Origin of the sequence: Xenorhabdus entomophaga (assembly GCF_037996725.1) — a bacterium.
Taxonomy (GTDB): domain Bacteria; phylum Pseudomonadota; class Gammaproteobacteria; order Enterobacterales; family Enterobacteriaceae; genus Xenorhabdus; species Xenorhabdus khoisanae.
Map to the genome: position 1 here is coordinate 1 of NZ_JBBMXH010000027.1, position 46,153 is coordinate 46,153.

The window sequence follows — 46,153 nt, forward strand, 5'->3', positions numbered from 1 at the left end:
ACTAACTTGTCCATAGCCTGTTCCACCTCGGAGCTGTTTTTGGTGTGCACCAAAACTTTGCTCCTGGAACAGGCTTCTCGTCAATTTCTTATCCAGAATTCGGGTTAATTAGCGGGAATCAGGCAAATAGACAGTAGAAAATAGATAGTAAAAAGCCCGGTTAGCAGAGCTAATCGGGCTTTTCAGAATTTGGCTCCTCCAGCTGGACTTGAACCAGCGACATACGGATTAACAGTCCGCCGTTCTACCGACTGAACTATGGAGGAATTGGGTTGTTCCTGAGAACGGGGCGAATAATACAAGGAATACACTGGGGTTGTAAAGTGAAAAAAATAAAAATAAGTTTAAGCGGTTAATGTGTGATCTTAAAAGTGTTTTTTTGTGATTTTCTGATGAAAATATAGCTCATTTGGCGGGTTTTTATTGGTTTTACGGCCAGTAATTACATGTGGTTTATTAAAGGAAAGTTATATGATTTTTGTAATTAATGCTTTCATGATTAACTTTCATGCTCATCAAGCAAATAAACACGGAAAATGGTGCTTCAAAAACAGGTGTTTGATCTTTATAAGGAAGGGAAATGTCTGATAACAGGGATGGTAGCAATGAGTGTAAAAGGCTGGAGTCAATATCCAATACATTGAATAAAAACACAGCATACCCAATGCAAAAACGGCCTCCCGTTTGGGAAGCCGTTGTAAACGGTTTAAACTAGATTGTTTAGTTTAAGCTCAACACCTCGCAGCGTTAACAGAGCGGAGTGTTTTGAATTTGGCTCCTCCAGCTGGACTCGAACCAGCGACATACGGATTAACAGTCCGCCGTTCTACCGACTGAACTATGGAGGAATTGCTTCGTTCCTGAGAACGGGCCGAATATTAACGATGAACTAGAATAGTGTCAACGCAAAAATTCTTTTTTCTTACCGTTTGCTCATCATGTGAGCGCGTTGTGTCATAAAAGCGCTATTTTGTTGAATTTATGCACTTTTGTTCGCCATGTTAAGAGGTTGAGCATAAGGTGATTGCTCTGAACAGGCGAGCATAAATACATCATAAAAACAAATGCTGTGCTTTTTCTTCATAATGCGTTTGATGTCATCTTTGATTTCATTAGGTACTCGAGGATGATTGAGTATTCTATTAATGGCATTTTTGGAGACTTGTTCGTTGACGAACCACTCTCCGTTATAACAGACACGTAAATCGAGTACGTCAATATCTTCAAAATGATAAACTGGCTTAATATCAAATAGCAGAACAGCGGCCATAGCAATAAAAGCCACAGTAAATGCAGAAATAGACCAAGCGCCAAAATAGGGCGCATACCACATGAGCGTAACAAGAAAAGCATAAGCGACAATCATCGCCAGACATAGATAGGGATGATGGTGAATAAAAATGCTGTTGAAGTGCACTTTACCGTCACGATGCTCTTTAAGATTGATCCGCTCAAGATCTTGAATCAATATCTGTTTGATGATGTTCATAATGCTAACCCACTTATTTGTAGAAAAGTGTTGTACAAAGCGCGATCGAATTGAAAGTTTTACCATTTTCAAGGTTAGCATGTCTGCAACACACATCTGTATAGCAATTGATTTAATTTATTTGGAAAATTGTTATTGTTGGCGAGCAATAATCAGTATTTCTGCTGAGAAAAAAGTTGAATTAATCAAATAAAATTATAAATACACCTTTTTATTATGTTATTCTGTTCTAATATTGAGCGTCTGTGGTTTTTTTAAATCGATAATACATAAAAAGGTTGCTATTCGTGTGCGGTCATGCGTTAATGCGCTTGGCCTGATTAACAGACCTACTTTATGTACGACATCTTGAGTTAATGAGTTATGTGTAAGTGCTATCTTCGGTAGCCTTTGTTGACCGTTTCCTTCTTAGTGCCTCCATAAGTAATAGCTGATACTGGCCAACACATGCCCGAGGTGGCGAGTTTTTTTTGATATATAGGAAAGTCAAATGTCTGACAAAATGAAAGGTCAAGTGAAGTGGTTCAACGAGTCTAAAGGCTTTGGTTTCATCACTCCAGCTGATGGTAGCAAAGACGTATTCGTACACTTCTCTGCCATTCAAGGTAACGGCTTCAAAACTCTGGCAGAAGGCCAGAATGTAGAATTCACCATTGAAAATGGTGCCAAAGGCCCAGCAGCAGCAAACGTCTCTGCTATCTAATTTTTGCCTTTATGCCTTATTTAAGCTCGCCAGGCCAGAACGCCGTGGCGGGCTTTTTGTTTTTCTGTTTTATAAATCTATTTCCGTAAATTCCTCAGCTATAATTTCAATCCTGATTTATTTATATGGTAAAAATAACGGAATGAAAATAATGCGTTATTTATCATCGGATAAAATCAGTTACAATTAAATGACAAAGTATTTATAGTACTGTTGCTTTTTAATGGGGCAGGAAACACATAGGTTTTTTGTAAATAGTTTTTGCAAAACAGTCTCTCGAACTGAGTCTTTACTTATTAATTAAGTCTGTTTATACTCACCCGCAAATTCTCTTGGAGAGCAATCAATTGGACAGTCAAAGTTTTAGGTTAAATAGAAAATAATCCGGTAAGCTGTTCATTTCTCTTCGATTTGCTGCTTACCAGTAATGGTGGGCGGTACTACTTTAACTTCATGAGCTGTACCCACCCGAATAAAGATCATTTGATACTGTGGATCTACTGAGTTGGATTCTTAACAAAGTATTAGCTGAAGATATATCAGGGTATACATGATGTGGTCATATATTCATTCCTTATTCCCTCCGGGAACATACAAATAATCAACCCGAATTTATTTCATGTACGATGAAGAATTATCTCTTCAGGCTTTCTATTGTGGGTTCGTTGAATAGCAGATGGTCTTAAGGTGAACCGAACCAGAACAGGCTGTAATGTACATGATTCTCTATACCCAATAGGTCTTAAGTGATTTATGGTCAATTTAAAAATTGAACAATTAATTACTTGAACACTTAAGGGGTTATTTATCCATTCGATGTTATGGAGAATACTATGTTGATAACATCTGTTGCCATTCATTTACTATCTGCGCTGTGCCTTGGCGCTCTGATTGGTGCTGAACGTCAATGGCGCCAACGTATGGCTGGGTTGAGAACTAATGCTTTGGTATCAACCGGCGCAGCGGTTTTTATTATTTGTTCAATGACGGCTTCTGCGGATAGCCCTGGGCGTATTGCTGCACAAATTGTATCTGGAATTGGTTTTCTTGGTGCTGGTGTCATTATGCGTCAAGGGATGAATATTCGTGGCTTAAATACAGCAGCAACATTATGGTGCTCGGCAGGGATCGGAGTGTTGTGTGGGCTGGGTCAATATTGGTCAGCCAGCATAGCAACAGCCATTATTCTTTGTGCGAACATTTTATTGAGGGAAGCAGCACAGCGAATTAATACTCAGCCTCCTCAGCAGGCCCTGGATTTAGAACAACGTTATAAAATCCATATTATTTGCGCTATAGATGATGAAATTTTGGTAAGGACTTTGATCTTGCAGGCTCTGAATGGGTTAGGTGTTAGATTACAGTCGTTGAGCAGTGCAGATGCTGTTCATCCCGGCCGACTTGAAGTTTGTGCGGAAGTATTAGCTACGCCAGCAGAGCAAAAAGAAATTGAGGCGATTGTTTGTCGGGTTAGCCTGGAAAAAAGCGTCACCTCAGTAAATTGGAAAATCGCTTCTGAGTTGCCAGCTTAGAATTATTTTTTATGTCTAATTTCATAGCATGATATGGATAAAACGCGAACAGGGGAGATGCTTCCCGTCTCCCTGACGTTTCCTATGGCGTATTTTGTTTCTCGTATAGATAACGCAGAAAAGCCTTATATGAAAATTCACCCCTTATAAAAGAACATGACAGTTATTGTACTAATTATTTATTGTCATTATTGAATGGAGATGAAATTGAACTAATTTAAGTTATTATTATCTTAGTTATAATAACTTCAAGTAAATTTCTTCAGCTTTGGATGGGATATCAAACCGAGCAGGTGATTCTGAGGAAGAGTCTGAAACAAAGTTACCTGCACATTTTTAATGGTTACAAATATAACTGATGGTATAGCGATGATGCTCACCGTAGCAGCAGAAAAGCAACCGTGGGGTATTATTTACCGATAAAACAAAAAGATTGATTCAAGACAAAATTATTCTCCAACATTTTTGAAATACCGTGGTAGGGGTATTTTATTCGGTTTGGCTAAACTACTTTTACCAAAGTGTTGGCAGAAACTTAATGGATCAAGCGATGATCAGGTATGGAAACGGGAGTTCAGGCATTAATCTTCTCAGCAGCTACAGAAAAATTGATGAGTTGCCGTTTGATTTTGCCAGTTTCAGGCTGTCAATTTACGTACAAAATTTGTATAAAAACCATCAGATAGTCTGCAAAGATACCGCTGAGAAAATGCTATCAGTTTGCTCCTATATAGGGATAAAGGAGAAAATTATTCCTCTCACTGAAGAAAGTCGTAACAATGTAATAGAACTGGTTAGTAGCCATAACGAGTAAGGTTTCAGGGTGTTAATCTTAGCGACACCGGAGTTAAGTGTTGATGAAGTGAAACATCAGCCTTCTGCTGCTGATAAAAGAGAGGCGGAACTACAAGGTTTATTAACATTTTTATATTCACCAAAAAAGAGCATTGCAATGGCTATTATGGTATTAAGAAAAAATGTCATTTAGGTTACGGTGATTACCGGAGATAATCCTGTCATTACGGCTAAAGTTTGTCACAATGTGGATTTAGATTCTGGGAATATTCTTATTGTCCCTGATATTGAACTAATGGGTGATGAAAACCTTTCAAAAGAAGTGGAATTAAGATCGATCTTTTGTCAGTTAACCCTAACAAAAATCATACATTTTAAAATCATTGTAAAATAATAATCATTTGATTGGTTTTCTTGGTGATGGAATAAATGATGCACTGGTATTGCGCTATGCTGGTGTTGGAATTTTAGTTGATACAGGGCGCGTATCACAAGAGTGCCAGCAGAATCATTCTGTTTAAGAGAAATCTGAAGGTATTAGAGGAGAGAGTAATAAAGGGAAGGAAAACGTTTGGTAATACTGCCGAGTATTTAAATATGTCGGCTAGTGAAAATTTTAGAAACGTATTTTCTGTATTGATTGTCAGTGCATTTATTCCATCTTTACCGATGTTAGCCATTCATTTTCTTGTACAAAACCTAATGTACGATATTTCACAACTGTCTTTACCGTAGAGCAAAATGGGTAAAGGGTTTCTGAAAAAAAATTATAAATCTGCTATAAAGGACATAGAGCGTTTTATGTTCCGGGCGCCCCTGCTTCTTCCATCTTTGACATCACGGGATACGCTGTGATGTGGTATGTGTTTGCAGCGAACAGTTAGAACTTCAAGCCTTATTTCAATCATGCGTCAATCATGAATAGTTGTGGGAAAGAGATTGTCACAACTATTGATTGTATACATTTTGTACTAATGTTGTACGCATGGAAAATTCATTTTGTGTAAAGTACAGTTGCTTTACCTGTTTTATTAATGACACTAATAATGGTATTGGGTATTTACATTCAGTTTTTTTCTGTTGATACCCTAATGGGGTTATCACTGCTGGCATAGAAATATTTTCTATGGCTAATTGGGATACTAATAAGCTACTGTATCATTGTTCAAAAGATTAAGTGATCTTACATTCATCGATTTGGTGGATGGTTGTGAATAATTCTCATTAATTACTATCTTATTCTGTATGGGTTAAGAAAAAAGCCATACTAAAAGTATGCCATTGAAACTATCATCATAACAAAATTTCTGTAGATATTTAGAATAGGTATTGATGTTATTCTTTAAATATGAACCGCTATCACAATAGAAATGAATTTAATGAAGTAATAGAGTTATATTTACCTGTTATTTTATTTATTTGAAACGCCAAATTAAATCATTCATTGTAATTTTTATTTAAAGTTAAGGAGGATAAATTTCTTTTTAATATTTGCTTTCATGTCTAGATTAATTTTCCCAATTAAAAATATCCATTCTTCTTTTAATTGGGTTTTATGTGATAATAAATCGTTGTCAAATTTGCATTTGGGAATGATTTTATATCTATATTTTTTGTTATTTAAGTAAATTAATTTTTAGTCAATAGGTTATTTTCCTATTGAATTTGGCTACCAGATTGGATGCCTCGGAAAGCCCTTCAAATCATTTGTTATCCTTATCATTTCTCGGCTGATTAAAAAATATATTAATTAATTTTATTTATGATTTATGCGCATAAGCTAGCCAATGAGAAGAAATAATCACCAAAGAAAATTTCGTTAAATTTATGTCATAGAAAGGCTGTGAGTGTGCTTTTTTAGATTAGATAAACTTATTAGTGATCATGGCTAAGAATGGCTTTAAGCGCTCTTGAGAGGCGTATATTTCGTTGAATTAGCAAAGCATTGCTGGTTGTGTTTACTGAGGGATTTGGATGCAGATGTTTTTTTATTTCAATATCATACTGTATTTTATCTTATTTTTGTGATCTGTGTGATATTTGACTTCAAGGTGGGTGAAGCATCCCTCTTTCTTCTGTGTGAAAATGATACGATCATAAACTAAAAATGATCAGACTGGTAGCTTTTTAATAACTAGTATTCACATATAATTAATAAATTTGGCATAACTATGATCTAAATCAAGTTATAGTGGAAGATGAGTACCTACCTGCATTATCAAGAGGCAAATTTTATTAAGATATTGGTAATTTTACTAAAGGAAAGATTTTTTATCGTTATTTTGGATTTATAAGTTTAATAGATCGTACAAAACAAAAAACAGTCCCTAATATTTTTATTTAGATAATTTAACTTATTAATTGTAGACTATTTCTCGTTTTTTGTTGCTTGAATAGTTAATGAGCTAGAATCATAATAAAAACTGTTAGTTTTGTGATCGAGATCACATAGTATTTAAAATGACATATATTCTCCGTTGTATAAGTTGATGATTCAGGAGTAAAGTTAATTAGCATTAAGAATATTCTTAATCAATTGTGGCAAGTGCATTACCCAGATGACGCAATAATACTTTCACAACCCATTACCGAAATATTTTAGAAATTGGGCGATCCCAAGAGTAATACAAAGGACAGTTACTGCTCTGGCTAAAGATGTATATTTCAGTTATGTCGGAGATTATTGAATCTCATGCTACTGGTAATTTTGTCGTGAGTGATTCTTTGATCACTTAATTTAATTTTTTCATGTAATCGGACGGGATATATAGAAATGAGTACGGTTGAATTGCTCAAACATATTTATGACATAAATTTATCGTATTTGCTTTTAGCGCAACGGCTAATTAACCATGAGAAAGCATCTGCGATGTTCCGTTTAGGTATTAGTGAATCGATGGCTGATACGTTGGCCGAGCTGACATTGCCTCAGTTAGTAAAATTAGCTGAAACAAACCAACTGATTTGCCATTTTCGGTTTGAAGACCACGAAACCGTACAGCAGTTAACGAAGGAATCGCGGGTGGACGATCTACAACAAATTCATACAGGTATCTTGCTGTCTACTCATCTTTTTCAGCAGTTATCCGCTCAGGATGACACTTCAATCAAGAAAAGAGCATAACGATGGTTGAAAAAAGTATTGTTCAGGAAGCGAAAGATATTCAGCTGGCGATGGAACTCATCACTTTAGGCGCGCGATTGCAGATGCTTGAAAGTGAAACGCAACTCAGCAGGGGCCGATTGATCAGGTTGTATAAAGAGTTGCGGGGAAGCCCTCCGCCTAAAGGGATGCTCCCCTTTTCGACGGATTGGTTTATGACTTGGGAACAGAATATTCATTCGTCAATGTTCTACAATGCTTACCGTTTTCTGTTGAAAAGTGGACATTGTGAAGGTGTGGAGGTTGTTGTAAAAGCCTATCGGTTGTACCTTGAGCAATGTCCTCCAGGGAGTGAAAATGGGCCTGTTTTGGCACTGACCAGAGCTTGGACACTGGTTCGTTTTGTTGACAGTGGTATGTTACAGCCAACAGGATGTCGCTGTTGTGGCGGAACTTTCATCACACATGCTCATCAACCGGTGAACAGCTTTGTTTGTAGTCTTTGCCAGCCACCTTCACGGGCAGTAAAAAAACGTAAACTTTCCCCTCAACCTGCCGATACTAATTCACAACTGCTGGATGGATTTGCTCAGCAAGCTATGTGAATTTAAATGAGAAAGTAAAATCCAGGTTACAGGTTTGAATGTGAAACTTGTAACCTGCTTCCAAACCTTTCTTCATTTATCAATTCGCCCTGTTCAAATCCCATCTGCTCACCAACTTAGCTAAAGGATATCGCGTGTTAGTACTTTTAGGATATATCGTGGTTTTTGGTGCGGTAATTGGTGGCTATCTGCTTGTCGGTGGTCGCATGGGCGCACTTTATCAGCCAGCGGAATTTTTGATTATTGCAGGTGCGGGAATTGGCGCTTTTATCGTGGGCAATAATGGCAAGGCGATAAAGGCAACACTGCGTGTCTTACCAAAAATATTACGCAGATCAAAATACAACAAGGCGATGTACATGGATCTTATGGCGCTGCAATTCCGCCTGTTATCCAAATCCCGCCAGCACGGGCTTCTTGCTTTGGAAAGGGATATTGAAAACCCACAACAAAGCGACATTTTTACACAGTATCCCCGTTTATTGAAAGATCAGCATTTGATGGATTTCATCACTGATTACATGCGCTTGATCATCAGTGGCAACATGAACTCTCATGAAATTGAAGCGTTGATGGATGAAGAGATCGAAACTTACGAACAAGAGAGTGAAGTTCCCGCCACCAGTTTGGCGATGGTCGGAGATTCATTGCCTGCATTCGGGATTGTTGCTGCTGTAATGGGTGTAGTTAATGCCTTAGGATCTGCGGATCGCCCGGCAGGAGAACTCGGCGCTTTGATCGCACATGCGATGGTAGGAACGTTCCTTGGGATCTTATTGGCTTATGGTTTTGTCTCTCCTTTGGCGACACTACTTCGTCAACGCAGCAGTGAACAAATCAAAATGATGCAATGCATCAAGGTAACACTGCTTTCCAGTTTGAATGGTTATGCACCACAAATTGCAGTTGAGTTCGGTCGCAAAACTTTATTCCTCACAGATCGTCCTTCATTCACAGAACTTGAAGAGCATGTTCGTCGGGTTAAAGCTCCTGTACAACAAGAAGTTGAAGAATAATTATGAGAGCGAATAATGTTTCTGTCATCAGAATAAAAAAACGCAAAAAACATGGCTCGGGCCATGGACATGCTGGCGGATCATGGAAGATTGCATATGCTGATTTCATGACTGCAATGATGGCATTCTTTCTGGTTATGTGGCTGATATCGATCGCCAGCCCGCAGGAGTTGACCAGCATTGCAGAATATTTCCGCACTCCCTTACAGGTAGCGATCAACAAGGGGCAACAAAGCAGTGATAGCACCAATCCAATCCCGGGGGGAGGGGATGATGTTTTCCAGCAGGATGGAGAAGTTTTCCGCCAAACCAAGTCGGTTGAAGCCAATGAGGAAACTCATCGCCTGAATCGGTTACGCCAGCAACTTGATCAATTGATTATCACCGATCCTCGTCTTAAAGAGCTGCGGCCTCATTTATTGATCGACATGATGGATGAGGGGTTGCGCATTCAAATTATCGATCAGGCAAACCGCCCAATGTTCATGATTGGCAGCGCAAAAGTTGAGACTTATATGAGTGACATCTTGCGGGCAATTGCGCCGATTTTGAATAATATTCCAAACAAAGTCAGCCTTTCTGGTCATACCGATAATTTACAGTATGCCAATGGTCAGCGAGGCTACAGTAACTGGGAACTTTCCTCTGATCGTGCCAATGCGTCAAGGCGAGAATTGCTGATTGGTGGTTTGGATGAAGCCAAAGTCCTGCGAGTGGTAGGCATGGCATCCACTGTGAGTATGCAGAAAGGCATCGATCCGAATGCGCCAGTTAACCGTCGTATCAGCATTATTGTATTGAATAAAGATGCAGAAAAAAGGATTGAGCAGGAAAACAGTGGCGGCAACGCCATGACAGCCAATAATAGTATGGATATACAAGAAGTCATCAGAATGGATTCGAATGAGGGAGCACCTGCTCAACAACCCACCGAACAATCCCATGTGATCATAAAACATGAAATCACAATATCGGATCAGCCAATGGCTGAACCGCTGAGTGATACTAAGATGACAGAGTAAGTAATGATGGATATTACCGCGTTTTATCAGACTTTCTTTGATGAAGCAGATGAATTATTGGCTGATATGGAACAGCATTTATTGCTGCTCAATGCCGACGAACCCGACCATGAACAGTTAAACGCAATATTTCGCAGCGCCCACTCGATTAAAGGGGGCGCTGCGACTTTTGGTTTTACCAAGCTGCAACAAACCACGCATGTTTTGGAGAATCTGCTCGACAGTGCCAGACGTGATGAAATACGTCTGACTATTGACATTATCAACCTGTTTTTAGAAGCGAAAGACATTATGCAGCAACAATTGGATGCCTATAAAAGTTCTCAGGAGCCGGATGAAGATACATTCAATTATATCTGCGAAACACTGCGTCAGCTTGCACTGGAATTACAGGAAGAGCGGCAGAAAGAGAACTTTTTTGCGGCAACATCTGCAACTCAGGCTGAAATTGTCACAGAAAACGTTGCTAATGAAACTGAAGAAAAACAGGCGATAGAGGCAGCTCCGGCAAAAGAAAACCAGTCAGAAGAGAAACATTCTCCGGCAGACCAATCTCATCATGGTCAGATTCGTGTTCATTTGTCCGGGCTGAAAGAACGTGAAGTCAGTTTAATGAAGGATGAACTGGGGCATCTTGGTGAGCTTTATGATGTTGAACAGACTTCAAACAGTATTGAAGCATCTTTAGTCACGTCTGCGACAGAAGATGATATTACGGCTGTTTTGTGCTTTGTAATTGAGCCTGAGCAAATCACTTTTTTACCGACGAATGAAGCTCATACAGAAAATACAGAGACTGAAACGAAGCAAGATGCCGGAGTGAAAACAACAGCAGAAGCGAATACGACAGAAAATACCGTAACAAAAAATACAGCGGCAGAGGCTGCCGTAGCTGCAAACGCGGTAACTGCGAATAATTCGCAACCCGTTAATACCCCGAAAAAAACAGATGTACGTGAAATTGGGCGTCCGGCACCACGTCCAGCGGCGGGCTCACCACGCCAACGTGCGGAATCTTCCAGTATTCGTGTTGCTGTTGAAAAAGTTGATCAACTCATCAACTTAGTGGGTGAATTAGTTATTACCCAATCTATGCTGGCACAGCACTGCAATGGCCTGGAGCCGACAAAACACAGCGAATTGTTGAGTTGTATGGCTCAATTGCAGCGAAACTCCCGTGATTTACAAGAATCTGTCATGTCAATCCGCATGATGCCGATGGAATACGTTTTCAGCCGTTACCCACGTTTAGTACGTGATCTGGCTGGAAAGCTTGATAAAAAAGTGGAACTGACACTGATCGGTAGCTCGACCGAATTGGATAAGAGTCTGATTGAGCGGATTATCGATCCTCTTACACACTTGGTACGCAACAGCCTTGACCACGGTATCGAAAGTCCGGAAAAACGCCTCGCAGCCGGAAAATCAGAAACGGGTAATTTGACATTGGCCGCTGAGCATCAGGGAGGAAACATCTGTATTGAAGTCATTGATGATGGCGCAGGCTTAAACCGTGAGAAGATTCTGGCAAAAGCGCAATCTCAGGGATTGAATGTCAGTGAAAACATGAGCAATGAAGAAGTGGCTATGCTGATTTTTGCTCCCGGATTCTCGACCGCAGAGGTTGTCACGGATGTTTCTGGTCGTGGTGTCGGTATGGATGTGGTGAAACGCAATATTCAGGATATGGGCGGACAGATTCAGATCAACTTCCAGGAAGGGAAGGGGACGGTCATTCGCATTTTACTGCCACTGACACTGGCAATACTGGATGGCATGTCTGTCAGAGTTAATGATGAAGTTTTCATTCTGCCATTGAGTGCGGTAGTCAGCTCATTGCAGCCACAAGATGAAGATATTTACCCGTTGGCGGGTGATGAAAAGTTGTTGCAGGTGCGTGGTGAATATTTGCCGCTGCTTGAACTGTATCGCATATTTGATATCCCGAATGGGGAAACTGACCCAACAAAAGGTATTGCTGTCATTGTGCAGAGTGCCGGGCGTCGTTATGCACTACTGGTGGATAAACTGGTGGGGCAGCATCAGGTTGTTGTTAAAAATATTGAGAGCAATTACCGCAAAGTGCCGGGAATTTCGGCGGCCACCATCATGGGGGATGGTAGTGTGGCACTCATCATTGATATTCCTGCTTTGCAGACACTCAACCATGAACAATTGGCTGAGCGCAAAGTAGAGTTGGTGAATAACAAATAAGACAGTCATCTCACAGTAAAAGGTAACATCATGTCAGCCATAGAAGAATTCAATAAATTATCGGGGGAAACAGCCGGAAAGGAATATCTGGTTTTTACCTTGGGTGACGAAGAGTATGGAATTGAAATACTGAAAGTGCAGGAAATTCGTGGTTATGACCACGTCACCCGCATTGCGAATACACCTACTTTTATAAAAGGGATCACCAACCTGCGCGGAGTGATTGTTCCTATTATTGATCTGAGGATCAAATTCTCACAGGAAGATGTCACTTATAACGATAACACCGTTGTTATTGTCCTGAATTTGCTTAACCGTGTCGTTGGCATTGTGGTTGATGGCGTGTCTGACGTACTGTCTTTGAAAGAAGATCAAATCTGTCCTGCCCCAGAGTTTGCGGTGACATTATCAACAGAGTATCTGACCGGGCTTGGCTCTCTTGATGAACGGATGTTGATTCTGGTTGATATCGAAAAACTTCTCAGCAGTGAAGAGATGGCATTGGTAGATTCAGTCTCTAAAGGCTGATGTCTTAGGGCTGTTGCAATAATTTTAAGGCTGTTGCAATAAAAAACAGCAGCCTATTTGTTCTGGATCAAAAAAATGCTGTAAAAAATCAAATTTTAGAATTACGCGTAAAGTTCCCTTTCAGCCTGCCGATAACACTGGCATAGCAATTTATTACAAAAGGGAAGTCATGTTTAACCGAATGAAAATAGTGACGGGGCTCATCTCAGTCATCATATTATTTGGTGCTCTGCAATTTATCTCCGGGGGATTGTTCTTCAAAGGGTTGAAGAACGATATAGAAGCCTTTGATTTAATAGATGAAATGCGACAGCAGCAAATTTATCTGGACGATAGCTGGGTTAACCTGCTGCAAGCCCGTAATAACCTGAATCGTGTTGGCACCATCTATATGATGAAAAATAGTGGTGTTGAAAGTAATTATAAAGTAGATGATGCTCTGGCAGAGGCTAAGGCTAATATCGCCCGCGCCGAGCGGAGCTTCGAACAATATGAACAGACTAAAAGACTCTCTTTCTATGATCCGGAGCGTCTTCAACGTTTGAAACAGACCCATCATGACTATCTCAATGCACTTAAAGATTTAGATAACATGCTGGCGAACCAAAAGTTTACAGAATTCTTTCTTCAAAAAACGACTGATTATCAGAACGCTTTTGCTGCGGAATTTAACTTTTACCTGTCCCAGAGCGAAAAACTTTATGTTCAGGTATCACATGAAGCTGATGCAGCTTACAGCAATGTCATTATTTCGCTGATATTTGTGCTGGTCCTGTTGATTGTAGTTATGGTCATAAGCTGGATCGGTTTACGTAAGGCACTGATCGATCCGCTGCATAAACTGCTGGATAATATCAAAGCGTTCTCGAAAGGTGATTTGACCCAGACGATCAGTGTGTCTGGTACTAATGAAATGGGGATGCTGGCAGTTGGCCTGAGACATATGCAGGAAGAACTGATCCAAACCGTCAGAAGCGTCCATCAAAGTACCGAAACCATTTATACCGGTACCAGCGAAATTGCCTCAGGTAACAACGATCTTTCCGCACGCACAGAACAACAGGTGGCGTCACTGGAAGAAACCGCCGCCAGCATGGAACAGTTGACTGCAACAGTAAAACAGAATGCTGACAACGCCCGTCAGGCCAGCAATCTGGCTGACAACGCTTCCGATATCGCTCGTCAGGGTGGCAAAGTAGTGGCGAATGTGGTGCAAACCATGCACGAAATTTCGGACAGTTCCCGTAAAATCTCTGACATCACTGGCGTGATTGATGCCATTGCCTTCCAGACCAATATTCTTGCCCTCAACGCTGCGGTGGAAGCTGCCCGTGCCGGTGAGCATGGACGTGGTTTTGCCGTCGTTGCCGGAGAAGTTCGCAATCTGGCACAGCGCAGCGCGGAAGCAGCCAAAGAGATCAAAGCACTGATTGAAGATTCGGTAAGCCGTACTGACACTGGTTCCGTGTTGGTGGAAAGTGCTGGCGAAACCATGAACAAAATTGTCGATTCTGTTACCCGCGTAACTGACATCATGGGGGAAATTGCATCGGCTTCTGATGAGCAAAGCAGGGGAATCACGCAAGTTGGTGTCGCTATTTCCGAAATGGATAGAGTCACACAGCAGAACGCGTCATTGGTTGAACAGTCTGCTGCCGCCGCTGCGGCATTGGAAGAGCAGGCTATGATATTGACCAAAGCTGTTGCGTTGTTCCAGTTACCGGAGCAGGCAGAAAGGATGCAGCCTGAAAAAAGAAAACATGACGTTTCATTGACGAGTAAATCGTCAACTCCTCCAGCTAATAAGACGAATTCTCCCGTACTGAAGAAAAGCAGTAATGTGGAAGACCCATCTAATTGGGAAACATTCTAAAAAAATAATAGCGATAATCACGGCTGCATTATGCAGCCGTTAGACGAGGTGATTACATGTTAGGCAGGTTTCGCATATCAACCAGTTTGTATCTGTTATTGATGATGTTTTGTGTTATGCAAATTATTTCGAGCGGTTTGTCTCTGGGAATAATTCATACAGACCAGTCATATATCGAAAGAATTGATCTGGGAACTCAACGGAGAGATACCCTTGGCCTGAGTTGGGCGGCATTATTGCAAACACGTAACACTCTGAACAAAATCGCAATTGCCCAAAAAGTGGGGCAGTCACAAACGCAGATAGACGCAATGGATGCGTTGCTTAAAAGCTCATTAAATGAAGCAGACAGAAGTTTTGCCAAATTCAGTGCGTTACCCCGGATGGAACAAACGGATGGTGGTGCAGAATTATTAATTACGGTTGAACATTCTTACCAAGAATATATCAACGCCTTGAAAGAGCTCAAAACTTACCTCTATGAAGGAAACCTTCAGGCTTTCCTTGATCAACCTACAGAAGACTATCAGCGTAAGATGGAAATTGCATATAACAACTATATGCAGTACCTCGGGGCTAACATTAGCTCAGCGGTTTCTGATGGTGCATTTTACTACAAAGTTTCCATTGCCATGTTCTTTGGCTCTATTCTAATGGTGCTTGTTGTTTCCATTTCCGCTCATTGGTGGCTACGACGTAACCTGCTAAGACCATTCTCAAACATGAGAGCCTGTTTTCAGGATGTGGCAGAAGGTCGTCTGGATAAGGAAGTTGCCGTTACGACCAATGATGAAATTGGTGATATTTTCAGAAAACTGCGCGACATGCAGAAATCATTAATCAAATCCATTGCTTCTGTGCGTGAAAATACCAACCAAATGTATTCGGGTATTCAGGAAATCACACAGGGCAATACAGACTTGTCATCACGTACAGAAGAACAGGCGGCATCATTAGAAGAGACGGCTGCCAGCATGGAAGAACTGACCGTAACCGTCAAGCAGAATGCTGAAAATGCGCGTCAGGCGAGTGAACTGGCAGTCTCTGCCTCCGAGACTGCTTCAAAAGGTGGTGAATTGACCACGAGTGTCGTGGCAACCATGGATGAAATTGCCAACAGTTCGAAGAAAATCAGTGCCATTATCAGTGTCATTGATGGTATTGCCTTCCAGACCAATATTCTGGCATTAAATGCAGCCGTTGAGGCGGCGCGTGCAGGTGAGCAAGGACGTGGATTCTCCGTGGTAGCGGGAGAAGTACGTGATTTGGCACAACGAAGTGCTGAGGCCGCAAAAGAGATCAAAACCTTAATCGATGAATCTGTCCACCGTGTTAACCAAGGCTCAGAGCTGGTGAATAACGCGGGCCATACCATGGATGAACTAGTCAAAGCGGTTAACCGCGTGACTGAGCTGATGGCTGAAATCGCCGCTGCTTCTGATGAGCAAAGCCGTGGCATTCATCAAGTTGCCCAAGCGGTTAGTCAGATGGATCAAGTCACACAGCAAAATGCGGCCTTAGTGGAACAATCTGCGGCAGCGGCGGCAGCACTTGAAGATAAGGCAGACATATTGGTGAAAACGGTTGCTCAATTTGAACTGCCCAGAGGCTTGGAAGATGAATATGATCATCAGGCCTCTTCTGCATCAAACATGACCGATGAGTATGTTGTAGGTCAAGTACGCTGAGGTCAGATGAAATCCAACTTAATAGCTTCAGTCACTGATGCTACTGCACCGCTGAACTTTATGCTTCAGCGGCATGCTTTGTCAGATGCGCAATTTGAGCGCATCTGCCAGTTTATCTATCAACAGGCTGGCATTGTACTGGCAAAAAATAAACGTGAGATGGTTTACAACCGCTTAGTCAGGCGGCTTCGTGTATTGGGACTCGATAACTTTGGTGAATACCTGTCGATTCTGGAACAAGATAGCCACAGCAGCGAATGGGAACTATTTATCAATGCGTTGACCACTAATCTCACGGCATTTTTCAGGGAAGTCCATCATTTTCCCATTCTGGCAACACATGCCAGCAGGAAAAATGGAGGAACATACCGCGTTTGGAGCGCTGCCGCTTCAACGGGGGAGGAGCCATATTCTATTGCAATGACCTTGTGTGATGCACTGGGGCATCGGTCAAATCGGATAAAAATCATTGGCAGCGATATTGATACCAGTGTGCTGGAAAAAGCACGGCAAGGTGTTTATCGACTGGAAGAATTACAATATCTGAGCGAGAGCCAAAAGAAAAAATACTTTTTCAAAGGTGTTGGTCTCTTTGAAGGATATGCTCGGGTTCGCCCTTTACTGGCTGAAATGGTGAGTTTTCAGCACCTGAATCTCTTGGATTCAGAGTGGGCACTCGAAGGTAAATTTGATGCGATATTCTGTCGCAATGTCATGATTTATTTTGATAAAAAAACGCAGGAACGTATCTTGCGCCGTTTTGTCAATTTCTTAAAACCGGATGGTTTGCTCTTCGCAGGGCATTCCGAAAATGTCACTCAAATCAGCCGAGAGTTCTACTTGCAAGGACAGACCGTTTACGGTGTAGGTCGGGCAAGGAGGGGTCATGAATAAAATAACTGTTCTTTGTGTGGATGATTCGGCGCTGATGCGTCAAATTATGCGGGAAATCATCAATAGTCACCCAGATATGGAAGTGGTGGATTGTGCGCCGGATCCATTTGTTGCCCGTGATTTAATAAAAAAACACAACCCGCAGGTATTAACATTGGATGTTGAGATGCCGCGTATGGATGGCATTGATTTTCTGGAAAAACTAATGCGATTACGTCCTATGCCTGTCGTGATGGTGTCTTCTCTGACCGCAAAAGGTTCGGAAATTACATTGAAGGCACTGGAACTGGGGGCGGTGGACTTTGTGACCAAGCCCCAGTTGGGCATTCGCGAGGGCATGTTGGCCTATAGTGAGATGATTGCCGAGAAAATCCGTGCCGCGGCACAGGCAAAAGTCAGCACCATGACACCTGAACCTGTGAATACAACGCCATTGAATTTCAAGCCGCTATTATCCAGTGAAAAACTGATCGCCGTCGGGGCTTCGACAGGAGGAACCGAGGCCATCAAAAACCTGTTGCAATTCCTGCCTGTTACCAGCCCGGCGTTGCTGATTACACAACATATGCCCCCAGGCTTCACACGATCATTTGCGGAAAGGCTCAATAAACTGAGTCAGATCATGGTTAAAGAAGCCGAGGATGGTGAGCGTGTTCTGCCGGGACATGCTTACATTGCCCCGGGGGACTGCCATATGGAGCTTTGCCGCAGTGGTGCCAATTACCAAATCATGATAACCAATGCTCCGCCGGTTAATCGCCATCGTCCTTCCGTTGATGTTTTGTTTCGTTCCGTCGCCAAATATGCGGGACGCAATGCCGTGGGGGTTATCTTAACTGGCATGGGCAGTGACGGTGCCGCGGGCTTATTGGAAATGAAACAGGCCGGCGCCTATACACTTGCCCAGAGTGAGGCGAGCTGTGTGGTATTTGGTATGCCACGTGCCGCAATCCAACTGGGAGCGGTGGATGATGTCATGGACATGCAAAAAATCAGCAAAGCTATGCTGGCAAAAATCAGCGCAGGGCAGTCGATTCGTATTTAGTAGTTGTTATTTGATATTAATTTTTGCAGCACAGTTTTTGCAGAATGGTGCTGTCGGATAAGTGAAATTCCAAGGAGTTTTTATGGCAAGTAAGGATTTGAGATTTCTGGTGGTTGATGACTTTTCAACTATGCGCCGAATTGTGCGTAATCTACTGAAAGAGTTGGGCTTCAATAATGTCGATGAAGCGCAGGATGGGGCAGAGGCGTTGACCAAACTTCGTACTACTGAATTTGATTTCGTTATTTCTGACTGGAACATGCCAAACATTGATGGTCTTGAATTGCTGAAAACGATTCGCAGTGAAGAAAAACTGGCTGCCTTACCTGTTTTGATGGTGACGGCAGAGGCGAAAAAAGAAAACATTATTGCAGCAGCGCAGGCCGGAGCCAGCGGTTATGTCGTGAAACCGTTTACTGCGGCTATTTTGGAAGAGAAACTCAATAAAATATTTGAAAAATTGGGGCTCTAAGGAGACAAAATGAGTGAAAATCCAGTCATGCCGAGAGATGAAGCGATCTCTACCAGCGAAATAATCAGTCGTATCGGGCAGTTAACGAGAATGCTGCGCGATAGTCTACGTGAACTGGGATTGGATCAAACTATTGCTCAGGCGGCTGAGGCGATCCCAGACGCGAGGGAGCGATTAAATTACGTTGTCCAAATGACGGCACAAGCGGCTGAAAGGGTGCTGAACTGTGTTGAAGTAGCGCAGCCCCGTCAGAACGAATTGGAGGCGTCGGCAAAAGATTTGTCCCAACGTTGGGATGAGTGGTTTGCAAACCCGAACAATTTGGAGCTGATGGATGCCCGCTCATTAGTCACAGACACGAGAAATTACCTGAATCTCGTGCCTGATTATGCCTCGTTTACCAATGCCCAATTGCTCGAGATCATGATGGCACAAGACTTTCAGGATCTTACTGGGCAGGTAATCAAGCGGATGATGGAAGTTATTCAGGAACTGGAAAAACAGTTGGTCATGGTATTAATGGAAAATATGCCCTCTGACCAGATGGCTAAAGCGAAAAAAGAGAACGATAGTCTTCTTAACGGCCCTCAAGTTAACCAAAGTGGTACTGGTGTTATTGCCAATCAGGCACAGGTTGATGATTTATTGGATAGTTTAGGTTTTTGATAACGAGTGATAGTGACTTAACGGACAGAATTTTTAATAGAACTTTCATCTTTTGATCGCGTTTGGGTGAGTTTGATGGCTTACCCAAACGTCTGCTTCGAGATTATTAGATTAGCTCACAGTGTCACCCTATTGTTCTAGTGTATAAATATACAATAGTTCAAATTATGCAGAGGAAAACATTGTGAAGTCGGTTGATAAAATCATTAAGTTGAAAGATTCATTTGTGTCTTACCGTAAAGAATTCAGAGAAGATCAGGAACACAATAAAAATACAGTTGTTTTTCTGCACGGTACAAATAGCAGTGGCAGTAGCAGTTTTGGAGAAATAAAAAAAGCATTTATCGGTGATCGAACGGTAATCATTCCTGATTATGCAGGTTGTGGTCATTCAGGATTACCGTCAGAAGCCCTGACTATTGAGCATATTGCAGAACAAATCGCTGTTGTGATAGAAGACAGCGGTGAGGTTCCTGTTGATTTGGTGGGGGTTTCTTTGGGAGCTGTAGTCGCTGCTGTTGTGGCCGCAAAGTATCCGCATTTAATCAATAAATTGATATTGACTGCACCGTGGGCAACAAATGATGATCCTCGCCATCAATTGATATTCAATACCTGGTTACATCTGGAGCTGAATGATAAAGCGTCATCAATGGCTTTTGGTTTATCCCATGCCTTGAGTCCAGAATTTATTTCCTCACTGGGGCATGAAACGATACAGAAAATCTGTTCTCAACCCGCAGAAAAAGAGATAGAAAAACGAATTGCCTTGGGATTAAACATAAATATAAAAGATTATCTGAATCAAATAGATAAGGATACTCTGGTTATTGGATTAAGCAGAGATACGTTAATTCCACCTTATTTAGTGCGTGACGTTTATAACAATGTGAAAAACAGTACCTATAAAGAAATTAATAGTGGTCATGCTGTGCACATTGAAAAACCAACAGAATGGATTGATTTAATAAAAGACTTCACTTTTTCAACACCTCAACTTTCTTAATCAGGCCAATCATGGAATGGGGAATCAACCACTTTTCCCACCGGTAAATACTTATAAATCGTTGATAACGACACATTGTAAATAATCGACAACTGCTTTCGGGTATGTCCTTTAATCAGCAACCTGGCAGCTTGTTGTCGATCTTCCTCAGTAAACACCACGGGTCGCCCACCTATTCGTCCTTGTTCCCTCGCTGCTGCCAGGCCTGCATTGGTTCTTTCTACAATCAATTCGCGTTCCATTTCTGCCAACGCACTCATTACATGAAAGAAAAATCGTCCCATTGCGGTACTGGTGTCGATACTGTCAGTCAGGCTTTGAAAATGAATACCGCGTTCATGCAGCTCTGAAATGAGCGTCACCAGATTTTTCACACTGCGCCCCAATCGATCTAACTTCCAAACCACTAACGTATCACCGGATTCAAGGTGCTTTAACGCACGTTTTAGCCCCGGACGATTAGCGGTTTTCCCACTGATTTTGTCTTCAAAAATCAACTCACAATTGATATTAACCAACGCATTTCTTTGTAAATCACTATTTTGGTCATTTGTTGACACTCTGATGTAACCCACTCTTGCCACTGAAAATCCTTTGGTTATCTAAGAAACTATTATTTTATAAATAATACCTATTTATTCGATATAAAAAACCTTTAATTCCTTCAATGTGAGATAAAAGTTTGGCTAAAGAGAGTTAATATCAGAACAAGTGATGTAAGAGGGATTGTTATCAATAACATTGATAAAAATTAACCAGAACGAGTGACCAAACTCACAGTATCAATTTTTTCTTGCCAGTGATACTCAATTAGTCCTCGCTTATTTCTCCAAAATGCTCTTTATTTAATTGAAACAATTTTGTTGCTAACTTGTTATTCTGAATGCCGAGGGTGTATATGGAATTGATTACACAATGGTTAGGTGCGATAAACGGGGTAGTATGGGGAGTTCCCATGCTCGTCGGGCTTCTGGGTATTGGTATCTTCATGCAAATTCGTCTGTCCTTTTTACCGATCCGTAAATTGGGCACAGGGTTCAAATTACTCTTTCAAAAAAATGAACAACGGGGTGAGGGACAAATCTCACCTTTTAATGCGTTAATGACAGCCTTGTCAGCGACGATAGGGACAGGGAATATCGCAGGTGTAGCAACAGCTATTGTAATGGGCGGACCAGGTGCGATGTTCTGGATGTGGATGACTGCACTGGTCGGCATGGCGACGAAATATTCAGAAGCAGTACTGGCAGTGCGTTTCCGTGAAACCGATAAAAATGGTAATTACGTTGGCGGTCCGATGTATTACATCAAAAATGGTTTGGGGAAAAAGTGGATTTGGCTGGGAACGCTCTTTGCTTTCTTCGGCAGTATTGCGGGTTTTGGTATTGGCAATACAGTACAAGCCAACTCCGTTGCTGATGTCCTGCAAAGTAATTTTGGTATTGAGAAAACCATAACAGCCGGGATTCTGGTTATTTTGGTTGGTGCAGTGTTGATTGGTGGCATCAAGCGTATTTCTGATGTTGCGGGTAAACTGGTACCTGTCATGACAGTGGGTTACTTTGGTGCGGGAATTGTCGTTCTGGCACTCAATGTTACGGCTATTCCCGATGCGATTGCTTTAATCATCAAATCAGCGTTCACGCCTGTTGCTGCACAAGGCGGATTTGCTGGGGCAGCAGTCTGGGCAGCGATTCGTTTTGGTATTGCTCGTGGAGTATTCTCTAACGAAGCGGGGATGGGAAGTGCGCCTATCGCACACGCAGCGGCAAAAACCCAAAACCCAATTCGTCAGGGTTTGATTGCCATGCTGGGAACCTTTATTGACACGATCATTGTTTGTTCCGTTACGGGCTTAACTATTATTATTACCGGTGGCTGGCTGACAGGTGAAACAGGTGCAACACTGACCGCATCTTCCTTCGCATCTGAGATCCCGGGAGGTAACTATATCGTTGCCATTGCCTTGGCTATTTTCGCCTTCACAACTATTTTGGGCTGGAGCTTTTACGGTGAGAAATGTATCCAATATTTATTGGGGCCAAAATCCATAGTGCCATTCCGCATCGCTTGGATTATCGCATTGCCGATTGGTGCTACTCAGTCGCTGACCTTTGTCTGGTTGCTGGCGGATACCCTTAATGCCATGATGGCAATCCCGAACCTGATCGCAGTTGCTATGCTCAGCCCGGTTGTCTATCGTTTGACGAAAGACCATATCCGTGATGTTAATGCCGATAGCATTGATATTAAACCCGTGGTAAAGGTGGATTAATGTTGGCTGAATAAAGGGCTGGAAATTACCTTATTAGATAAAGGTTTTTAGTAAAATGCAGTATTGAAAATAGGGGATGGCAATTTAAAACCATTCCCTATTGAAATTAAAATGATGTAATGGAAACATTTTATTATTCTTGTTTTTATATCCTCGGTTTTTTAAATGGATATTTATACTTTAATTTTTATGGAAAAATACTTCTTATTTTTAAATGATTATAATTCAAAATGGATAATGTTATGAGAGGCTTAAAAATATAGTCGTTGCAGGCGATTAACAAAAGTTTTTCTAAGAGAGAATTATCTTCTGATTAGGAGTAACAAATTGTTAAATTACAGAAAATTAATACCCGTCATTTTGATGGCAATATGGCAGATTACTGAAGTACAGGCAGCTCCTCTGGAATTACCCATCTCATGGGATAAATTTTCGTCGCCGCTTATCACGCTGGAATTTGATGGAAAAGCGCATTCTTTAACGCTTGATACAGGATCAAGAACAGGTCTTCACTTACCTAAAGAGATAGCCAACGATATAAAGTCTCTAAAATTTACAGGAGAAAAGAGACGTTCGACGAATATTCTTGGAAAAGCGAAAGAAGACGCACAATTTATAATTAAGGATGTCATGGTAAACGGTGAACCATTTCGTAACATTGAAGGTGTCGAATTTGCCCCATGGGGAGTGACATTAACAGGGAAAGAAACACCCCCGGATTATTCAGTGATTGGTCTTGGTTTCTTTCACGATCGCCGGCTTCTTATCGATTACAGCCGTATGAAATTGACTGTCATTGATAAAGACACAAATTTAAATTCCTGGATCGATCCAGACTGGGTTGAAGTTCCTTTTCGGTTATCTGATGAAGGATTAATACTTACTGTTGAGGTTGGTGGTAAAAAGCGTGATTTGGTGCTTGATACAGGCTCAACGATTTCGATAATAAAGTCAGATCGAGTTCCAAATCCGCAGGACACCGTTGCCTGTAGCAGCATTTACCCGGGACTCAGTGATGAGAAATGTGCTTTCATTCCGATGGAAGTCCTTCATTCAAAAAATAAAGATAAAATATATGCAATGATGCTGGATAATATTAATGCCACATTTACGAAGGACGGGTTGCTTGGAGGTGATTTTTTCAAGAAACATGCCATCTTAATTGATTTCGTGCAAAAAAAGTTATTCTTGCGGCAAACTTAAGGCATATGACCTGTTCCAGCCATACCGGAGGCATCCAGCCTCCGGCGCTCTCATAATTCCCCAAATACCCCTGCAAATTTCGCAGTGTTCCCGCCATTGAATTTCTGGGCTTTTGTCATGCTTAACACAATTTTATTTGCCCTTTTCTAAAGGCAAATCTTCTGCATGCAATAACAAATGCTCACCAAGGAAAGCTGTGGCTGAAGATAGCGATCTCGAAAAAACCGAAGAACCCACGCCCCATAAACGGGAAAAGGCCCGTAAAGATGGACAAATTGCGCGCTCTAAGGAACTCACCTCAATCCTGATGTTAGCGGGAGGGGTAAGTTTGCTCTGGATGAACGGACAATCGATTACCCATGAACTTTCCCTGATGGTGTTTGAAGGATTCAATTTTGACCATAACATGGTCAGTAACGACAAACAGATGGTGCAACAAGTCGGCCGATTACTGAAACAAGCGGTTTGGGCATTGCTGCCGGTTTTTGTCGGATTGGTTTTGGTTGCCCTTAGTGCACCCGCATTGATGGGTGGGCTGCTATTCAGCTCAAAATCCATCAAATTTGACTTGGCTAAGCTGAATCCCATCTCTGGTTTGAAGAAAATCTTTTCCATGAATGCACTGGCTGAATTATTCAAAGCCATCTTAAAAGCATCATTGGTGGGAGGTGGTGCAGCCCTGTTTATCTGGCTTAACTGGCCTACTATGCTCAATTTGGCTGCCCAGCCTCCGCTGATGGCGTTGAGCGATGCCATGATGATGCTGATTTTTGCCGGCTATATTGTCTTATTTATGCTGATACCGATGGTGGCGTTTGATGTGCTTTATCAAATCCGCAGCCACTTGAAAAAGTTGAGAATGACCCGTCAGGAGATCAAGGATGAATTTAAGGAACAAGAAGGGGACCCCCATGTAAAGGCAAGGATCCGTCAACAACAGCGAGCGGCTGCGCGTAAGCGCATGATGGCGGATGTGCCAAAAGCTGATGTCATTGTCACCAACCCAACCCATTACGCCGTTGCCTTGCAATACGACAGCAAAAAAATGAGCGCCCCTAAAGTATTGGCAAAAGGGGCAGGGCTTATTGCCTTGCGCATTAAAGAAATCGGTGCGGAAAATCGCATTCCGTTACTGGAAGCTCCACCTTTGGCGAGGGCGTTATTTCGTCATGCTGAGGTAGGTGGCTTTATTCCTGCGGCGCTCTATGCTGCTGCCGCAGAAGTGCTTGCCTGGGTTTACCAATTGAAACGTTGGAAACAGGAAGGTGGCCTGAAACCGAAAAAACCTGAAAATCTGCCAGTGCCGCCAGCACTGGATTTCGCTGGAGAAAATAATCGTCATGGCTAATCTGGCCTCATTACTACGTTTATCGGGAAATCGTTTTCCGGGGAATATAAAAGGCTCCCAGTGGCAAATGCTTGCGGGGCCTGTTTTGATTCTCATGATCTTGTCGATGATGGTACTGCCGTTGCCACCATTCCTGCTTGATCTGCTGTTCACTTTCAACATTGCACTTTCCATCATGGTCTTGCTGGTGGCGATGTTCACCCGTCGGACGCTGGACTTTGCCGCATTCCCGACCATTCTGCTGTTCTCAACCTTACTGCGTCTGTCACTAAACGTCGCTTCCACGCGAATTATCCTGATGGAAGGGCATACTGGCTCAGCGGCTGCGGGGCAAGTCGTGGAAGCTTTTGGTCACTTCCTTGTCGGCGGTAATTTTGCGATCGGTATTGTGGTTTTTGTTATCTTGATCCTGATTAACTTTATGGTCATTACCAAAGGTGCAGGGCGTATCGCGGAAGTTGGTGCGCGTTTTGTGCTGGATGGAATGCCCGGCAAACAAATGGCGATTGATGCTGACCTGAATGCCGGATTGATCGGCGAAGATGAAGCGAAAAAACGTCGTGCCGAGGTGACACAGGAGGCGGATTTCTACGGCTCAATGGACGGTGCGAGTAAATTCGTGCGCGGCGATGCGATTGCCGGATTGATGATATTGGTGATCAACATTATCGGTGGTTTGATTGTCGGTGTTGCCCAACATGGTTTGGCTTTGGGTGATGCGGCGGAAGCCTATACTCTGCTGACTATTGGTGACGGGTTGGTTGCCCAGTTACCTGCATTGATCATCTCTACCGCGGCGGGTGTTATCGTAACTCGTGTAGCGACTGATGAAGATGTTGGTCAGCAAATGGTGACCCAGCTTTTCAATAATCCTAAAGTGTTGATGTTAAGCGCCGGTGTACTTGGCTTACTCGGCTTGGTGCCGGGCATGCCTAACTTTGTCTTTTTATTGTTTACGGCAGCATTGGCAGGCCTGGGTTATTTCCTACTGCGTAAGGACAAAAATCCGCTTATAGCACAACATGAAGAGATGAAAGCGGTGGAAGAACAACAACAAACCGCAGAGGCATCATGGTCTGATGTGCAATTGGAAGATCCACTGGGCATGGAAGTTGGCTATCGTTTGATCCCGATGGTGGACTTTCGCCAAAATGGAGAATTGCTTGGTCGCATCAGTGGCATTCGTAAAAAATTCGCACAAGAAGTGGGATATTTGCCACCGGTCGTGCATATTTGTGACAACCTTGAATTAGCACCAGCCAGTTATCGCATCATGATGAAAGGTGTCGAAATTGGTCGTGGTGAAGCACATCCGGGCCGCTGGCTGGCGATTAATCCGGGCGGCGCTGTAGGTGAACTGCAAGGGGATTTGACGACAGACCCGGCCTTTGGCCTGGCGGCAGTCTGGATTGATGACAGCTTAAGGGAGCAGGCACAGGTACAAGGTTATACAGTTGTAGCAGCCAGCACCGTTGTGGCGACTCACCTTAACCATTTGCTTTCCCAGCATTCCAGTGAACTCTTTGGAAGACAGGAAGCACAGCAACTGTTTGAGCGTGTCAGTCAGGAAATGCCGAAATTGACGGAAGATTTCATCCCTGATGTCGTCAGCCTGACAACGCTGCATAAAGTCCTGCAAAATCTATTGGCAGAACAAGTACCGATTCGTGATATGCGTACCATTATTGAAACGCTGGCAGAACACGCCCCAGTACAGAAAGATCCGTATGAATTGACGGCGATGATCCGAATTGCACTGGGCAGGGCGATTGCTCAGCAATGGTTCCCGGGAGCGGATGAGATCAAAGTGATTGGCCTGGATGCCGGGCTGGAAAGAATACTGTTGCAAGCGCTGCAAAATGGTGGTGGATTGGAGCCGGGCTTGGCTGAAAGCCTTGAACGTCAGGCAGCAGAAGCGTTGGAGCGTCAGGAAATGTTGGGAGCTCCGCCAGTATTATTAGTTAACCACGCACTGCGTCCACTGTTATCCCGCTTCCTGCGCCGTGTATTACCGCGCTTGGTGGTATTATCTAACCTTGAAATCACCGACAATCGTCAAATCAGAATGACGGCAACGATTGGTGGTGCGAAGTAGTATTGGCAATCCTCTGTTTTGAAGTGAAATAATAATGAATATAAGGTGATCCTTTGTGATCACCTTATTATAGAGTGATAATCTATAATTAATTTTCAGGACCTGACCATTGTAGCTGCTTTTTCATTTCATCTGGAACCAGATCAAAAAGCATTTTGATTCGTTCTTTATGAAATTGATAATTTGCGCACATCTTACTATTAGCATTTTCTAAATAATATCTGGCCTGATTATTTAAAAAATAAATATCGTGACAACTCATTTCTGTTCAATATATATCAACACGGTTCATGATGCTACCTTAAGCATAAAAATTATCTTCCCTTGAGAAAATGTATGTTGTACAGTTGCATAACAATAATAGATAGTTATCTAATTATTATAGGATATTATGATTAAAGATAAAAATAAGGATAATATGTTTTCATATAAAAATAATTCAATCAGAGCAAATTACACTGATGAATATATCAGAGTATATCAGGCTTATTCCGATTCAATCGCTGACAGCGCCATCCAAAGCGGTACTTTTGTTTCCCCTCCTTTCAGTATGACCCGTATGACATGGATTAAACCTTCCTTTTTATGGATGATGTACCGATCCGGTTGGGCAAAAAAAGACGAGGGGCAGAAACGAATTCTGGCGATTGACCTGACACATGAAGGATTCAAAGAAATTATCCAACAAGGTGTGGTCAGCCACTTTGATCCTAAACTGTTCGGTTCAACGGAAGCATGGAAAAAGGAAGTACAGAGCAGCGATGTTGTGATTCAGTGGGATCCAGAGCGGGATATTTCATTGAATAAATTGGAACAGAGAACGATACAAATCGGTTTGCGTAATAAAGCTGTTGAAAGCTATGTCAATCATTGGATTGTTAAGATCAGTGATGTAACTGAACAAGCACATGAAATCCATGAGTTAGTGAAAAAGAATAATCTGGATATGGCTAAATCATTGCTGCCGGAAGAGAGAATATATCTGGGATAAAATCAATATATTATTTGTTCAGTAACAAAAGTTGATGGAACAATGAATTAGAATTATTTCCCATAGGAATATGGGAAATAATTCGTATAAAACAGTTCTCAAGTTTACTATAGAATTTGATTGGGAAATTCTAATAAATGCGTTCCTCTCTGATATTGATATGGGTATTCATTTATCATCCAAATTTGCATCAAATAGCATTATTAAAAGTGTGATTATTGCTGTTGTTGTACACAATATGGTTAATCTGAATAATACAGGCTCATTACTGATAATCGATAGTGAAGGTGGCTGTGGCATTAACGCTACCGGCAATAACGATATTACTGGTTTGGTAATACTGTGCCTTATATGACAATGGCTTAGAGGAACTTATCGTACCAAGAGCCTGTTGTTCACCAAACTTCACAGGATTACCTTTGTCATCTAACATCTGAATGCCGATCCCTGTTGCTGATGAGGTTGAATCAGCATTTATCACCCCATTTGTATTAGTCTTTCCCGGCTCCCAGGTAATACTCGCGTTAGGGGACCCTTTGCATTGCACATTAATCTCGAAAGAACGTCCACCGGCGGTATCACCTATGTTTTTAAAGTAACTTTTTAATACGGCTCCCATCGGAACATTAACAATCGGTGTGGTTATTTCACAAGATCTTACCGTGACGTTAAAAGAAGGGATTTTATAAGTGAAAACCGTATTGTGATCTTTATCAGAAGCCATCGTTATTATTATTTCATTGACTATTCCTGATTGAACATCTTTATCGATCTCTATATAAAATTTACTGCTCAATGTTCTTCCTCTCGATCCGTAGCCGATCCCTCTTGAACTGTTCACAATCATAGTCTGAGACACTACACCATCAGGTTGGAGTTCCCATTTAAATCTGACACCAGGAAGACTAGTTTCATAAGAGCCATTTTTGAGGGAACCTACATTTACTCCAGTAATGGATTTTACGTATATATGCTGCTCTCTTACGTTGCACTTTATCTTAGTCCCGTTATTGGAGGCATATTTTGTTTTTGGCAAATTTTTATAGGCAACATAAATATCATCAAATTTGACTGTTTTCTGCGTACTATCAACCGTACATGCTGCTATAACCCGCGTTGAATAACTTCCCGAGACAATAACAATTAATAATATCAATAAAAAGTTATTAGCTTTAATTTGAAAGTGATTATTACGTTCAAAATTAAACATGATAAATTCCTTTTAGTTGTGGCAATCAGCAATCAGGCGTAATACACCTGATTTTTCGGGCAGCACTGATAAATCTGTTTTTGCATGACATTGTTGATCCTTATTTTTTCCCCATTGTACTTTTATTTCTGCCTGCTCAGGGACAGCATTCAAATACAACTCACCGTCATCACCAACAATTCCGCTACTGTCACTGTTTGTTAACGCTGCGCTGGCACCGAAAGGTACAGGTTTGCCGTTGTAACGTAATGTCACCAATATACGGTGTCCTTGACGGACGCGAAAATCGGCAGCAACCACGGCACCGCGAGTCGGTACAATGTGTTGCACTGAATTGTCAAGGTCAACGCCATCAGCCAGCATTTCAGTATCCAGGGCAATCCGGTTGTAAGTATAAGGTTCGATCGACGGGATTACGGCATAGCCACGTGAATCCGTTTTAATTCCACTGTGATTTAAAATTTTTGTTTCTGCTGCACCAGCCGCTTTGACCAGTGCTACGGTTTCACCCAATGCTTGGGAAAATGTAATGCCGTTTTGATGGGCGACAATACCGCCAGACAGCCCGTAGTTAAGCGATTGGCTATTATCACTGTAGTTGTAGCCCAGATTCACACGGCCAGAAGAATGGCTATATTCCAGCGAAGCACCACCGCTCGCCCCTTCCATATTATTGCTGTGCTCTCCGTGGATATTATATGACAAGGCATGATCGTCCAATGCGCTGCCACTCATCATCAGTTGTTGGTTTCCTCGGCTGTGGCCATTTCTGTTAATGCTGTAAGTTACCCATCCATTAGGCAGCCACTGATCCAGTGGAATAGAAACGTTAAACGATACCTGTGTATCCTTACTCTTAATGGAGTCATGATTGGCATCGCAGGAAAGATTCAACCCATAACTGATCCCGGCAAGGTTAAAGTTATAACCTGCAGATAACGATTGGTTGGTGCCTTGTTTTCCCCAATAATCTTGTTGATAGGCAGACACATAAATATTGCCAAAATTCCCCATTCCTTGGTTTAGGGTTAGCTGCAATTGGCTACGCTTATTTTGTGCGCGGCTGGCTTCTTTTACTACTGAATATTCATTCGTCTCTGCAAATGAATAGTATTCTGGTGTGGAATAGCGATACCCGGCCAATGTCAGGGATGTCCCTGTTGTCTCGATACTTTTCGTATATTGGATTCGGTATGATTGCCCTTGTTTATGTTCATTTCCCTGCAACCAGGCATCTGCCTGTGTCATATCCAGAGAGATCGCACCAAAATTACCTAAACCAATCCCCAGGCCAGCGTTAAACGCCCGGTAGTTTTCTGCTACCTGAATACCAGATAGCAAACTTAACCGATTGGAGAGTCCATAGATAAATGTCGCTTCGCTAAAATAAGGTTTATCAGTGTTGGTATTGGAATAACGGTAACGCCCTAGGGTAACCTGATATTTTAATTGTCCTTCTCGCTGCATCATTGGTACTGATGAAAATGGTTGCAAAAATTTACGCTGCCGTCCGTCCTTTTCGGTGATCGTGACATCCAAATCACCGGAGCCGGAGGTTGAATAAAGATCCGTAATAACGAAAGGCCCCGGTGGAACATAGCTTTCGTAGATGACGTAATTATTTTGGCGAATCGTTACGCGCGCATTGGTTTGAGCAATACCACGGATAATTGGCGCAAATCCACGCTGGCTGCTGGGCAACATTAAGCTATCGGATGTTATAGAAGCACCGATAAACGGCACGCTTCCAAATATATCCCCTTCAGTAAAGGTTTCGCCAAAAATTATTTGGCTTTTTAGTTCTGGAATGTCCCGTTGAATATAGCTGTTAATGGATGAAAAACGACTCTCACCTTTATTTTTTCCAGAATTATAGTCATAAACTGACTGATTCCTTATACGCCAGGCTCCGATATTTATTCCGCTTTGTAAGTTTAAAAAATAACTTTGGTTTTTTGTGTTTTTATTATAATTTTCCGATCCACTAAAATTATAGCCCATTAAAAACGCTGTCTCTCCATGTTGCCATAAATGTGGTGCCACAGTATCTCTGGCTTGATTATCCAATGCTGCTTGTGGAATACTGATATCCAGACGTTGCTCATAGAAATCAAATGAAGTTGATGCCTGTAGAATATACTTGTTAATATCATCAATAATTTGTTCAGGAGAGAGTTTCATCAGCGCGGGAAAAGCTGACATTTTCACACCAAACTGTTTTAAATTATTGACCGTGAGTTGTGGAGACAGTTTTCCGTTTTTCAGTTTAATAAAATTAACCTGTTTTGTTTCTTTCTCTTTCCCGTTAAGAAATATGTTCACCTGATACTGACCCGGTAATTGACCCCCGGGGGATGAGAATGCGCTTAAATCAATCACCGATTGAGTATCATCTAATTCTAATGCTGATAATCGAAAATAATCCTGTGCCGTGACGGGCAATGATAACAATACGAAAAAACATAAAATAAAGACTGAAAGCAAGCATGTTGGCATAAGTGTGCCGCCACTCGTTTTATATTTAATAAATATGATGTTTTGTCCCAAATATTTATCTTTTATCTTCTTTTTGAGGCAGGTTTTTACTTACCTCTTTGCTTATGCCACCATGACTGTTAATGCTATTCCAGCTGACTAAGCCTGATGATTCAGATGGCAGGACGAAATGTGCTACACCTTGTGGAGCGATCATGTCAGTACCTGTCAGGGTTTTCCCGGCTACTTTGAGCTGCCCGATGGTTACATAATAATTACTGGGGTTTTTGACCTCAAGTTGGTGACCAATACGACAAAACGTCAGCGTCTTATAAGCTTCTTCAGAATCACCTTCAATGCCTTCAGGCCGATAAAACAATTTGATTCGGGTTTTCACCGCAATCAATAAAGTATTCTGTTCGTTTTCTTGTACGGAAGGGATAGACTTCACATTAAGGTAAAAAACCGATTCCCTATCCTCAGGTAAATTACCGCCGATACGGACAATACGAAGAATATTTTCTTTGCCAGCATCCAAACGAAAGAGAGGCGGCGTCACAATGAAAGGGGCTTTTTCTCCTTTTGAATCAGTACTGATAAAAGACTGAATTAAATAAGACCGGCTTTCGTCAGAGTTTTTCACTGAAATTGAAGTTTCTTTTTTATTTCCTTTATAAATAACACGGGTTCCACCAATAGTTACACCCGCCCAGGACGGAGATATAAAAAACAATAAGAATATAAGTGTTATTTTTTTTGTTACCATATGCGATGTAAACATTTTTTTATTTTATCTTTCACTATTATATGATTACTTATGATGTAAATAGCTCTTGGCCGCAGCCATAAAAATACCTCTGCGGCTAGGGAATAAATATTTATAAATAATTAATTTTTATTTGTAATTTATTTTAAAATTAAGTGTGGCCTCGGCCTTTCCGGATCTAGCTGGTTTTCCATTAGATACATAAGCCGCTCGTAAAGGTACTTCCATATTAGTGCCGTTGATTTCAATTCCTGGCAGCGTAGGAGAGGAAGAAAGATCTATCTGCTGATCTTTTTCGTCATAAATACCAATGCCAATTCCGGCTGCGCCTGTTCCTGTTTCAGAAAGTGTATCTAATTCTAATAGCTTGTTATTGACGGAATCCACTTTATTCCCAGAAAATGTGGCTTCTATGGTAAGAGGTATAGTAGTAACAGGGCATCCAGTTAATTTGATACTAAAAGGCTTTTTGCTCCCCGGAACTTCACTTCCTTTTTTTGTTTCTGTTATATCACTCGTGTGATATGTCCCCATGTTCACAATATCGCCAGAAACATCACTATTACAAGTGGATTCTACAATGTCCCCGGAGAATTTTACTGATCCAGTTGTTGCCGGAAAGGCCGCATAAGAAATACTACTTACTGAAACCAATATTGCAGCAATAAAAGATGAAACTAAAATATTTTTCATTTACATATCCATAACAATCATAATATAAAACTACTTATTATGTATAACGCAAAATAATAACGCGTTATAATAAAAAGATTTCGTGCACGGTTTCCTGTGTGCAGAAGAAAAATTTACCTTATGAATCAAAAAAGATCAACAAAACTATCGATATTTTCGATCAATTAACAATATATTGATAGGAATTATCAATCAAGAAAAGTTAAAGAATTTGAGAAGACCATTGATACTCATTTTATGATTCTAAAACCACCTCTTAGGAGGTAGGCAATAATAATTATCACTAATATAATGAGAATTATTTTCGTTTTGTCAGGGTGGGAAAAATACAGATACACAGAAACAGACCCCTTATCATTACCAATAAACCAAGAGGTCTGTAGAGCTTACTGCTTAGGCAGTAACCGAATGATCAAACGCTAATCTTATGGCCTGATAGCGCTGAATTATGACGTGCCTGCCCATCAGCACCATAAAGAGAAGGGCTGTGGTGGCTTTTCAGAAAAGTAATTGCCTTACTATTCAGCTCAATATGCTGATCCAGCAAAAATCCATTGTGTGCATTTAAATCATGGATACGTTCAACCGTCTGGCCAATTTGCTCCCATAATATCGCCAGTCTTTCATGGTCAGCATAAGGCTCATTTATTTTCAGCGTTTCGTTTAGTTGCTGGCGCTTTCGTTCTGCGTGATCAAGTGCTGAAAGCAAAAATGTCTTTTGCTCCGTGACTCGATGTAAATGATTCGCTTCAATAAAACCTTCGCTTAATATGCGCTGTTCTTCTGCTATCGTTTGCGAAAGCGAATTTAAATGCGCACTTTGCTGTTCAAGCAAGAGTTGAAGTTCTTCCATTTATGGCTCTTTATGAATTTGATGGTTTATTTATCATATTCCATATTTTCAAGGGCTTCTCTGAATAGGGCATCAGCAATTTTACCGCTGTCCATCGTCAGTGTTCCCTGTGCAATGGCTTCTTTCAATTGTTGTACTTTCTGGATATTAATATCCTGGCTACTTGGCTGGACGAGCTTTTTTTGCGCTTCGCTCAGTTTGACTTGCGTATCGGCGCTTTTTTCTGCGACAGCCACAGTTCTTCGAGTGATCTGAGCCCCTTCATTGGCATTGCGTTGCTGTAAAGCAGCCATAGCCAGTAGAGGTTGAGTGCGTTCAATACTCATAATCGTAATCCTTTAATCAGGCATTATCTATTTGTCTTAGGTAGCAGGCGATATACCGCTGGCATGCCTGTAAAATCATGGTCTGTTGGTTATATCGGCTTGATGAAATAAAACTTTAGCCATTTATAACATCATTTTTACACTACCATTTTCTTGGGCTTTACCAGTAATAACCTGCCCGGAATCTAAGCGGACACGGATATTATCAAAACTCGCGGCGTTGTTAATCGCTTTTCCTTCGTAACGCACCTGAAAATGGTGTCCATCTACGGTGACGACCACATTCTGTCCAGCTTTAATCGCCCATGGACGCCGAATCATATTGCGTGTGATGAATTGTCCGGCAGGTATGTTACGGATAGCAATACCATTTTGTATGGCCTTACTGTTACGGATTATGTCGTTTGGCAGCTTATCTAAAGATCCCGTTTTTATTTGAAAATCTTTTTCTGTCAGTACTGTATTGCGATTAATGGCTCGCTTAGAAACTAAATAAGGGCCAATGACGTTGACGTAGACCTGAATAAATCGGCGTTGTTGACCACAAGTCACCGGGATAGAAAGATTGCCCCAATTTTTGTTGCCAAGTGACGGCTGTATTTCAGGAAATTCACAAGTCGGCCAATGTTGCTCAGGCGTTTTGATTTCCACCGTGATTTTATGACCCGGCGCGTGATGAATCTGCCTGAAATAATCATTTATCGGTTGCGGTAGATTGCTCCCCCAAACTAAAGATGGACTAAAAAATAAATTAAGGAAAATGGCAAGGAGTCCGATAAGTTTTAATGCCGACATGTCATCACCTTAACCCTGTTAGCGAACCATGATTTCAAAAAATATTCAGTGCCTGTTGGATGTTAATAGTGTAACTCGATTGATTATTCGTTAATGGGATAAATAGCAATTCAATTTGTTTCTATTCTTCGAATCACCTTTTTCTTCTGGGTTTATTCTGTTAGCTGCTTAGAGCTTATACCTGGCAAATTTCACGAACAGACCCGAGGGAGGAATATGCTCGATAAATTAGATGCCGCCTTTCAATTTCGACAAGAAGCGCTGGCACTCCGCAACCAGCGGCAGGAAATTCTGTCTGCCAACATCGCCAATGCGGATACCCCTGGCTATCAGGCGCGTGATATCGATTTTGCTGCTCAACTGAAAAAAGTAATGGCACATGGTCGTGTAACGGGGAATGGAATTGGGCTAACTCTGACTTCCGATCGACATATTCCCGTTCAGCCTCAAAAACGTCTGGAGATGGACCTGCTATATCGGGTGCCATACCAGACAGCAATGGATGGAAATACCGTTGACATGGATATGGAACGCAGCAATTTCGCAGATAACAGCCTGAAATATCAGGCCGAACTTACTATGACGAATTCGCAGATTAAAAGCATGATGTCAGTTCTACAGTCACAAGGATAATGGGAATGTCTCTACTCAGTATTTTTGATATTGCCAGCTCCGCGCTTTCCGCTCAGTCCCAGCGACTGAACGTCAGCGCCAGCAATATGGCGAATGCCGACAGCATCGTAGGGCCGGATGGCGAACCTTACCGGGCCAAGCAGGTTGTATTCCGCGTTGCTGCACCAGCAGGGCAGGAAATAGGCGGCGTTCGTGTCAGTGAAGTGGTGGATGATCCCACGCCTTTCCGTCTCGAATATCAGCCGGGCAACCCGTTGGCCGATGAAAAAGGCTACGTTCGTATGCCGAATGTGGATGTTGTCGGGGAAATGGTCAATACCATCTCCGCTTCCCGTAGCTATCAGGCGAACGTTGAAGTGCTTAATACCACTAAGTCCATCATGTTGAAAACGCTGACATTAGGCCAGTAACAGGAATGTCGTTATGGGAATCACCTCTTCAATTAATGAATCATTGGATAATTCAACAGTAGGCGAGCTCGCTTCCAAGACTCAAATAAAAGCACAAAGCAGCGGCGATATTAAAGATAACTTCTTGAAGATATTGGTCGCACAGCTCGAGAATCAAGATCCAACCGAACCAATGAAAAACAGTGAGTTAACCTCTCAGATTGCACAGATCAGTACCGTTCACGGTATAGAAGAACTCAATAAAACACTGGGAACCGTTGTCGGGCAGATGGGCAACAATCAGGCAATGCAGACAACCATGCTGATTAATCGTGGTGTTATGGTACCCGGCGATAAAATTTTAGTCGGCTACAGTGAAAAAGACATCAGCACATCGCAAATTGGCTTTGAGCTGACCCGACCTGCCGATAACGTAAAAATAACCATCAAAGATAAGAATGGGGCGGTAGTTCGGGAATTGGACTTCGGTAAATGTAATGCCGGTGTCCATAATTACAAATGGGATGGTAAAGACGCAGATGGCAAGGAGGTGGAAATCGGTGCTTATAGCTTCACTGTTTCCGCAAGCTATCAAGATCAGGCGTTAGTGACACATCCGCTGAATTATGCCGTAGTCAACGGCGTCATGCGGGGTGAGGATGGCACTAAATTAGATTTAGGGCTGGCGGGAACGGTAACCATGGATCAAGTTCGTCAGATTCTTTAATTAAACGGAGGACATATGTCTTTTTCACAAGCGGTCAGTGGCTTGAATGCCGCAGCGAGTAACCTGGATGTTATTGGTAATAACATTGCAAACTCAGCGACATTTGGCTTTAAATCCAGCTCCGCTTCCTTTGCGGACGTTTTCAGCGGCTCAGAAGTGGGCTTGGGTGTTAAGGTTTCTGGCATGGTTCAGAACTTTAAAGACGGCTCAACTACCACAACTAACCGCCAGTTGGATATGGCAATCACACAAGGCGGTTTTTTCCGCATGGAAGATTCCAACGGTAATATTTTCTATTCCCGTAACGGTCAGTTCAAAATGGATTCAGACCGTAACCTGATCAATATGCAGGATATGAAACTGACGGGTTATCCGGCGGTGAACGGAGTCATTCAGCAAGGCGGCGCAGTGGGGCCGATTTCGATTCCAACGGCAATGATGGACGCGAAAGCAACGAGCAAAATTTCGTTGTCGGCTAACCTGAACGCAACGGAGAAAGCCATCACAGAAAAACTGAATCCAGGCAAGAAAGATACGTTTAATTTCGGTACGCCCGTGCCAGTTTTCGATAGCTTGGGTAGTCAGCACGATCTCAATGTGTTTTTTGTTAAAACAGAAAACAATAAATGGAAAGTTCATGCCCAGGATACTTCTGTAGTAGGTTCTGAAGCTCAAGAATTGGGTGAGTTATCATTCAATACGAGTGGTCAAATGATCGATGAAGATGGTCAAGTGGCAGATATTAAACCATTCACATTTAACATGCCAGCACTGAATGGTTCTGCCGCTTCAGACATCACCATTGATTTAAATGGAAGTAAGCAGCAGAGTCTTGCACAAAATTCCACCAACAATCCAAAGCAAGATGGTTATGCCGCAGGTTATTTCACCAAGTACAGTGTAGATGATGACGGTAAAATCTCCGGTACTTATTCCAACGGAAAAAATCAGGTACTGGGTCAGGTGGTACTGGCAAACTTTGCCAACCCTGAAGGTCTGACCGCACAAGGCGATAATACCTGGGCAGAATCCGGAGCATCAGGTAGCCCGGTTGTGGGGCTAGCAGGTTCAGGCAACTTCGGTAAACTGCTCAGCGGTGCGCTGGAAGCTTCTAACGTAGATATGAGCCAAGAGCTGGTCAATATGATCGTCGCCCAGCGTAACTATCAATCCAACGCCCAGACCATCAAAACGCAGGACCAAATTCTGCAAACACTGGTCAGCATGCGTTAATAAGCTCAGGCGGATAGCTTTATGGATCACGTCATTTATACCGCTATGGGAGCAGCGCGCCAAACGCTGGAGCATCAGGCTGTCACTGCCAACAATCTGGCCAATGCGTCAACACCGGGCTTCAAGGCCCAGCTTGCTGCATTACGTGCTGTACCGATTGAAGGTGAAACCCTGCCAACGCGTACATTGACCGTTGCTTCTACCCCCGGCATGGATAGCCGTCAGGGACCCATGAATTATACCTCCCGCCCGTTGGATGTGGCTGTCGGACAAGGTGGTTATCTGGCCGTTCAGCTCGAAAACGGGACGGAAGCCTATACCCGCAACGGTAATATCCAAATTTCACCTGAAGGGCAACTGATGGTGCAGGGGCGCATGTTGATGGGCGAAAACGGGCCGATTGATGTTCCGCCACAGGCTGAACTGACCATCGCGGCTGATGGTGCCATCTCTGCTTTGATTGCCAGCGATCCGCCAACCTTGTTGGGGCAGATTGGCAAGCTGAAAATCGTCAAACCGGAAGCCAGTCAAGTGGTGCGGGGCGACGATGGATTGTTCCATTTAACGCCAGAGGCGCAGGAACAGCAGGGCAATGAACTGGCGGCCAGCACAGAAGTGAAAATCATGCCGGGTGTACTGGAAGGCAGCAATGTTAATCCAGTGGAAAGCATGGTGAACATGATAGCCAACGCGCGTCGCTTTGAGATGCAGATGAAAGTCATACACAGTTCCGATGAAAACGCACAGCGGGCTAATCAGATTCTCGCTATGAGCTAATCGGGGAGGATAACTTCATGATCCGATCTTTATGGATTGCCAAGACTGGGCTGGATGCTCAGCAAACAAATATGGATGTCATTGCCAACAACCTGGCAAACGTCAGCACCAATGGTTTTAAACGCCAGCGTCCGGTATTTGAAGATTTGCTCTATCAAACTGAACGTCAGCCGGGCGCGATGTCGTCTGAACAGACTAACCTGCCATCGGGGTTGCAGATTGGTACGGGTGTGCGTCCGGTGGCAACGGAACGTTTGCACAGTCAGGGCAATCTGGCGCAGACCAATAACAGCAAAGATGTAGCCGTCAAGGGACAGGGTTTCTTCCAGATCCAGTTGCCTGATGGCACAACCGGCTATACCCGTGATGGTTCATTTCAGAAGGATCAGAACGGTCAGTTGGTCACTGCTGGTGGTTTTCACGTCGTACCTGCAATTATCATTCCGGACAATGCCACCAAACTCAGTATTGCCAGTGACGGGATCGTCAGCGTAAACGTGCAGGGGCAAAATGCACCGCAGCAGATTGGGCAATTGACACTGACCACGTTCATTAATGAGAGCGGTTTGGAAAGCATCGGTGAGAACCTGTATCTGGAAACCAACAGCTCCGGTGTTCCCGTGGAAAATGCACCGGGCATCAATGGTGCTGGATTGCTCTATCAAGGTTACGTTGAAACCTCTAACGTCAATGTGGCGGAAGAGCTGGTCAATATGATTCAGGTTCAGCGAGCCTACGAAATCAACAGTAAAGCGGTATCAACGTCTGATCAGATGCTGCAAAAACTGACTCAGTTATAACCTAATCATTAATAGTGGAGGAATGTATTCTTCCACTATTTTTGCGATCAACTTAAGAGCATAGAAGATGGATACAATGCCTGTTGCCAAGAACTATTCCGGAAACCATGCTAAAAACCATGTCGCTTATGACTCCGTCGGTTTACGGAAAAACCAGGGAAATAAGTGGCGTATCAGCATATCTGTGGCGGTATTAACCCTGACGACCCTGACATTAGGGGGTTGTGCTTATATACCGCACAAGCCGCTGGTGAAAGGGCAGACAACTGCAAAACCCACCGAATCACCAGCTCCCGCGCCAAATGGTTCTATTTTTCAGGTGGTCCAGCCGATCTATTATGGTTATCAACCCCTGTTTGAAGACCGCCGCCCACGCAATATCGGTGATACGCTGACCATTATCCTGCAGGAAAACGTCAGTGCGAGCAAAAACTCCTCAGCCAATGCCAGCCGCAATGGTAAAACGGGTTTTGTTGCTGCTTTGACCCCTCGTTTCTTACAGGGATTGTTAGGCGGTGAAAAAACCGATTTGGGCATGGAAGGTAACAACGAGTTTGGTGGCAAGGGTGGGGCAAATGCCAACAATACATTCAGGGGCACGATCACTGTGACCGTGAATAACCTGCTGGCAAACGGCAACCTGCATGTCGTAGGGGAAAAACAGATCGCCATCAATCAGGGAACAGAATTCATTCGCTTCTCTGGCGTGGTGAATCCACGCACTATCACCGGCAACAATACCGTGAGTTCCAATCAGGTTGCAGATGCTCGTATTGAGTATGTGGGTGATGGCTATATCAACGAAGCACAGCATATGGGCTGGTTACAACGTTTCTTTATAAATATCTCACCGTTTTAAAAGAGGATGGTTAGGATGAAAAAATTAGTCGCCAGCCTTTTTACGCTCTTGCTGGTACTGTTCAATACGTTTGCGTCTGCCAGTGCTTTTGCGGAGCGCATTCGTGATCTGACGACCATTGAAGGTGTCAGGGATAACGCACTGATTGGCTATGGTTTGGTCGTCGGATTGGATGGAACGGGTGACCAAACCATGCAGACGCCTTTCACGACCCAAAGCTTGAACAATATGTTGTCACAGTTGGGAATTACTGTGCCGTCCGGTACTAATATGCAGCTTAAAAATGTGGCTGCCGTGATGGTGACAGCAAAGCTGCCACCCTTTGCGCGTTCAGGACAAAACATTGACATTGTGGTGTCTTCATTGGGGAATGCCAAGAGCTTACGTGGCGGCACATTGCTGATGACACCCTTAAAAGGGGTGGACAATCAGGTCTACGCGCTGGCTCAGGGAAATATCCTTGTGGGGGGCGCGGGGGTGAGCGCCGGTGGTAACAGCATTAAAATCAATCAGCTTGCAGGTGGGCGCATCTCTAATGGTGCAGTCATTGAGCGGGAATTGCCGACCCAATTCGGCCAGAAAGGCACGTTGAATCTGCAATTGAATGATGACGATTTCAGTTTGGCTCAACAAATTAGTGATGTAATCAACCGGCTGAAAGGAACAGGAACAGCAACACCGCTGGATTCCCGTACCGTTCAGTTGCGTCTGCCAATAGAAAACAGCGAACAGGTTAAATTTCTGTCACAAGTTCAGAACTTAAATATTCGTGTTAATGATGGCGATGCCAAAGTGATTTTCAACTCCCGCACCGGTTCAGTGGTCATGAACCGCAATGTGACATTAGATAGCTGTGCGATTGCTCACGGTAGCCTGTCTGTCACTGTTGAACGTCAAACAGCGGTCAATCAGCCTGATACGCCATTGGCGGGGGGAAGTACCGTCGTGACCCGTAATACGGGCGTTGGCATTCAGGAACAGGGTGGTGCACTGCAAAAAGTTAATGCCAGTGCGAACCTGACCCAGGTTGTACGTGCGTTGAATGCGCTGGGTGCAACGCCAACCGATTTAATGTCGATTTTGCAGGCGATGGAGAGCGCAGGCTGTCTGCGTGCGAAACTGGAGATTATCTGATGAATGACTTTCTGACGATGCCCAATGCTGCTTACGATGTTAACTCGTTGCATTCACTGAAAGCGAAATTGTCACAGGAACCACAACAAGGGCTACGTCAGGTAGCCCAACAACTTGAAGGCGTTTTCGTTCAGATGATGCTGAAAAGTATGCGTTCCTCGTTGCCGCAGGATGGCATTCTGAGCAGCGACCAGACCCGTTTTTATACTTCGATGTACGATCAGCAAATTGCTCAGGACCTTTCCCAGAAGGGATTGGGGTTTGCTGACATGATTGTTAAGCAGTTCTCTGACTCGAATAATATGCCCAGTGAATTGGCGGGCACTACGCCGATGCCGCTGGATAATGAAATCCTGCACACATTGCCGAGGCAGGCATTGGAGCAGTTTATGCGCCGGGCGATGCCTGACAATTCCTCTTCGGCCTTCTCTAATGGCTCAGTTCAGTCGAAGCCATTGCCAATGAACAGCGCTGGCTTTGTTTCCATGCTCTCCTTACCGGCACAGTTAGCAAGCCGGCAAAGCGGCATTCCTCATTTATTGATTATTGCACAGGCCGCGCTGGAATCCGGTTGGGGGCAACGAGAAATTCTGACCGCAGAAGGCAAGCCGAGTCATAACCTGTTCGGCATCAAAGCGGGCAAGCACTGGAAAGGGCCTGTCACTAATATCATGACGACGGAATACATTGATGGTGAACCGAAGAAAATGCAGGACAGCTTCCGTGTGTATGGCTCTTATGTCGAAGCGATAACGGATTACGTCAAATTGCTGACGGAAAATCCCCGCTACGCAAAAGTAGCGCAATCCACGACGGCAGAACAGGGCGCGTACTCCTTGCAGGATGCAGGATATGCTACCGATCCCGGCTATGCGAAAAAATTAGTGTCACTGATCCAACAGTTAAAAAATACCGGTAACCAAATGGCAAAAGCCTATGCCTATGATTTCGACAGTCTGTTTTAAACGATAGTAGAAAAATCAAGCGCATTTGTGCTCAAGGAACAGTGAGAAGTGCCGATAACTGTAACAGTGAATGACCTCCCATAGATGGAGGATTAAAGAAAACGTAAAAGGATCTACACATGTCCAATAGTCTTATGAATACTGCCATGAGTGGTATTAATGCCGCGCAGGTGGCAATGAGTGTAGTGAGTAATAACATTTCCAACGCTAAAAACACGGACTATAGCCAACAGACTACCGTAATGACTCAAAATAATGGAACCATGTCGCCAGTGGGTTTTGTCGGCAATGGTGTGGTTGTCAAATCCATCAATCGTGAATACAGTGACTTCACCACTAAACTACACAATGAGGCACAAACGAAACACGCTGCACTGAAGTCTTATAACGAGCAGATCAACAAAATCAACAACTTGTTGGCAGATAAAGACACCAGCCTGTCCAGCTCAATCGAAGAAGTTTTCAAAAATATGAAAGCGGTTGAGGGAGGGGCGGAAGACAGCGCTGCCAGAACAACTGTGCTGGAAACAGCAAAAGGTTTGGTCAATCGATTCAAAGAAGCCGATGACTATTTGCGTCAGATAGACGGCAGTATCAATTCTCAAATTGAACTAAATGTTCAAGATATCAACAAATACGCGGAAGAAATTGCCAAGCTGAACAATGAAATTACGCGTATGCGCGGTATAGGCACGGGTGAACCGCTGGCATTACTGGATAAGCGTGATGAAGCTGTTAACCGCTTAAACCAACTGATCGAAGTCAATGTGGTTCAGCAGGATCGCGGAGTTTATAACGTCTCATTCGGTGGCGGTATGACACTGGTATCGGGCAATAAATCCTACCAACTGGAAGCAATTCCTTCCAACACTGACAGCGGCCGCATCACACTGGGTTACAACAATGGCGTAGCGGGAACCAAAGAGATCGATGAACGTTTTATCTCTCAAGGTGCACTGGGCGGTGTATTACAAGTGCGCAGGGAAGTGGTGGATTCAACGCGCAATGAATTGAACCAACTAGCTCTGGTGATGGCGGATCAATTCAATCAGGTACAAAACAGTGGTTTTGATCTGGAAGGCGAGAAAGGTGTTAATTTCTTTAGCTTCACTAAGCCTGAAGTCACTGCCAACAGTAAAAATAAAGGTTCGGCTGACATTACAGTGGAATATGCTGATACCACCAAGGTCAAAGCCAGTAACTACACCCTCAAATTTGAAGGGGGAGACTGGAAAGTTCAGCGCGCCTCTGACAGGGCGATTATCCCTGTGAAAAAAAACGGCGATACGCTGGAATTCGACGGTCTGAAAGTCAAAATTGATTCGGCTAAGGCAGAAAATAACGACAACTATATGCTGAAAACGGTCAGCAACGTTGTGACCTCCTTAGAGGTGAATCTGAAAAGTGCCGCCCAATTGGCGACTTCCGATGCCAAAAATTCCGGCCAAAGTAATAACAACAATGCGAAGAAATTCCTTGAGTTGCAGGATAAACGTTTAGTTGATGGCAAAGCTTCCCTTGCTGGTGGGTATGCCTCACTGGTCAGTAAAGTAGGCAGCGCGGCGAATAAAGCTCAGGTCAGCGCAAAAACGCAGGAACATATTGTTAAGCAAATTAATTCAGATCGCCAATCGATTTCTGGCGTCAATATGGACCAGGAATACATCGAATTGCAACGTTTACAACAATACTATTTAGCAAATGCTCGCGTGATCCAAACCGCAAATACTTTGTTCGACGCGATTTTGGGTATTCGCTAATCACTACCTGGTTGAAGATAAAAAGGAAATGATATTGTGCGTATAAGTACGAATCAATTATACACTCAGAAAATAGATGGGATCTTTGGTGCTCAATCTAAGTGGATGAAATCGGGTGAGCAGTTGTCCAGTGGTCGCCGGGTAATTAATCCGTCTGATGATCCTCTGGCGGCTTCGCAGAGCATCATGGTTTCTCAATCTGAGTCGAAAAACCAGCAGTTTGCTACAGGCCGTAACTTTGCCAAAAACACCATGTCTGCACAGTTGAATATTATCGACAATGTTGTAAACGTCACCAACAGTGTTTTTGAAACATGGGTGGCAGCGGCAGATAAGCAGAGCGATCAGGATCGTGCATCTTATGCAGAGCAGTTGAAAGGTCTTAAAAAAGAGTTGCTGAATTTGAGTAACAAAACTGATGGCAATGGTCGTTATATTTTTGCTGGCTATAAAACGGATGTTCCTCCTTTCGTGGAAGATGAAAGTGGAAAGGTGAGCTATGTCGGTGGTTATCAAGAAATGACCCAGAAAGTAGATGATAACCGCTCGATGATTGTCGCCCATACCGGGCAGCAGGTATTCTTATCTCAGCCCAGCAACCCTATCAAAGAACCTGATGGTAAAACCAACAGTGAATCAGATATCTTTGCTTCTATTGATATGGCAATTAAGGCACTAGAGGTCTCGTACAGCACGGCGAGTGAGGACGAGAAAAAAGAAGCCGAGGAATTGATGAATAAGGCGAACCGTGGTATTCGCAATAGCCAGAACAACATTAATACCGTGCAAGCCGTGTTGGGTTTGCAGCTTCAGGAAATGGATAGGTTGGATGCACTTAGCAGTGAACGTAGCATGGCTAATAAAGTACGTCAGGGAGAATTAGTTGATGCTGATTGGGTAGCCACTATCTCTGATTACCAACAACAACAGGTGGCACTGCAAGCTTCCTTCATCGCGTTTACCAACTTAAAAGGTATGTCTCTGTTTGAGATGCAACGCTAATTAAGATTGGTATACTGTTTCTATTTCAGGCCCTTAGCTTCTTTTTCCGTAACATGGGGGAAGATAAGGGCTTATTTGTTTCACGTGATGCTCAACTTTAACAGCCTATAACATGGGCTTGTTGAAGCCAGTCGCGTTGCCTTTTACCTTGTTTAAAATTGGCAAAAATACCCAACGTGTGAGAAAGCAGCTT

The 46,153-nt window shown here is 42.9% G+C and carries 42 protein-coding genes, 2 tRNA genes and 1 pseudogene; 33 read left to right on the forward strand and 12 right to left on the reverse strand.

Annotated elements, in window-relative coordinates; genetic code table 11:
* Positions 1 to 190 precede the first annotated feature (190 nt).
* From AAC854_RS07740 to AAC854_RS07750, 3 genes are all read right to left on the reverse strand, one after another.
* Positions 191 to 266 (reverse strand) — tRNA-Asn (locus tag AAC854_RS07740).
* A gap of 506 nt (positions 267 to 772) precedes the next feature.
* Positions 773 to 848, reverse strand: a tRNA-Asn gene (locus AAC854_RS07745).
* Positions 849 to 979: 131 nt separating this feature from the next.
* A complete protein-coding gene (locus tag AAC854_RS07750) occupies positions 980 to 1,489 on the reverse strand; it encodes a YlaC family protein (RefSeq protein WP_340616587.1) in 510 nt (169 codons plus the stop codon).
* Positions 1,490 to 1,979: 490 nt separating this feature from the next.
* Between AAC854_RS07750 and cspE the strand changes: the two genes are divergently transcribed.
* From cspE to AAC854_RS07830, 17 genes are all read left to right on the forward strand, one after another.
* Positions 1,980 to 2,192 carry a transcription antiterminator/RNA stability regulator CspE gene (gene cspE, locus AAC854_RS07755; RefSeq protein ID WP_047965154.1) on the forward strand — a complete coding sequence of 71 codons (213 nt, stop codon included), beginning with the start codon at positions 1,980 to 1,982 and terminating at the stop codon, positions 2,190 to 2,192.
* A gap of 833 nt (positions 2,193 to 3,025) precedes the next feature.
* Positions 3,026 to 3,724, forward strand: a complete 699-nt coding sequence (locus AAC854_RS07760; RefSeq protein ID WP_340616588.1) for an MgtC family protein — start codon at positions 3,026 to 3,028, stop codon at positions 3,722 to 3,724.
* 550 nt (positions 3,725 to 4,274) lie between these two features.
* The gene (locus AAC854_RS24725) at positions 4,275 to 4,538 is read left to right on the forward strand and encodes a hypothetical protein (RefSeq protein WP_479715125.1); all 264 of its coding nucleotides are present in this window, start codon (positions 4,275 to 4,277) and stop codon (positions 4,536 to 4,538) included.
* A 9-nt stretch (positions 4,539 to 4,547) separates the two neighbouring features.
* Positions 4,548 to 4,712, forward strand: coding sequence for a hypothetical protein (locus AAC854_RS07765; RefSeq protein WP_340616589.1), 165 nt, complete (start codon positions 4,548 to 4,550; stop codon positions 4,710 to 4,712).
* A gap of 2,580 nt (positions 4,713 to 7,292) precedes the next feature.
* On the forward strand, positions 7,293 to 7,643 hold the full coding sequence (gene flhD, locus AAC854_RS07770) for a flagellar transcriptional regulator FlhD (RefSeq protein ID WP_010847229.1): 351 nt from the start codon (positions 7,293 to 7,295) through the stop codon (positions 7,641 to 7,643).
* A gap of 2 nt (positions 7,644 to 7,645) precedes the next feature.
* A complete protein-coding gene (flhC, locus tag AAC854_RS07775; RefSeq protein WP_340616590.1) occupies positions 7,646 to 8,227 on the forward strand; it encodes a flagellar transcriptional regulator FlhC in 582 nt (193 codons plus the stop codon).
* 134 nt (positions 8,228 to 8,361) lie between these two features.
* The gene (gene motA, locus AAC854_RS07780) at positions 8,362 to 9,243 is read left to right on the forward strand and encodes a flagellar motor stator protein MotA (RefSeq protein WP_340616591.1); all 882 of its coding nucleotides are present in this window, start codon (positions 8,362 to 8,364) and stop codon (positions 9,241 to 9,243) included.
* Between the two features lie 2 nt (positions 9,244 to 9,245).
* Positions 9,246 to 10,265, forward strand: coding sequence for a flagellar motor protein MotB (gene motB / locus AAC854_RS07785; RefSeq protein WP_340616592.1), 1,020 nt, complete (start codon positions 9,246 to 9,248; stop codon positions 10,263 to 10,265).
* A gap of 6 nt (positions 10,266 to 10,271) precedes the next feature.
* Positions 10,272 to 12,479, forward strand: a complete 2,208-nt coding sequence (gene cheA / locus AAC854_RS07790; protein ID WP_340616619.1) for a chemotaxis protein CheA — start codon at positions 10,272 to 10,274, stop codon at positions 12,477 to 12,479.
* A gap of 30 nt (positions 12,480 to 12,509) precedes the next feature.
* Positions 12,510 to 13,007, forward strand: coding sequence for a chemotaxis protein CheW (gene cheW / locus AAC854_RS07795; RefSeq protein ID WP_340616593.1), 498 nt, complete (start codon positions 12,510 to 12,512; stop codon positions 13,005 to 13,007).
* 169 nt (positions 13,008 to 13,176) lie between these two features.
* Complete coding sequence (locus AAC854_RS07800) at positions 13,177 to 14,880, forward strand: methyl-accepting chemotaxis protein (RefSeq protein WP_340616594.1); 1,704 nt, start codon at positions 13,177 to 13,179, stop codon at positions 14,878 to 14,880.
* A 56-nt stretch (positions 14,881 to 14,936) separates the two neighbouring features.
* A complete protein-coding gene (locus tag AAC854_RS07805) occupies positions 14,937 to 16,568 on the forward strand; it encodes a methyl-accepting chemotaxis protein (protein ID WP_340616595.1) in 1,632 nt (543 codons plus the stop codon).
* A 6-nt stretch (positions 16,569 to 16,574) separates the two neighbouring features.
* The gene (gene cheR / locus AAC854_RS07810) at positions 16,575 to 17,462 is read left to right on the forward strand and encodes a protein-glutamate O-methyltransferase CheR (RefSeq protein ID WP_340616596.1); all 888 of its coding nucleotides are present in this window, start codon (positions 16,575 to 16,577) and stop codon (positions 17,460 to 17,462) included.
* Positions 17,455 to 18,507, forward strand: a complete 1,053-nt coding sequence (locus AAC854_RS07815) for a protein-glutamate methylesterase/protein-glutamine glutaminase (RefSeq protein WP_340616597.1) — start codon at positions 17,455 to 17,457, stop codon at positions 18,505 to 18,507. Before cheR ends, AAC854_RS07815 begins: the two co-directional genes overlap by 8 nt.
* 82 nt (positions 18,508 to 18,589) lie before the next feature.
* A complete protein-coding gene (cheY, locus tag AAC854_RS07820; RefSeq protein WP_047965001.1) occupies positions 18,590 to 18,979 on the forward strand; it encodes a chemotaxis response regulator CheY in 390 nt (129 codons plus the stop codon).
* Between the two features lie 9 nt (positions 18,980 to 18,988).
* The gene (gene cheZ, locus AAC854_RS07825) at positions 18,989 to 19,645 is read left to right on the forward strand and encodes a protein phosphatase CheZ (protein ID WP_047965002.1); all 657 of its coding nucleotides are present in this window, start codon (positions 18,989 to 18,991) and stop codon (positions 19,643 to 19,645) included.
* A 184-nt stretch (positions 19,646 to 19,829) separates the two neighbouring features.
* Positions 19,830 to 20,651, forward strand: a complete 822-nt coding sequence (locus AAC854_RS07830) for an alpha/beta fold hydrolase (protein ID WP_340616598.1) — start codon at positions 19,830 to 19,832, stop codon at positions 20,649 to 20,651.
* On the opposite strand, the gene AAC854_RS07835 is transcribed toward AAC854_RS07830, so the two are convergent.
* Positions 20,648 to 21,235, reverse strand: a complete 588-nt coding sequence (locus AAC854_RS07835) for a recombinase family protein (protein WP_340616599.1) — start codon at positions 21,233 to 21,235, stop codon at positions 20,648 to 20,650. The genes AAC854_RS07830 and AAC854_RS07835 overlap by 4 nt on opposite strands.
* Positions 21,236 to 21,549: 314 nt before the next feature.
* Here AAC854_RS07835 and AAC854_RS07840 point away from each other — a divergent pair, with 314 nt between their 5' ends.
* From AAC854_RS07840 to AAC854_RS07860, 5 genes are all read left to right on the forward strand, one after another.
* Positions 21,550 to 22,926 carry an alanine/glycine:cation symporter family protein gene (locus AAC854_RS07840; protein WP_340616600.1) on the forward strand — a complete coding sequence of 459 codons (1,377 nt, stop codon included), beginning with the start codon at positions 21,550 to 21,552 and terminating at the stop codon, positions 22,924 to 22,926.
* 327 nt (positions 22,927 to 23,253) lie between these two features.
* Entirely contained in the window at positions 23,254 to 24,129 is an 876-nt protein-coding gene (locus AAC854_RS07845) for a hypothetical protein (protein ID WP_340616601.1), read from the forward strand.
* A gap of 196 nt (positions 24,130 to 24,325) precedes the next feature.
* Positions 24,326 to 25,477 (forward strand): flagellar biosynthesis protein FlhB, encoded by a 1,152-nt coding sequence (gene flhB / locus AAC854_RS07850; RefSeq protein WP_340616602.1) that lies wholly within the window; start codon positions 24,326 to 24,328, stop codon positions 25,475 to 25,477.
* A complete protein-coding gene (gene flhA / locus AAC854_RS07855; RefSeq protein WP_340616603.1) occupies positions 25,470 to 27,572 on the forward strand; it encodes a flagellar biosynthesis protein FlhA in 2,103 nt (700 codons plus the stop codon). The genes flhB and flhA overlap by 8 nt, the downstream gene beginning before the upstream one ends.
* Positions 27,573 to 27,990: 418 nt before the next feature.
* Positions 27,991 to 28,563 (forward strand): DUF4291 domain-containing protein, encoded by a 573-nt coding sequence (locus AAC854_RS07860; RefSeq protein WP_340616604.1) that lies wholly within the window; start codon positions 27,991 to 27,993, stop codon positions 28,561 to 28,563.
* Positions 28,564 to 28,828: 265 nt separating this feature from the next.
* Here AAC854_RS07860 and AAC854_RS07865 read toward each other — a convergent pair whose 3' ends face one another.
* The 7 genes from AAC854_RS07865 to flgA all read right to left on the reverse strand — a co-directional run bounded on the left by AAC854_RS07865 (position 28,829) and on the right by flgA (position 35,681).
* Positions 28,829 to 29,773, reverse strand: a complete 945-nt coding sequence (locus AAC854_RS07865) for a fimbrial protein (protein ID WP_340616605.1) — start codon at positions 29,771 to 29,773, stop codon at positions 28,829 to 28,831.
* Positions 29,774 to 29,785: 12 nt separating this feature from the next.
* Positions 29,786 to 32,269, reverse strand: a complete 2,484-nt coding sequence (locus AAC854_RS07870) for a fimbria/pilus outer membrane usher protein (RefSeq protein ID WP_340616606.1) — start codon at positions 32,267 to 32,269, stop codon at positions 29,786 to 29,788.
* A 55-nt stretch (positions 32,270 to 32,324) separates the two neighbouring features.
* Complete coding sequence (locus tag AAC854_RS07875) at positions 32,325 to 33,029, reverse strand: fimbrial biogenesis chaperone (RefSeq protein WP_340616607.1); 705 nt, start codon at positions 33,027 to 33,029, stop codon at positions 32,325 to 32,327.
* A 114-nt stretch (positions 33,030 to 33,143) separates the two neighbouring features.
* Complete coding sequence (locus tag AAC854_RS07880) at positions 33,144 to 33,707, reverse strand: fimbrial protein (RefSeq protein ID WP_340616608.1); 564 nt, start codon at positions 33,705 to 33,707, stop codon at positions 33,144 to 33,146.
* Between the two features lie 412 nt (positions 33,708 to 34,119).
* A complete protein-coding gene (locus tag AAC854_RS07885; protein ID WP_340616609.1) occupies positions 34,120 to 34,560 on the reverse strand; it encodes a flagella synthesis protein FlgN in 441 nt (146 codons plus the stop codon).
* Positions 34,561 to 34,586: 26 nt separating this feature from the next.
* The gene (gene flgM / locus AAC854_RS07890; protein ID WP_099114478.1) at positions 34,587 to 34,886 is read right to left on the reverse strand and encodes a flagellar biosynthesis anti-sigma factor FlgM; all 300 of its coding nucleotides are present in this window, start codon (positions 34,884 to 34,886) and stop codon (positions 34,587 to 34,589) included.
* Positions 34,887 to 35,009: 123 nt separating this feature from the next.
* A complete protein-coding gene (gene flgA, locus AAC854_RS07895; protein ID WP_340616610.1) occupies positions 35,010 to 35,681 on the reverse strand; it encodes a flagellar basal body P-ring formation chaperone FlgA in 672 nt (223 codons plus the stop codon).
* A 216-nt stretch (positions 35,682 to 35,897) separates the two neighbouring features.
* Here flgA and flgB point away from each other — a divergent pair, with 216 nt between their 5' ends.
* The 11 genes from flgB (at position 35,898) to flgL (ending at position 45,960) form a co-directional block, all read left to right on the forward strand.
* Complete coding sequence (flgB, locus tag AAC854_RS07900; protein WP_047965014.1) at positions 35,898 to 36,314, forward strand: flagellar basal body rod protein FlgB; 417 nt, start codon at positions 35,898 to 35,900, stop codon at positions 36,312 to 36,314.
* Between the two features lie 5 nt (positions 36,315 to 36,319).
* Positions 36,320 to 36,724, forward strand: coding sequence for a flagellar basal body rod protein FlgC (flgC, locus tag AAC854_RS07905; RefSeq protein ID WP_099114475.1), 405 nt, complete (start codon positions 36,320 to 36,322; stop codon positions 36,722 to 36,724).
* 13 nt (positions 36,725 to 36,737) lie between these two features.
* Positions 36,738 to 37,430, forward strand: a complete 693-nt coding sequence (locus tag AAC854_RS07910) for a flagellar hook assembly protein FlgD (protein WP_340616611.1) — start codon at positions 36,738 to 36,740, stop codon at positions 37,428 to 37,430.
* Between the two features lie 15 nt (positions 37,431 to 37,445).
* The gene (flgE, locus tag AAC854_RS07915; RefSeq protein WP_340616612.1) at positions 37,446 to 38,663 is read left to right on the forward strand and encodes a flagellar hook protein FlgE; all 1,218 of its coding nucleotides are present in this window, start codon (positions 37,446 to 37,448) and stop codon (positions 38,661 to 38,663) included.
* Positions 38,664 to 38,684: 21 nt separating this feature from the next.
* Positions 38,685 to 39,440, forward strand: a complete 756-nt coding sequence (locus AAC854_RS07920; protein ID WP_340616613.1) for a flagellar basal body rod protein FlgF — start codon at positions 38,685 to 38,687, stop codon at positions 39,438 to 39,440.
* Positions 39,441 to 39,457: 17 nt separating this feature from the next.
* A complete protein-coding gene (flgG, locus tag AAC854_RS07925; protein ID WP_340616614.1) occupies positions 39,458 to 40,240 on the forward strand; it encodes a flagellar basal-body rod protein FlgG in 783 nt (260 codons plus the stop codon).
* 67 nt (positions 40,241 to 40,307) lie between these two features.
* Positions 40,308 to 41,099 (forward strand): flagellar basal body L-ring protein FlgH, encoded by a 792-nt coding sequence (locus tag AAC854_RS07930; protein WP_047965020.1) that lies wholly within the window; start codon positions 40,308 to 40,310, stop codon positions 41,097 to 41,099.
* 15 nt (positions 41,100 to 41,114) lie between these two features.
* Complete coding sequence (locus AAC854_RS07935) at positions 41,115 to 42,233, forward strand: flagellar basal body P-ring protein FlgI (RefSeq protein ID WP_340616615.1); 1,119 nt, start codon at positions 41,115 to 41,117, stop codon at positions 42,231 to 42,233.
* Positions 42,230 to 43,198 (forward strand): flagellar assembly peptidoglycan hydrolase FlgJ, encoded by a 969-nt coding sequence (gene flgJ / locus AAC854_RS07940; protein WP_422824065.1) that lies wholly within the window; start codon positions 42,230 to 42,232, stop codon positions 43,196 to 43,198. The genes AAC854_RS07935 and flgJ overlap by 4 nt, the downstream gene beginning before the upstream one ends.
* A 119-nt stretch (positions 43,199 to 43,317) precedes the next feature.
* Positions 43,318 to 44,958, forward strand: a complete 1,641-nt coding sequence (gene flgK, locus AAC854_RS07945; RefSeq protein ID WP_340616617.1) for a flagellar hook-associated protein FlgK — start codon at positions 43,318 to 43,320, stop codon at positions 44,956 to 44,958.
* A 36-nt stretch (positions 44,959 to 44,994) separates the two neighbouring features.
* Positions 44,995 to 45,960: a flagellar hook-associated protein FlgL gene (gene flgL, locus AAC854_RS07950; RefSeq protein WP_340616618.1), complete on the forward strand. Its 966-nt coding sequence runs from the start codon at positions 44,995 to 44,997 to the stop codon at positions 45,958 to 45,960.
* A 97-nt stretch (positions 45,961 to 46,057) separates the two neighbouring features.
* On the opposite strand, the pseudogene AAC854_RS24240 reads toward flgL, so the two are convergent.
* Positions 46,058 to 46,153, reverse strand: a pseudogene (locus AAC854_RS24240) (IS982 family transposase); the annotation flags it as partial.

Excerpts from the sequence above, each read along its gene's own strand:
- AAC854_RS07750 (WP_340616587.1), bottom strand. The coding sequence starts at position 1,489 with ATGAACATCATCAAACAGATATTGATTCAAGATCTTGAGCGGATCAAT.
- cspE (WP_047965154.1), top strand. The coding sequence starts at position 1,980 with ATGTCTGACAAAATGAAAGGTCAAGTGAAGTGGTTCAACGAGTCTAAA.
- AAC854_RS07760 (WP_340616588.1), top strand. The coding sequence starts at position 3,026 with ATGTTGATAACATCTGTTGCCATTCATTTACTATCTGCGCTGTGCCTT.
- AAC854_RS24725 (WP_479715125.1), top strand. The coding sequence starts at position 4,275 with ATGATCAGGTATGGAAACGGGAGTTCAGGCATTAATCTTCTCAGCAGC.
- flhD (WP_010847229.1), top strand. The coding sequence starts at position 7,293 with ATGAGTACGGTTGAATTGCTCAAACATATTTATGACATAAATTTATCG.
- flhC (WP_340616590.1), top strand. The coding sequence starts at position 7,646 with ATGGTTGAAAAAAGTATTGTTCAGGAAGCGAAAGATATTCAGCTGGCG.
- motB (WP_340616592.1), top strand. The coding sequence starts at position 9,246 with ATGAGAGCGAATAATGTTTCTGTCATCAGAATAAAAAAACGCAAAAAA.
- cheA (WP_340616619.1), top strand. The coding sequence starts at position 10,272 with ATGGATATTACCGCGTTTTATCAGACTTTCTTTGATGAAGCAGATGAA.
- cheW (WP_340616593.1), top strand. The coding sequence starts at position 12,510 with ATGTCAGCCATAGAAGAATTCAATAAATTATCGGGGGAAACAGCCGGA.
- AAC854_RS07800 (WP_340616594.1), top strand. The coding sequence starts at position 13,177 with ATGTTTAACCGAATGAAAATAGTGACGGGGCTCATCTCAGTCATCATA.
- AAC854_RS07805 (WP_340616595.1), top strand. The coding sequence starts at position 14,937 with ATGTTAGGCAGGTTTCGCATATCAACCAGTTTGTATCTGTTATTGATG.
- cheR (WP_340616596.1), top strand. The coding sequence starts at position 16,575 with ATGAAATCCAACTTAATAGCTTCAGTCACTGATGCTACTGCACCGCTG.
- AAC854_RS07815 (WP_340616597.1), top strand. The coding sequence starts at position 17,455 with ATGAATAAAATAACTGTTCTTTGTGTGGATGATTCGGCGCTGATGCGT.
- cheY (WP_047965001.1), top strand. The coding sequence starts at position 18,590 with ATGGCAAGTAAGGATTTGAGATTTCTGGTGGTTGATGACTTTTCAACT.
- cheZ (WP_047965002.1), top strand. The coding sequence starts at position 18,989 with ATGAGTGAAAATCCAGTCATGCCGAGAGATGAAGCGATCTCTACCAGC.
- AAC854_RS07840 (WP_340616600.1), top strand. The coding sequence starts at position 21,550 with ATGGAATTGATTACACAATGGTTAGGTGCGATAAACGGGGTAGTATGG.
- flhA (WP_340616603.1), top strand. The coding sequence starts at position 25,470 with ATGGCTAATCTGGCCTCATTACTACGTTTATCGGGAAATCGTTTTCCG.
- AAC854_RS07860 (WP_340616604.1), top strand. The coding sequence starts at position 27,991 with ATGTTTTCATATAAAAATAATTCAATCAGAGCAAATTACACTGATGAA.
- AAC854_RS07865 (WP_340616605.1), bottom strand. The coding sequence starts at position 29,773 with ATGTTTAATTTTGAACGTAATAATCACTTTCAAATTAAAGCTAATAAC.
- AAC854_RS07870 (WP_340616606.1), bottom strand. The coding sequence starts at position 32,269 with ATGCCAACATGCTTGCTTTCAGTCTTTATTTTATGTTTTTTCGTATTG.
- AAC854_RS07875 (WP_340616607.1), bottom strand. The coding sequence starts at position 33,029 with ATGTTTACATCGCATATGGTAACAAAAAAAATAACACTTATATTCTTA.
- AAC854_RS07880 (WP_340616608.1), bottom strand. The coding sequence starts at position 33,707 with ATGAAAAATATTTTAGTTTCATCTTTTATTGCTGCAATATTGGTTTCA.
- AAC854_RS07885 (WP_340616609.1), bottom strand. The coding sequence starts at position 34,560 with ATGGAAGAACTTCAACTCTTGCTTGAACAGCAAAGTGCGCATTTAAAT.
- flgM (WP_099114478.1), bottom strand. The coding sequence starts at position 34,886 with ATGAGTATTGAACGCACTCAACCTCTACTGGCTATGGCTGCTTTACAG.
- flgA (WP_340616610.1), bottom strand. The coding sequence starts at position 35,681 with ATGTCGGCATTAAAACTTATCGGACTCCTTGCCATTTTCCTTAATTTA.
- flgB (WP_047965014.1), top strand. The coding sequence starts at position 35,898 with ATGCTCGATAAATTAGATGCCGCCTTTCAATTTCGACAAGAAGCGCTG.
- flgC (WP_099114475.1), top strand. The coding sequence starts at position 36,320 with ATGTCTCTACTCAGTATTTTTGATATTGCCAGCTCCGCGCTTTCCGCT.
- AAC854_RS07910 (WP_340616611.1), top strand. The coding sequence starts at position 36,738 with ATGGGAATCACCTCTTCAATTAATGAATCATTGGATAATTCAACAGTA.
- flgE (WP_340616612.1), top strand. The coding sequence starts at position 37,446 with ATGTCTTTTTCACAAGCGGTCAGTGGCTTGAATGCCGCAGCGAGTAAC.
- AAC854_RS07920 (WP_340616613.1), top strand. The coding sequence starts at position 38,685 with ATGGATCACGTCATTTATACCGCTATGGGAGCAGCGCGCCAAACGCTG.
- flgG (WP_340616614.1), top strand. The coding sequence starts at position 39,458 with ATGATCCGATCTTTATGGATTGCCAAGACTGGGCTGGATGCTCAGCAA.
- AAC854_RS07930 (WP_047965020.1), top strand. The coding sequence starts at position 40,308 with ATGGATACAATGCCTGTTGCCAAGAACTATTCCGGAAACCATGCTAAA.
- AAC854_RS07935 (WP_340616615.1), top strand. The coding sequence starts at position 41,115 with ATGAAAAAATTAGTCGCCAGCCTTTTTACGCTCTTGCTGGTACTGTTC.
- flgK (WP_340616617.1), top strand. The coding sequence starts at position 43,318 with ATGTCCAATAGTCTTATGAATACTGCCATGAGTGGTATTAATGCCGCG.